At 45.5% G+C, this 57,671-nt stretch carries 45 protein-coding genes (1 of these 45 running past the window's edge); 19 read left to right on the forward strand and 26 right to left on the reverse strand.

The window, feature by feature from the left end; genetic code table 11:
* Nucleotides 1-30: 30 nt before the first annotated feature.
* On the reverse strand, nt 31-2,406 hold the full coding sequence (locus ACX0G9_RS15335; RefSeq protein ID WP_459065807.1) for a right-handed parallel beta-helix repeat-containing protein: 2,376 nt from the start codon (nt 2,404-2,406) through the stop codon (nt 31-33).
* A 1,067-nt stretch (nt 2,407-3,473) separates the two neighbouring features.
* On the opposite strand from ACX0G9_RS15335, the gene ACX0G9_RS15340 reads away from it, so the two are divergent.
* From ACX0G9_RS15340 to ACX0G9_RS15350, 3 genes are all read left to right on the forward strand, one after another.
* On the forward strand, nt 3,474-3,650 hold the full coding sequence (locus tag ACX0G9_RS15340) for a hypothetical protein (protein ID WP_459065808.1): 177 nt from the start codon (nt 3,474-3,476) through the stop codon (nt 3,648-3,650).
* Nucleotides 3,651-3,778: 128 nt separating this feature from the next.
* Nucleotides 3,779-4,816 carry a hypothetical protein gene (locus tag ACX0G9_RS15345; protein WP_459065809.1) on the forward strand — a complete coding sequence of 346 codons (1,038 nt, stop codon included), beginning with the start codon at nt 3,779-3,781 and terminating at the stop codon, nt 4,814-4,816.
* A 32-nt stretch (nt 4,817-4,848) separates the two neighbouring features.
* Nucleotides 4,849-5,310, forward strand: coding sequence for a MauE/DoxX family redox-associated membrane protein (locus tag ACX0G9_RS15350; RefSeq protein ID WP_459065810.1), 462 nt, complete (start codon nt 4,849-4,851; stop codon nt 5,308-5,310).
* Between the two features lie 34 nt (nt 5,311-5,344).
* On the opposite strand, the gene ACX0G9_RS15355 is transcribed toward ACX0G9_RS15350, so the two are convergent.
* Both ACX0G9_RS15355 and ACX0G9_RS15360 read right to left on the reverse strand, forming a co-directional pair.
* On the reverse strand, nt 5,345-6,703 hold the full coding sequence (locus tag ACX0G9_RS15355) for a PQQ-dependent sugar dehydrogenase (protein WP_459065811.1): 1,359 nt from the start codon (nt 6,701-6,703) through the stop codon (nt 5,345-5,347).
* Nucleotides 6,704-6,823: 120 nt separating this feature from the next.
* A complete protein-coding gene (locus ACX0G9_RS15360; RefSeq protein WP_459065921.1) occupies nt 6,824-7,429 on the reverse strand; it encodes a cation:proton antiporter domain-containing protein in 606 nt (201 codons plus the stop codon).
* Here ACX0G9_RS15360 and ACX0G9_RS15365 point away from each other — a divergent pair.
* Nucleotides 7,418-7,834 (forward strand): hypothetical protein, encoded by a 417-nt coding sequence (locus tag ACX0G9_RS15365; protein ID WP_459065812.1) that lies wholly within the window; start codon nt 7,418-7,420, stop codon nt 7,832-7,834. The two genes, ACX0G9_RS15360 and ACX0G9_RS15365, sit on opposite strands and share 12 nt — an antisense overlap.
* Nucleotides 7,835-7,838: 4 nt before the next feature.
* Here ACX0G9_RS15365 and ACX0G9_RS15370 read toward each other — a convergent pair whose 3' ends face one another.
* From ACX0G9_RS15370 to ACX0G9_RS15385, 4 genes are all read right to left on the reverse strand, one after another.
* Nucleotides 7,839-8,354: a DinB family protein gene (locus ACX0G9_RS15370; RefSeq protein WP_459065813.1), complete on the reverse strand. Its 516-nt coding sequence runs from the start codon at nt 8,352-8,354 to the stop codon at nt 7,839-7,841.
* A 273-nt stretch (nt 8,355-8,627) separates the two neighbouring features.
* On the reverse strand, nt 8,628-8,894 hold the full coding sequence (locus tag ACX0G9_RS15375; protein ID WP_459065814.1) for a hypothetical protein: 267 nt from the start codon (nt 8,892-8,894) through the stop codon (nt 8,628-8,630).
* A 352-nt stretch (nt 8,895-9,246) separates the two neighbouring features.
* Nucleotides 9,247-9,753 carry a hypothetical protein gene (locus ACX0G9_RS15380; RefSeq protein ID WP_459065815.1) on the reverse strand — a complete coding sequence of 169 codons (507 nt, stop codon included), beginning with the start codon at nt 9,751-9,753 and terminating at the stop codon, nt 9,247-9,249.
* A gap of 37 nt (nt 9,754-9,790) precedes the next feature.
* Entirely contained in the window at nt 9,791-10,933 is a 1,143-nt protein-coding gene (locus ACX0G9_RS15385) for a flavin-containing monooxygenase (protein ID WP_459065816.1), read from the reverse strand.
* Nucleotides 10,934-11,157: 224 nt separating this feature from the next.
* Between ACX0G9_RS15385 and ACX0G9_RS15390 the strand changes: the two genes are divergently transcribed.
* From ACX0G9_RS15390 to ACX0G9_RS15420, 7 genes are all read left to right on the forward strand, one after another.
* Nucleotides 11,158-11,604, forward strand: coding sequence for a hypothetical protein (locus tag ACX0G9_RS15390; RefSeq protein WP_459065817.1), 447 nt, complete (start codon nt 11,158-11,160; stop codon nt 11,602-11,604).
* 30 nt (nt 11,605-11,634) lie between these two features.
* A complete protein-coding gene (locus ACX0G9_RS15395; RefSeq protein WP_459065818.1) occupies nt 11,635-12,309 on the forward strand; it encodes a hypothetical protein in 675 nt (224 codons plus the stop codon).
* Complete coding sequence (locus ACX0G9_RS15400; RefSeq protein WP_459065819.1) at nt 12,279-13,157, forward strand: sensor histidine kinase; 879 nt, start codon at nt 12,279-12,281, stop codon at nt 13,155-13,157. Before ACX0G9_RS15395 ends, ACX0G9_RS15400 begins: the two co-directional genes overlap by 31 nt.
* 32 nt (nt 13,158-13,189) lie before the next feature.
* Nucleotides 13,190-13,816 carry a LuxR C-terminal-related transcriptional regulator gene (locus ACX0G9_RS15405; RefSeq protein ID WP_459065820.1) on the forward strand — a complete coding sequence of 209 codons (627 nt, stop codon included), beginning with the start codon at nt 13,190-13,192 and terminating at the stop codon, nt 13,814-13,816.
* A 136-nt stretch (nt 13,817-13,952) separates the two neighbouring features.
* Nucleotides 13,953-16,502: a hypothetical protein gene (locus tag ACX0G9_RS15410; protein ID WP_459065821.1), complete on the forward strand. Its 2,550-nt coding sequence runs from the start codon at nt 13,953-13,955 to the stop codon at nt 16,500-16,502.
* A gap of 143 nt (nt 16,503-16,645) precedes the next feature.
* Nucleotides 16,646-18,163, forward strand: a complete 1,518-nt coding sequence (locus ACX0G9_RS15415; RefSeq protein ID WP_459065822.1) for an FAD-dependent oxidoreductase — start codon at nt 16,646-16,648, stop codon at nt 18,161-18,163.
* 77 nt (nt 18,164-18,240) lie between these two features.
* Nucleotides 18,241-19,182: a proline dehydrogenase family protein gene (locus tag ACX0G9_RS15420; protein WP_459065823.1), complete on the forward strand. Its 942-nt coding sequence runs from the start codon at nt 18,241-18,243 to the stop codon at nt 19,180-19,182.
* An 8-nt stretch (nt 19,183-19,190) separates the two neighbouring features.
* Here the strand turns inward: ACX0G9_RS15420 and ACX0G9_RS15425 are convergent, their stop codons facing one another.
* The 10 genes from ACX0G9_RS15425 to ACX0G9_RS15470 all read right to left on the reverse strand — a co-directional run bounded on the left by ACX0G9_RS15425 (nt 19,191) and on the right by ACX0G9_RS15470 (nt 38,347).
* Complete coding sequence (locus ACX0G9_RS15425; protein ID WP_459065824.1) at nt 19,191-21,017, reverse strand: alpha-L-fucosidase; 1,827 nt, start codon at nt 21,015-21,017, stop codon at nt 19,191-19,193.
* A 17-nt stretch (nt 21,018-21,034) separates the two neighbouring features.
* A complete protein-coding gene (locus ACX0G9_RS15430) occupies nt 21,035-22,300 on the reverse strand; it encodes an SGNH/GDSL hydrolase family protein (RefSeq protein ID WP_459065825.1) in 1,266 nt (421 codons plus the stop codon).
* Between the two features lie 84 nt (nt 22,301-22,384).
* Nucleotides 22,385-24,778 carry a glycoside hydrolase family 125 protein gene (locus ACX0G9_RS15435; protein ID WP_459065826.1) on the reverse strand — a complete coding sequence of 798 codons (2,394 nt, stop codon included), beginning with the start codon at nt 24,776-24,778 and terminating at the stop codon, nt 22,385-22,387.
* Between the two features lie 49 nt (nt 24,779-24,827).
* Nucleotides 24,828-25,835: a DNRLRE domain-containing protein gene (locus ACX0G9_RS15440; protein WP_459065827.1), complete on the reverse strand. Its 1,008-nt coding sequence runs from the start codon at nt 25,833-25,835 to the stop codon at nt 24,828-24,830.
* Between the two features lie 26 nt (nt 25,836-25,861).
* On the reverse strand, nt 25,862-29,935 hold the full coding sequence (locus tag ACX0G9_RS15445; protein WP_459065828.1) for a carbohydrate binding domain-containing protein: 4,074 nt from the start codon (nt 29,933-29,935) through the stop codon (nt 25,862-25,864).
* An 11-nt stretch (nt 29,936-29,946) separates the two neighbouring features.
* Nucleotides 29,947-31,713: a RagB/SusD family nutrient uptake outer membrane protein gene (locus ACX0G9_RS15450; RefSeq protein ID WP_459065829.1), complete on the reverse strand. Its 1,767-nt coding sequence runs from the start codon at nt 31,711-31,713 to the stop codon at nt 29,947-29,949.
* Between the two features lie 68 nt (nt 31,714-31,781).
* Entirely contained in the window at nt 31,782-35,174 is a 3,393-nt protein-coding gene (locus ACX0G9_RS15455; RefSeq protein WP_459065830.1) for a SusC/RagA family TonB-linked outer membrane protein, read from the reverse strand.
* Nucleotides 35,175-35,462: 288 nt separating this feature from the next.
* Nucleotides 35,463-36,611 carry a FecR family protein gene (locus ACX0G9_RS15460; RefSeq protein ID WP_459065831.1) on the reverse strand — a complete coding sequence of 383 codons (1,149 nt, stop codon included), beginning with the start codon at nt 36,609-36,611 and terminating at the stop codon, nt 35,463-35,465.
* A gap of 94 nt (nt 36,612-36,705) precedes the next feature.
* Nucleotides 36,706-37,356, reverse strand: a complete 651-nt coding sequence (locus ACX0G9_RS15465) for an RNA polymerase sigma-70 factor (RefSeq protein ID WP_459065832.1) — start codon at nt 37,354-37,356, stop codon at nt 36,706-36,708.
* A gap of 76 nt (nt 37,357-37,432) precedes the next feature.
* Entirely contained in the window at nt 37,433-38,347 is a 915-nt protein-coding gene (locus tag ACX0G9_RS15470; RefSeq protein WP_459065833.1) for an AraC family transcriptional regulator, read from the reverse strand.
* 85 nt (nt 38,348-38,432) lie between these two features.
* Between ACX0G9_RS15470 and ACX0G9_RS15475 the strand changes: the two genes are divergently transcribed.
* The gene (locus ACX0G9_RS15475) at nt 38,433-39,578 is read left to right on the forward strand and encodes an alkene reductase (RefSeq protein WP_459065834.1); all 1,146 of its coding nucleotides are present in this window, start codon (nt 38,433-38,435) and stop codon (nt 39,576-39,578) included.
* A gap of 10 nt (nt 39,579-39,588) precedes the next feature.
* On the opposite strand, the gene pdxR is transcribed toward ACX0G9_RS15475, so the two are convergent.
* The gene (gene pdxR / locus ACX0G9_RS15480; RefSeq protein ID WP_459065835.1) at nt 39,589-41,058 is read right to left on the reverse strand and encodes a MocR-like pyridoxine biosynthesis transcription factor PdxR; all 1,470 of its coding nucleotides are present in this window, start codon (nt 41,056-41,058) and stop codon (nt 39,589-39,591) included.
* Between the two features lie 82 nt (nt 41,059-41,140).
* On the opposite strand from pdxR, the gene ACX0G9_RS15485 reads away from it, so the two are divergent.
* Together ACX0G9_RS15485 and ACX0G9_RS15490 are read left to right on the forward strand one after the other, a co-directional pair.
* The gene (locus ACX0G9_RS15485; RefSeq protein ID WP_459065836.1) at nt 41,141-41,614 is read left to right on the forward strand and encodes a GNAT family N-acetyltransferase; all 474 of its coding nucleotides are present in this window, start codon (nt 41,141-41,143) and stop codon (nt 41,612-41,614) included.
* Between the two features lie 5 nt (nt 41,615-41,619).
* Complete coding sequence (locus ACX0G9_RS15490) at nt 41,620-42,231, forward strand: hypothetical protein (protein WP_459065837.1); 612 nt, start codon at nt 41,620-41,622, stop codon at nt 42,229-42,231.
* 166 nt (nt 42,232-42,397) lie between these two features.
* Here the strand turns inward: ACX0G9_RS15490 and ACX0G9_RS15495 are convergent, their stop codons facing one another.
* Entirely contained in the window at nt 42,398-44,254 is a 1,857-nt protein-coding gene (locus tag ACX0G9_RS15495) for a hypothetical protein (protein ID WP_459065838.1), read from the reverse strand.
* Between the two features lie 216 nt (nt 44,255-44,470).
* Between ACX0G9_RS15495 and ACX0G9_RS15500 the strand changes: the two genes are divergently transcribed.
* On the forward strand, nt 44,471-45,367 hold the full coding sequence (locus ACX0G9_RS15500) for an OmpA/MotB family protein (RefSeq protein ID WP_459065839.1): 897 nt from the start codon (nt 44,471-44,473) through the stop codon (nt 45,365-45,367).
* 47 nt (nt 45,368-45,414) lie between these two features.
* Here ACX0G9_RS15500 and ACX0G9_RS15505 read toward each other — a convergent pair whose 3' ends face one another.
* The 4 genes from ACX0G9_RS15505 to ACX0G9_RS15520 all read right to left on the reverse strand — a co-directional run bounded on the left by ACX0G9_RS15505 (nt 45,415) and on the right by ACX0G9_RS15520 (nt 47,942).
* A complete protein-coding gene (locus ACX0G9_RS15505) occupies nt 45,415-45,987 on the reverse strand; it encodes a hypothetical protein (protein WP_459065840.1) in 573 nt (190 codons plus the stop codon).
* Complete coding sequence (locus ACX0G9_RS15510) at nt 45,977-46,486, reverse strand: RNA polymerase sigma factor (RefSeq protein WP_459065841.1); 510 nt, start codon at nt 46,484-46,486, stop codon at nt 45,977-45,979. The genes ACX0G9_RS15505 and ACX0G9_RS15510 overlap by 11 nt, the downstream gene beginning before the upstream one ends.
* Before the next feature lie 65 nt (nt 46,487-46,551).
* The gene (locus ACX0G9_RS15515; protein WP_459065842.1) at nt 46,552-47,286 is read right to left on the reverse strand and encodes a DUF4386 domain-containing protein; all 735 of its coding nucleotides are present in this window, start codon (nt 47,284-47,286) and stop codon (nt 46,552-46,554) included.
* 209 nt (nt 47,287-47,495) lie between these two features.
* On the reverse strand, nt 47,496-47,942 hold the full coding sequence (locus ACX0G9_RS15520; RefSeq protein ID WP_459065843.1) for a hypothetical protein: 447 nt from the start codon (nt 47,940-47,942) through the stop codon (nt 47,496-47,498).
* Between the two features lie 161 nt (nt 47,943-48,103).
* On the opposite strand from ACX0G9_RS15520, the gene ACX0G9_RS15525 reads away from it, so the two are divergent.
* From ACX0G9_RS15525 to ACX0G9_RS15540, 4 genes are all read left to right on the forward strand, one after another.
* Nucleotides 48,104-48,913, forward strand: a complete 810-nt coding sequence (locus ACX0G9_RS15525) for a class I SAM-dependent methyltransferase (RefSeq protein ID WP_459065844.1) — start codon at nt 48,104-48,106, stop codon at nt 48,911-48,913.
* A 92-nt stretch (nt 48,914-49,005) separates the two neighbouring features.
* Complete coding sequence (locus tag ACX0G9_RS15530) at nt 49,006-49,530, forward strand: hypothetical protein (RefSeq protein WP_459065845.1); 525 nt, start codon at nt 49,006-49,008, stop codon at nt 49,528-49,530.
* Nucleotides 49,531-49,731: 201 nt separating this feature from the next.
* Entirely contained in the window at nt 49,732-50,598 is an 867-nt protein-coding gene (locus ACX0G9_RS15535) for an alpha/beta hydrolase (RefSeq protein WP_459065846.1), read from the forward strand.
* A 138-nt stretch (nt 50,599-50,736) separates the two neighbouring features.
* Complete coding sequence (locus tag ACX0G9_RS15540) at nt 50,737-54,018, forward strand: S41 family peptidase (protein WP_459065847.1); 3,282 nt, start codon at nt 50,737-50,739, stop codon at nt 54,016-54,018.
* 2 nt (nt 54,019-54,020) lie between these two features.
* On the opposite strand, the gene ACX0G9_RS15545 is transcribed toward ACX0G9_RS15540, so the two are convergent.
* The 3 genes from ACX0G9_RS15545 to ACX0G9_RS15555 all read right to left on the reverse strand — a co-directional run.
* A complete protein-coding gene (locus ACX0G9_RS15545) occupies nt 54,021-56,045 on the reverse strand; it encodes a M13 family metallopeptidase (protein WP_459065848.1) in 2,025 nt (674 codons plus the stop codon).
* A 137-nt stretch (nt 56,046-56,182) separates the two neighbouring features.
* Nucleotides 56,183-56,455 (reverse strand): hypothetical protein, encoded by a 273-nt coding sequence (locus ACX0G9_RS15550; protein WP_459065849.1) that lies wholly within the window; start codon nt 56,453-56,455, stop codon nt 56,183-56,185.
* A gap of 3 nt (nt 56,456-56,458) precedes the next feature.
* Nucleotides 56,459-57,671 carry the 3' portion of a YeiH family protein gene (locus ACX0G9_RS15555; protein ID WP_459065850.1) on the reverse strand. It continues 182 nt past the right edge of the window, so the window shows 1,213 of its 1,395 coding nt (coding positions 183-1,395); the start codon falls outside the window, past its right edge; it ends in the stop codon at nt 56,459-56,461.

Here is a 57,671-nt window from a genome sequence, read left to right on the forward strand (position 1 = left end):
TGTGTTATGGGGCTATAGACAAAGATACACCTATTTTTTAAATAAAACAACCGATGTAAAAGGTTGAAGGGTAAGGCTTCCCTGGTAGGCCGTCCCTCCTGCATCCTGGTAAATACCGCTCAACGCAATGACCATGGGCGTTTTAGTAGCATTATACTGGAAAAGATAATTGGTTTTTGGGTCGTTCGCCGTGACATTGGCCAGGTAAAGATCGATATTGTCGATATAGATCCGGGGATCTGTCACATTCATCTGAAAAACGATGGCGGAAACAGGATCGGAGCCGGTAGTCTTATTAAAGACCACCGTATTATCCGTGTAGGGCGCTGCGGATCCGATACTCATCACGGGCGTAAAATGCGTATAGGGAAGCCCGTATTTTTGCAGGTAGACCAGCAACGTACGGGTGGCATCCGGTGTATGCAGCCTGAAATGGCTTACGTAGGCCATACCGGAATCGACGCGGCCTATCGGCGCATTGACGATTACCCGGCTTCCAGGCAGCGCTTTTAAAAATTGAGTAATGATATCGCCTTTCGTATATAAATTGCTGCCAATCAGCTTATTAATGGTGTATGGCTGGAAGTTTACCGGCAATTCTTTGGAATTCCAATCCATATTATAGGCAGATTTCCATAATCCGAAGGTCCCTGTAACGTTCAGTCCCTGGGCAGCCAAAAGAAAGAAAGGGCTATTACCGGAAATCCGGGCAAATTTGTTATCATGCATATAGGCAAAAGAGGTCAGGAGGGGCGGACCCGTAATCGGGGCAACGGAACTGGCCTGGATGATGTATTGGCTGTCTTTCAGCGATACCGCTATATTGCCTGTGAAATTATTGTTCCGGAACGCTCCCGCTGCGATGGCATGCCGGAGACCGATCTGGCCGGTGTTGTTAAAAAGGGTATTTCCCTGAATGGTCAGTTCGTGAGAGTCCTGTATGTAGAGCCCTTGCGTGCAATTAGCGACCGTATTGCCGCTGATATTGGCCACACCGGTATTTACATCCAGATAAATGCCAATGGCGATCCCGGCATGAGCGCTATCGGTGCCGGCAGGACAGGTGACCCCGTTCAATACGATATTGCCGGTGATCCAGCCCGTGGTCCTTCGGGTAGCGGAATCAATATCGCCGGACCAGGTGTATATGCCGCCTCCGTCATCTTTGACAAAGGCAAAATAATCGATAAGGTTATACCGGATGGCATTGGACGCGCCGACAAATTCGATGGGGGAATAACCTGTCGTATCTATTTTATTGTACTGTATTGTATTGTTGTCGCCACGAAGCGTAATTCCCAGATAAGACTGGGTCGCATTTCCCATTCCGGGAAAACTACCCGTACGCAAAATACGGCTGTCCTGAACCAGGTTACGGGCCCCATTCAAATCCAAACCGTTGTTATTGGAATATTCAATGGTAACTCCCTGAAAGGTCAAATCATTGGATTGGATGCTATTCACGCCATCCAACCCCGAGAAACGGATGCTGCAATTCGTAAAGTTGATATTTCCGGCCTGAAAAAGGTAGACTCCCGCCTTGTTGCTTCCCTGAAAAAGGATGCCTCTGAAGGAGATATAGGATCTACGGGTTATGTTCACCAGGGTATCCACCATGCTGGCCTTTATAGAAATAGCTGCAGGACTCGTGCTCCAATACATATTCATTTTGCGCGTCGCCGGATCGTAATACCACTCCCCGTTCTTATCAAGGGTTTTTACATTGTTCTGGATAAAGTATCCGAATTTATCGGTCGCCGCATTCGTAGACGTCGATTGATATTTGATCGTATTACCACTATGGGACAGAATCAAATCCCGTTCAATCACATATCTGTTCTTACGGAGGACCAGGTCCGCCCCTGCCCAGTTAGGGCCTTTGCCCAGGTTGACATCGGTAATACTGGTCAAATCGGTATGCTGTTGTACCCTTGCATAACCTCCGTTGGGAGCATCGCTGTTCGGGTATCGTCCCATGGGTTGGGAAGAATCCGAGACGGTCACCATATTCACCCCCACCCCGCATCCGGTACAGGGGCTCTGCCAGATATTTCCACCAACGGATACCCAATTGGTCAGGGTCGTGAATCCATTGATGGACGGAGCCGCCCCTGTTCCATAGGCCGCCAGTACGATCGGACGCCCGGCCGCGCCGGACTGTGTTATCCGAAGGATCCCCGTAAAAACACCACCCGCCTGAAGGTAAACGGTATCCCCCGCTTTAAGGCTGCTGAAAAAAGCGTTCAGCTTAGCCAGTGTTTTCCAGGGCGTAGCCTGCTGCTGCGCCTGTTGAGGGGTTCTGGAATCGTCGCCGGATGCCGAAGAAAAATAATAGTTGCTGCCACGGGCATAAAAAATGACAGAGAGAAATAATATGGAAGTTAAAATAATACGGATGAATTTCATTTTACCCATTTAATACAACTAAAAAGAGATAAAGGTCAAATCGCTGGCAGGCTGAATCGTTAACAGGATAGGTAGTTTATATAATTAGTTGGATATTTTGCCAGTGGCAGAAAATCCAGGGCAAAAAGCCCGTTTTGAATCCAAATGCGGGCTTTTATTTATCTTAAAAAAGGGGCTTTTTTGCTCAAACAGAACTCCAAAAAAATTTACCTTTTTAAAATTTGTTTTAAAAGAGCAATAATCGTGCAAATCTGGCAAAGCATAAAAAAAAGACCCTGTTAGGAATAACAGGGTCTAACCAAAACTAACTGCTTACATGAGAATCTTTATATAAAGTATATTTTTCCCTTTTAGTGCCAGTAGAAACAAGCTGGAATTTCAGCTTGTTTCTACTGGACTTCCTGAATGTGCGATGCAAAAGTAACTCCTTACTAGAAAGTTCAATATCAAGAAATTGTAAAGAGTTTGCCTCCAGGGCTAAAAATGGACGGCATCTGATCGCTGAAGACTAAAAAAGATATAATGCGATCAGAAAAAACAGCACACCTCCCAGCAGGGACACAAAAAATGAGAATAAAAGAAATAGATTGTTTTTCATAAAGGCGCGAATTATATGTACACTATTTATAATTCCAAAAGTGCGCCAAGGGAAAACAAGGCTTGTATCAGTCTTTTACATATATCAATTATTTAACATTTGTATTGAATTTGGAAAGACTTTCCCGGTATTGGAAAATTTTCTTGAATTAAAATCCGGCTTATACCGCTTGGAGCGATCCGGCTTTGAGCTTACTTTTTCCGAACGGCGGTCTTACTCACATTACCGGAAAACGAAGTTTAAAAAAACTACGGGTTAACAATTATCAGGCAAACAAATTGTGTTCCTATTATATTTTTTCCATTTCGATTCCTTTTCTTTGTTCAGAAATCTAAACTACCTTTTCTTCTATCTGTTACAACTAACCGCTCTCCTCCAATAGACGGTCGGTATGGCACAAGTTCTATGTCTACTTCCCCTGATCAGGATTTATTTGGTCTTTATATTTCTTAACAACAAAAACTTAACCATGAAAAAATCGTATCGGTTTTTCCTCGTTATGTTCCTTGGCATCGGCATTGCCGTTACCGTCAAAGCCAACAGAAGCGCAATTAACAATTGCTGCGATGATTTTGGAAAGGTATGCGCTATTGTCAATGGACAGACCTTTCTGGGACCTCCAAGGGCACCGCACGGTTGTCCATAACCCAGGACAGTCGTAATCCTTACATGCTCAATACTAAGGCTGCGATTGCGGTCTTAGTATTGATTTTTAACCCGCTTGAAAGAATATCAGGGGATCCTTAAAAGAATATTGAACCGGAGATAAAAAAAATGAAAAAAAATCTTATCATTTTGTCGTCCATTCTGGCCTCTGCCTTAGTTTTTATTTTGGTATTGGTTGCCCGGTCCGATTCTGACAAATTCGTAATAGAGGCTTCCAGAAACTATAAAATTATGGTGGCTGCCCCTGAAGACACGATCCGTTTCCCCGAAAAGGTAAGTGTGATGAAAGTTTATGGGAATTGGCTGTTTGGATATGTCAACAAACAGAAAACAGTATATCGCTATAACCTGGAAACCCATAAAACAGAAAGCTTGCTCCATACAGGTTCTTTGTTTTCGGGCATAATCAATGGGGTTGACATAGATCCTGAGATGAAGGAACCTGATCCCGGGGATGCCAGTTTTTATTTTCTAAATGCCAATGCCAACAAGATCTATTCGTTCCATGTGCGCGATTCCCTGCGGGACAGTCTTTATTATCCGGGTCTTCATCTGGCGGGAGGAGAAAAATGTTTTTCCGGTAATGACTTTTTTATCCGTTCGGTAAATGATACAACTGGTGTTACCCTTCTGCTAAAAGCAGATTACCACCATCATACAGACACCCCGCTTTACACTTTTGCTCATTTCCCTGACGCCGGAATATCTGCCGACGGGTTTTTTCTGAAAAATAAGCCTTCAAAAAAACTATTCTATATCCCTTATTATAATGCGGAGATCATTCAATATGATGAAGGGAATAATAAAATTTCCAAAATAAGAACGATTGACAATACAGTGCCGGCAAACAAAACTGTCCCCACCAGTCAGGGTTATACCCTATCCGGCAAATCCAGGATGATCAATACGGCAGGAGCAGCAGACAGCAGTCATTTATATATCCTATCCTACACCTCCTCACCGGGCAATGATGAACTTCCCGGTACGGTGGTTGACATTTACTCCACTGCCACCGGGTTGTATGAGTACAGTCTTCTCTTCCCTTATATCGAAAACAACCCGGTTACCCTTCTCGAAAAATCAGATGATAAATTATTCGTTGCTTTTAATAAAATAATTTTACGCTTTACCCTTCATAAAAAGTAATTCTATTCTTCACCCTTTACCTGTTCATTCCAATGAAACGAGATACTGCCATGACTACCATAAGTTATTCCCTGTCTATTCTCTTTGTATATGCGGCAACCGCAAAAACAATGGATTATACCGTTTTTGTAGCCGACATCGCCAAATCACCGCTACTGGTCAATTTTAACAATACCGTAATTGCTCCTGTTCTATTGGGGTTGGAGTTTTTAACGGCCGTCCTGTTACAATTCAAAAAGACCCACAAAATCGGGTTTTATTTCTCTTCTTTCCTTATGCTGATGTTCACCCTGTATCTGTGCACGTTGTATTTTTTTTACACCAATATTCCCTGTTCCTGCGGCGGCATACTTGGAAAAATGCCCTACCCTGTACATATTGTATTTAACCTGGTGTTCACCTTGTTATCTTTTACCGGCATTTTTCTCAGTTCAAAATCTCCGGCTTTTTCTTCCACCCTTTCTACTCCTTCCTCCCAAAGCCCTACTCTATAAAACCAAAAAAGAGGTAAGGATGAATTATTAATTATTACATGGGGACTACCTTGTATACTTTACCGGTGGTACCCTGGGGACCGATTTGATCACTTGTCATCAGATAAACTTCGCCGCGCTGATCCTGGCCAACACTTTTAAGGTAAGTTCCAAGGTCGCTGGGATGGCCATTCAGAACAACCGGACTATAGGTCCACATGCCACTGGCGGCCATATTTGCCGCAAACAGCTTCCCATTTGCTTTCCCGTCCTGGGAAAGCATACCGAAGAGATATTTGCCCTGCCAGCCTGGTAATTCCGTTCCCCTGTATACAACACCTCCGATCACAGCGATACCGACCCCTCCCCCTTTGGGGTTTGCGGTATTGACCAGTTCAATGACCGGATCCGTCAGCGTTTTGCCTGAAGTATCTGTAGATGGACAGGAGGAACGCTCCAAAAGATCATTATCGGTATCAAAACAATGCGTGCCTTCTTTTACATTCCAGCCATAATTGCCGCCTTTGGTGACCAGGTCTATTTCTTCATATAACGACTGTCCTTCATCTCCGACGAGTAACTGGTGCGTGCCGCCCATGTCAAAAGAAAAACGGTAAGGGTTTCTAAACCCATACGCATAAATTTCAGGTTTGGCCGCAGTCCCGACAAATGGATTATCTCCTGGAATCGCATATGGGCTTCCGTTAACATCGATGCGCAGGATATTGCCCATCAGGTTTGCGTAAATATCCTGACCGTTGCCTCCCTCATTGGGGGTATACCAATCAGCAACATGCCCATTACCGACATCGTCCATATTTCCCCCATCACCGATTGAAATATAAAGGAACCCATCCGGACCAAATGCCAGGGTGCCTCCATTATGATTCAGATAAGGGTGATCCTCCTCCAAAAGAACCTTTTCAGAACTTATATTTGCCTGGTTTGGGTCCGACGCCGAGACGGTAAATTCGGAGACCCGCGTGAGATTATCCCAGGCCGCGCCAGCCGGTCCAGGCACCGGGCTCCCGCCGCGCGGAGGAGCGGTATAAAAAAGATAAAATTTGCCATTGGTTTTAAACTGCGGATGAAAAGCTAAGCCAAGCAGCCCTCGCTCATCATAAGATGGAGACAAGGAAACCATTTTCCCCGAAATATCGATAAAGGGAGTAGTCAGCTTACTCCCTTTAGCATCAATTATCCAGATCTTCCCCAACTCATCTGCAACAAATAACCGATGTGTGTCATCCGGAGGTTCGGCGAGTGCCACCGGAGAAACCAGGTTATCGGTGACCAGTTGCAACCCGGGAGTTTTGTTTGAGGGTTTGGTATTGGAGTCTTTTTTACAACCGAAAAGGATAAAGAAGGAAAGAAAAACGAATGGTATTCTTATCCATGAAATAGACGATTTCATACTTGTTAATTTAAGGTAGTTAATTAAGAGAATGAAAGTTTTATACGGTCTTTATCCGGAACCAGGAGTTATGTTTATAAAAACGGGCTTGCGTTTTCAAAGGTTGCTTAACCCGCTAGCTTAAAATAAAAAAAAATCAGATGGGGAATATAATGCACAACCCAAGACGGGCATGGCTTTTGCAAATAAAATCTTCACTTCAAACGCCCGACCAGCCAGGGAAGCGTTAGTCACATCAACAGCATTAAGCTGATCGTAACCAGGTAATTTTTTTGTACAGCTTTCAGGAGCGCTGCCGGTTACGGCGGCCACAGCAAAACGACAGGCCACAAGTGCTGAGGCATCGTTTACCAGGCTCTCCCCTTCCAATATCGTATTTGTTTTGTGAGAAAGACCCAGTCCTTTAGTTATACTCATGGCGGCAACTGCATCCGTTGCCGAAAGGATAGAACCCAGTACGAAAGTAAGCGGCCAGGTCATGCCGGGGATCAGGTAATGTGCTATGACGGCAATACCGGAGGCTGTAATAAAAACCAGGGATATCGCTAATGTGGATATGGTATTAATAATCGTCCTGAATTCCTTAAAGGATATATTAAAGGCGGCATCGTATAATAAAAATAGCCGTTTTTGACAAATTACCGTTAAGTAACCAGGAATGACCGTTGGGAAATTGTCCGGATTATTGAATCCGGCAGGTACTACTTTTACCTTATGAAAATCTATTCCATCCTGGCTGCCCTTATGGTTTTGTTAGCCGGGGCAGCTTCCTGTAAAAAAGATCAGACCCCCTGCGCTTGCGGGAAACACGATACCCCGCCTCCACCCCGGAAGGTCCGGTATGAATTGTTTACGAAGGAGGACTTTTCAGACTATTCAAAAAATATCACCTTCCGGATACATATGGAAGGCGATAAGATTTTATTCGACTCCAACCTGGCTACCATGAAAGTGAGGGATATTCCTGACTTCGATCACCGGATCATAATTGAAAAATTAGTGCCTGGAAACGACACCTCCACCCTCACCGTCGGTTTTGTTTATCAAATAGAGGATGTAGGAATCTCGTGGTACCTGGAACAATTCCCGGGAAAAGACACATTAAAGGTTTTGACCTATTCTTTTAAATAGGGTTCTATCCAAGGATTTTTGCCAGTTCGGTAATTCTGGCCAGGTGATGATCATCATGTTCGGCAACGAATAGAAACAGATCCATCGTTCGCATGGGTGTTCCCATTCTCGGGTGAAGGGCTGATTTAAAGATGGTTTGCTCGTCCAGGTTCTTTAAGATGGATAAAGTCTGCGTCCTGATCTGTCTGAAATCGTGCAAGAGACCATCCAACGGTTTATCGTTGTGACCAGCCAGATCGGTCTTTGTATTTTGCAAATCGGTTGGCCGAAGTTCGAGTTCTCCATTTAAAATATCCTGCAATCTATCCTGCCAGAGCGGTTCAAGATCAGTTAAATGGCCAATGTTCTCCTTGATCGTCCAGGTCTTATAAAGCCTGACGGTCAGCAAACCAGCGGGGATGGTCCTACCCTTTTCTTCCAGTCTTGCCGATGTTCCGGTCAGCCGTTCTATTATAGCCGGGAAAATATTCTCTTTCGTAGAAAAATCGAATTTCCGTTCGAACCACTTTATTTGTTGCATATGCAGGAGTTATAACAAGTTGATGATAAAAAAGTTAATTAAGAACAGCTTAAGGTAAGCAAAGTTCATTAAGGCGAAAATCCATTCAAATATATAAGTAAATATTCGTTTGTGTTTGGGGACGCTTGCTCTGATTTTTATTTTTACCTTAATTATTATGATTCTTAATTAATACCGTCGCAAAGTGATCGTATCTTTTTTACCGGAAAAACATACCCCGGCAAAAATTCATTATGGGGAACTGGCAGTCAGTGTACAAAAGCTCTTTTTCGGTTATACGGAACCGCAATTGAAATTGCTTACTCCGGAGATGCCGAACCCAAAGGTCAGGTTAACGCTGTATCCATTAAAATTTACGTTGGAAAGAGTTATATACCGTTTGGCAAAGGTTCGCCCGCTGTCGGTAGAAAAACCGATCCAGTTGGTAAAGGCTACAAACCCTGTAGTTTTCGTTATAAAACTGAGCTTTTTTATATTGTTATCCGCCACCGTGTTATCGGCAAATACCTGACGCATCTGCGCCCCGGAGCTTTTAGCCATACATAACATGATCAAAAAAAAAGGGTAAAATGCAGGAATGGACTGATAAAATTCAGGGAGGTTTGGGTAAAGGTTCTTTTCATGCACATCAGGATTTAAAATGGTTCTAAGCCATAAGGCTCATCTTCTTACAGAGAATTCTGGAAATAGCTTATTAAATGAATATATAAAAATCAGGATACCATATAGGTATTCTTCCTTTTATATATTCCTCATGCAAAGTAGGCGCTTCAATAGATCAGTAGGGAGAAAATAAGAATTAAGAACGTCCCGGAGAATGTTTTATTGGATTTACATGCATTTATTTTAGGTAAAATCTCCCAATCGTGAAAAAAAACAGGGGTGGTATGGATTATGGATGAATGTATGCCCTGTACCCGCTGGTATAGAATTCATTCGTACTAAAGAAAACAGGGGCATCTATCAATTGCCCATCCTGTTCAAAAGAAACAATGGGTTGGCTGCAACCCTTCCCTCCACCGCTTTGAGCAGTAACAATATTGGAAAAGGAAATTGTTTTATTTTTTTCAGGGATGTACAATTGCCAATCATATCCGCTGACAATGGAGCTATAGGGCGAACTTATATTAATATCGATAATCGTTGTATCATGCAGGGTTGTATAAATTCCCGCACCCAATCCGTTATTCGTTGCCGAATTTACTATGGTTAAGGTATCGATAAGATGCTGAAAATTATCATTCTCCTTATACCGCCTTAAGATCAGGGTATCCGCTTCTGAAGTTGAAAAACCTATAAGGACGGGATCAATTAAATAGGGCTGGCAAAATTTATCCGGGATGCATGAGGCCATGGCGGAAAACAGGACACCAAGCAGTATTGACGTTTGAAGATTCATGCCTGATAAACCTACAAAATGGATTGTGAAGATAACGTTAAGGTTGACTTTTTTTACTATCTCTTTTTAAAATATCTGCCGCTATTTTTTGTGCGTCTGCCGCGATCTCCCTGATCTGCCCGGTCGGACTGATCCAGTACCCGCAGAAGTACAATCCATCCTTCCCAAAATATTTCTGTTTATCGATGCTTACGCTTAAGTCGTCGAAACGGCTTTTATCGACCTCCACGATTTCCGCATAGTCCCGGTAATAACCAATCCCGGCAACGATGGCATCGAAATTCTTAATATCCTGCTCCTCCTTAAAATGAATGGCTGCCCCCTCTATATAATCGATATCTCCAACTATCCGGATATGACCCTCCCGGATATGACGGATGGTGCCAATATCCAGCACAGGCGCCTTTCCATCCCTGCTAATTTGTTCAAGCGGACCATATGGCATTTTTTTCAGCCCCAGTTTAGTCAGATCACCCATCAACCATCCGATCAAGGGTGCATTAATAGCATCTGCAATATGGGGAGGCAAATGGCTCATCAATAAACTAAGTTCCAACACCGGTACACCCAGAATATCCCGGGGAATTACATTTACCGGTGAGCGGACTGCCATAGCTGGTATGGCCCCCTGTTCGTACAGATCGATGGCTATCTCCCCCGCCGAGTTGCCAAAACCGACGACCAATACTTTTTGACCTTTAAATTCTTTGCCGGTTTTGTAGTCATAACTATGCAGGATCTTTCCGGGAAAGGTTTCCATCCCCTTAAAACGGATGGGCCTGGGTTTACCAAAAGGTCCCGTGGCCATGATCAGGTAGTTGGATTGAAATATTCCGTTGGTGGTGCTGGTGATCCAACAGCCGTTTTCTTGTTTAACCGATAAAGCTTCGGTATTAAATACCGGGCTGATTTTAAATTCCTTTTGATAATCCTCCAGGTATTCGACTACCTGCTGCCGCGTAGGATATCGGGATATAGTTTTTCCGAACTTTTTAAAGGGGAGATGGGATCGTCTTTTGGGGGTATGCAAGTGCAGGCGGTCGTAATGATTTCGCCAGGGTGTGCCCACCTGTACGGATTTTTCTATAATGATAAATTCAATGCCTTGTCTTTGCAAACAGGCAGCGGCAGCGAGCCCCGAAATACTGGCTCCGATTATGAGCGTTTTTGTTTGGGTCATTTCTATCCTCATTTTTTAAGAAAGGATGCTGACTGTTAAGGTACTTAAGATATGACAAAAGAAAAAAGGCTGAGGCATTTTTCTGGAGATAAAATACTGATAATGAATCAAAAACAAGGGAATCTTTGTCAAAAGTAGTAAATACCATAAACATGGTATTGCTGAAACCCTTACTCCTGCTAAATTTGTGGATTCTACTCCTTAACTAATAAATTTTTTATTTTATGCAAACTGACCTTTCAACTACTGAACTAAGCGGATGGATCTCGAATTTCAACAATAATGGGAATCTACCTTTTATAACCACCTCTGCCCTGATCTCTTTACAGGAATTGGAAGACTTTATAACAAAGATCAAAGGGCAGCAGGCCGATAGCATCCGGATCTATTTTCTCCGGTTCGGGCTTAACAGTACCCCTAAAAACCTGGCACCCTCCAATGGCGCTAGCCCTGACGGTTGTAAATTTCACTGGGCATCAGGTGATTTGTCACAGGCATCCATAGCCATGGTCCCGGCAACTAATTTCAGGATTGACGAGAATTTTATCTTTTGCGCAGACGATATCATTGCCGGCAATGCCATAACAACGTTAATGCCCGGGATTGAAGAGAAGGGGACCGGCCTGAATCCGCCCAGCCCCCCAAAAGCAACAAAAATGGTCCAGCCATGATATTCCGATTCTTCAACAATGAAAAAATGATTGCTCAGCAATGATACGATGACCGCCCAATTTATAATATCCACCTTTCCTTTAGTCATTGTGGGCCTGGCTGCGGTAGTCAGCCTTGTCAGTTTCCGGAATGATTTCTCCAAGGCCCTCAGGATCCTATCTTTATTCTGGGGCTTTAATTTTTTTGTTGACCTAACCGGCCATATCACTAAGTATTATGGGCTTAAAAACCACTGGCTCTATAATATCTACTTTTGGATCATGTACCTGGTCCTGGCGTATTTATATGACCGGCAAATTCACAATAAGCATGTCCATCAAAGCATACGTTTGTTTTATCTTGTTTTTCCATTGCTGGTGCTGGCCGAATCTCTTGTATCCGGTATACAGGACCTGCAAACTATGGTGCTTGTTTCTGGCAGTGTTTTTATGATTTTTTTGGCCGCAGCGTATTTCAGGCAGTTATACCTTAGCGAGGAAACTGAACTAATCACCCGGGATCCCTGGTTCTGGTTTAGTTTTGGCTTTATCATTTATTTCGGCTGTACAGTCCCCTTTCTCGGAATGGTCAATTATTTATGGAGTCATTATCAGGAATTCACCAATTTCTACTATTTGTACTTTTGTAATTCCTTCGCTATCTTACTGAACCTATTTATCATAACCGGGTATTTATGCAGGAGAAGTTTTCAGAAGTCACACTGATCCTTTTTGGAAGTACGGTGATCATCCTGCTGCTCACCGGGCTGATCGTGTTCTCTCTTTTTATCAACCAAAAAAGAAAGTACCGGTTCCGCCAGGAAAAGTCCGAACTAAAAAACAATTTCGACCGGGAACTGTTAAGATCCCATTTGGAAATTCAAAACCAGGCTTTTGAAAGTATCTCCAGGGAGCTACACGACAACGTAGGCACCCTTATCTCCATAGCTATGGTTCATATAAAATCCCTTCCGGGGGCAACCGGGGAAGCTGGCGCCGTTATAGGAGGTGCGGTTGCTAATGGCATAAAAAATAATGATCAGGGCAAACTTTCCGAGGTCGATAGTTTATTAAATGAGGCCATGGATACACTCAGGGACATTTCCCGTAGCCTGAATCCTGAAAACATCACCCGTCTAGGCTGGCAGAATTCCTTTCTCACGGAACTGGAAAGAGTCCGTAAAACGAATTTATTTGCTGTACATTATTCAGAAGAGGGGACCCCGTTCATCATTGAATTACAAAAACAGGTTATCATTTTCCGCATTTTACAGGAAACATTAAATAACATTGTAAAACATTCCTATGGGAATAACATCTACTCTCATGTTGGTTTTTCGGGTAATGAAGTAACCATCACGATCAGAGATGACGGCAAGGGATTTCAACAGGGGAATGATGCGTCGGGAGTTAGACAGGATTTGCCAGGGCAGGCAGCCGGTTTGTCCTCAAAAGGATCGGGCATTAATAATATGCTGGCGCGAGCGGCCATGTTGCCGGCGGTCCTTCACATCATCAATGGCGTAGGATCGGGAACGATCGTCAGTCTTTCTTACAAAGAACAGGGCATTTAAAGCAGGAATAGCCCATATAAAATTTACAGGTAATGATCAGAACAGCTATTATTGAAGACCAGAGCCGTTACCGGGATCTGCTTAGACTGATCCTCAAAGGATCAGATAATATCGAGGTCATTTTTGAACGGGAACATTGCCGTAATATCATCGATGATGTGGTCAAAGACATGCCCGATGTCCTGATCATGGATATAGACCTGCCTGGCAAAAGCGGCATCGACGGCGTCATTGAATTAAAAGAAGTATTCCCGGAAATAAAGATTTTAATGCTGACCGTTTTTGAAGAGGATGAGAAGATATTTGCTGCCATTAAAGCAGGGGCCAATGGTTATCTCCTAAAAAAGGATTCGCCGCAGAAAATTCTCGATGCCATTAAAGAACTTAGCGAAGGTAAGGCTTCCATGAATGGGCTCATTGCCAAAAAGGTTATGGAATATTTTCATAAAAAAAAGCCACAGCCTGAGGTTTCCGATTTTCATCTTACCAAACGGGAGCATGAAATTCTGGAACTTCTTATAGAGGGCTTAAGTTATAAGGAAATAGCCGCGAAATGTTTTATCTCCCCTGAGACCATGAACTCGCATATCAAAAACATCTACCAGAAACTCAATGTGCACTCCCGCGCACAAATCAATGCCCGCTTCGGCAAAAAATAGTTCTCTTCCTTTTACTTTAACCATTCCTCTACCATATTCATGGTAGCAAATTACCTGCCCCCCTACACATTTACCATGTCTATGGGATTGTGAAGGCCTTTAGTCCATGATATATTTGTTGACCAAAAAAATTATCATGACAAATCCTGCATTCGCACTCCATCTCGGTAACGGCGTCTATCTCGACAGCGATGGCAATATTACTCACGGCCCGGCGCCAGTCTCCATAATTTACGAAGCCCCGTTCAAGCTTCCCATCGACCCAAAGAAAGCGGCCGATTCCCTCAAGGCGGTGGCCGACACGCTAAAGGGCGTCAATAAAAGTGAAAAGGTCATTAAGGACATCAATGAAATATACGGCCTTTTGATCCAGGCAGGGGCAACCATCGACTTAGACGCGCTTCTGGGTCTGCTTTCTACAATAGGCAAGATCGCGGGTACTATTGCCCCGATTTTATTTGTCGCGAGTTTTGCAATTGATCTTGCGAGGGTATTCAAATTATTTGGCGGTGACGAACCTACAAAATTCGAGCGATTGGTCGAGAAGCGGTTCAACGATGTTGACGCGGAATTCCAGGCAATTGCCCTGACGCTCCAAGGCCAAACCATGATACAGGGTCGCGTGGCAATCGCTGAGATGGTGGGAGACGCACACGATTACGTTAACCGCCTTAACAATACCAACCCCAGCCCCTCCGACCTTAATTTTTTAAGCCTTCAGTTGAATGCTTCCGTTATTGAAAACCGGACGAAACTGGCCACATTGCTCGATGTACAGAGCTGGATGACACTTTTCGATCCTTCCAGGCATAGTCAGATCTGGGCCCTGATGCAACACCAGTTGTTCCTTCTGCCGGGCGGCCCGTCAACTCCACCGGTCCAGGCGAGGCTCCCGCAGACTGGAACCCTTGAATTCGATCACCGCCTGATGGTCCCCCTCGCGTCCTACGCAGCTGAAGCCTTCCTGGCCGGAATACAAGCCCTGGCCCCCGAGTATCGATCGACAGGCATATACCGCGATAGCCTGCATGATTTCGCCAATGCTATCGGGAATTTAGCAGAGAATATGCGTTCGGAGGTGCTTGCCAGAACGATCTATACAGCGGCCGATTTTAATGTATTACTCTATCCCGCAGAGGTCATCACGACCGATGATTTTTTTAATCCTCAACCCATTGTCCTTTCCCCTACCTGCAGCCGGTTCCCCGTAGGCGCGCTTGACCTGCGTTATCACGATAACCTGTTTTTTGCCAGTTTCCTGACGGATCTTTTCAAGGCTGAATTTTATGGATGGCAGCGGACAACCAGAAAAGCCACCATGGATTTCCGCTGGATTCCGCCGGCTAAACTGACGATTTCGCATGGTCCCGATAGTAAATTCGACGGGTACCGGATCACCAATCCCGATGAATGCGCCGCGGCAGCCAACGCCCAATCGGAATCGGATTATGCGGATCTGCTGGCAGTTAGCGGTTATCCCCAGTTATTACAACTGATGACACTCCTTCGTCACGAAACAACGGATCCCGATATCAGTCAAACTGTGCAGATCTTTACTCCTGTACTGAATCGCCATCCATTGGAGAAACAATCTGTAACCATCGAAAGCGAACCCGTTCCCTTAACCGGAAAAATCACGTCACCGGCGATACGCGAACCGCAAAAATGTCTTGCCTCGGTGGAGATCTGGACACAACCGCTTAATCGCGTGCTTCCGATTGAATATAAAATCAGGCTGCGTACGCTTAAATCTTTCTGGGGAACCCCATCGCGCTGGCGCGAACCTCTTTATAGTTCTGTTCAATTTCTTCACTATGAACCTGTCCTTAATGACCGGGATTTTATGGAACTACATTTCGATGAACGGGATGGGGCTCTGGATTTCACCGTAGACCCGCTGCTCGAAGGACATAGTAAGCCCGAGGGTTACCCACACCAGGAATTTACCATCCAGCTTAAGGCGCATACTTTCGATTGGTACATCCCTATAAAACCTCCCTTTTCTCTCACTGTTCCGGTGGAAAAGACCGAAGCAACGTTGCGCGGTCTTGGCCACACAACGACTACCGCGGATAACAACGAACCCAAACTCGCTTTCGACAAACAAGTTGTTCCCGGCGCCCATTTTGGCAATGTCAGCGATGTCCTTTTTGAAAACAGCTTTCCCAGATTATCCTTTCTCGATGGCTCACAGGATTGGGAAGGAGAGCACCGGGAGCTGAAGGAAGAGGATGTTACCATTACATATAAGCTGGATTGGAAGGCAGACCGTATGCTTCTTCAGATCGAGGCAGATCCGAAAGACCGCAATTTTATCGTCTATGTGGTCATCGAAGAACAGCTTCAGGGGGGTGAAGGCCATATTCTCCATACTGCGATGCCCATCCCGATAAATGGTCAGCTCACTTATGTCCCGCAATCGTTTTTTGACGAAGAGCGGGCCGCCATTGAAAAAGCCGCCAAGGCTGCCGCTGAATTCAACCGGAAGTACAGTCATTCCACCGTTGTCGGCCCATCTGATCCTATTGTCGGTTGGCTTCGTCCCGGGGACCTGGGAACCCTTTCCGGTCTGAATAGGGTTTTGACGCTTGCTGCGGAGAATCAGCCTGAAATCCTGCAAGAGGTCCTTACTGAGAGTCAGAACAGATCCGGATTTGAATTAAATTACAATCAGGAACCACAATAATATTCGAAACAAATCGAACATAATTCTTATTCTCCTTTAACGTATTTAAAACAGTAATAAGAATAGACCTGAATTACTTTTAATTAACTTAGAGACTGATTTTATAATCAGTCTTTTTTTTTAATTTTAGATAAACCATACCTATGACCAATTCAATGCACCACAATCAACATTCCCAGGACAAGATTGTTCCTGCCGATCCCCGTTATGGCAACCTCACCCGGAAGGGGTTCAACAGACGATTTATAGCAAAACCCGATTATATACGCCTTGTCAGTTCTACCAGTGAAGTGGTGGCGGCCCTACAGGATGCGGTAAACAATAAGTTGCGGGTGGTGGTGCGCAGCGGCGGCCATTGCCTGGAAGGTTTCGTAGGAGATCCCACGGTTAAGGTGCTCATTGACATGTCCCTGATGACTGATATCTGTTATGATCCGGAAAAAACGGCTTTTGCCGTAGAGGCCGGCGCTACGGTAGGTGAAATGTATCGCAGGCTTTTTCTGGAATGGGGTGTGGTCCTGCCTGCAGGCGAGCACCCCGCCATCGGCATGGGTGGTCATGTATTGGGAGGGGCCTTCGGTTTTCTCTGCCGTGAGTATGGACTGGCAGCCGATCATCTGTATGGAGTGGAATTGGTGACGGTGGACGCTGCCGGAACCGCTCATAGTGTCATTGCCACGCGCGAACATTCCGATCCTAATAGGGAGCTATGGTGGGCGCATACCGGAGGAGGCGGGGGCAATTTCGGTATCGTGACCCGGTACTGGTTCCGTTCTCCCAATGTAACTGGATCAGATCCCGCTACCGCTCTTCCCAAAGCCCCGCAATCCATAACTACCTTCCGGGTTGGATGGGACTGGCAGGCCTTCGACGAGACATCTTTCTCACGGCTGGTACGTAACTTCGGAAATTGGACGCTGCAGAACAGCAACCCTGATTCTCCTTATAACCAGCTCTTCAGCCTGCTTTTTCTTAACCATCGCACCATCGGCAAACTGGAGATAAAAGGGCTGTCCACAGCCGGTGCAAAGGCTGTGCAACTCATCGATGAACATCTTGCTGCCATAACGGTAGACATGGGCCTTTCCTATACCAGGCAGATTGAAGAAACCTCCTGGCTAAGTTTTGCCCTCAACCCCTTTCCCGAATTATTCAGACCGGATATTGGCTTTGCCTTAGTGAAGGTCAAGGATGCTTTCCTTCGTCAACCTTTTACCGAAAGCCAGATCGCTACAGCCTATCGTTATCTCAGTTCCACCGACATCATAGGAGGCGGGCTTGGACTGGCCACCTACGGTGGTCAGGTAAATACGGTGTCCCCGGAAGCCACCGCCTCGGCCCAACGAAGTTGTATCCTCGATACCGCATGTTCAGCAGGCTGGGGTGATCCTAAGGATGAGGCTCATACGCTCGCCTGGGTCCGCTCCTTTTACAAGGATCTTTTTGCTACTACGGGAGGGGTGCCCATACCCAACGAACAGACCGACGGAGCTATGATCAATCACCCGGATACTGACCTCGCCGATCCCGAATGGAACCAATCAGGCGTTCCGTGGTATTCTCTTTATTATAAGGATAATTATTCCCGGCTGCAGCAGGTGAAGGGCCGTTGGGATCCGCTGAACATATTCCGGCACGCTCTTTCTATAGTTCCGGCATAAGGAGTTTATCGATTATTATATAGCTTTGGTTCCCGTTTCCAAATTATTATTCCTTCTTATACTGTTGTCATTTTTTTATGGATAAATTATTGAGTTTAGGTGCTGAAGCACTCAGAAAGGCCGCTTTAAACAAAGAAGCAAAAGATTTTATACTAGGCAATGAACATTTGTTTAAGGTCTTAAAAAAGGCGGCTAACCGGTATATTGGAGGCGAAACCCTGGACGAAACAATCGTCAAGGTGATTGAACAAAACAAAAATGCCATTAAATGTTCCATAGAGTTCATGGGAGAAAACACCAAAACCGAACAGGATGCTCAAAAGGTAACCCATGAATTCATTAACATTGGCAGTGAAATTACGAACCGGCATTTACATTCCACCATATCGCTCGATTTGTCGCATATTGGTTTGATCATCTCCGAAGAGCTTTGTCTTAATAATTTAATGGCCATTTGTGCAGCAGCTTCCAGGGAAAATATCGAGGTTATTATCAGTGCTGAGGAAACAGATAAAACGGATGCTATCCTTGAAACCTACAAAAAAGCCGCAAAAATTCACGATAACCTGGCCATTACTTTACAGGCTTATTTGTATAGAACAAAAGATGATTTTACTGACCTTCTTAAGGAAAAAGGAAGGATCAGGATCGTTAAAGGCGCTTTCGAAACCGTAGAAGGCCTTTCCATGCCCAGGGGGAATAAATTGAATGAAGCTTATCTGGGATATGTTGATCAGTTATTATCTCATAAACATAAATGCTCGATTGCCACTCATCACGGGGAGATCCAGCAGGAAGCCAAAAAACTGATTGATTTACATAAGACGGATAAAAATCTTTATGAATTTGAAAGTCTTTACGGCATTCAGACAGAACAATTAATTGCCCTTAAAGAAGAAGGTTACCCAGTCAAAATGTACTTTGTATATGGCAGGGAATGGTATCTCTACCTGTGTAACAGGATCGCCGAAAATCCTTTGAACTTGTTCCAGGCCCTGGCGGACATCGTTGAAAATTAACAATCAGACTACCTCACCGGTTCCAGCAAGAGGGCCTTTAACTGAAATAATTCCTTACCATTTTTCAGCGGATGTATCCGTATCGTGTACAGGCCGGGAGCCTTTATACTGCTAATGGCAACAGGATGCTTAAGAAATAGCAAGGGTTCATTCTCTGAATAGGCCGAAGTTCTCAACGTTTCAAAATGGTACTCCTGATTACCAGGCGGGTTAACTACTGTCTCCCCGATCTGCCCTCCCTGTCCAATTTCTACTACCCCTTCCTGTCTGCCGTTCTCTTCCGGACAGGAGTATTCCAGGAATAGTTTGTAGTCGCCCGGATCGGAAATGCTGACGGTAAATTCAATAACATCATCCGGCGATTTCATATTACCCACGCAAGGTGTATGTTTCCAGTCTCCGAAATAATGACTGAAGGTCAGGGTATTGATCGTAGTCCTGCCATGTACTTTCCCGGAAGCCGCGTTCACCGTATTCAATTTATATTGGGAGGAAACGACGACAGGCGGGTTTGGGTCGGGTTTGGGTAAATGACCGGTAAAGGTTATGGCCAGCACGGTATTTCTTTTATCGGTAAGCTCAGGAACAGGTATGCAGAGTTTGCCATCTTTTTTAAACCACCGCAGCGGTTTCTTATTATCAAGCTGGTAGATTTGGGTTATAACCGCCTTACTCATGCCGGGAACGAAGATCAGGCCATTTTCCGGACGTTCAAAGAGATGCAGAAACAATTTGCCAGGTTTGGAAGTGGTCACGCCCCAGGGTTGGGCCGATATCAAACCATAGGAGCTGCCATAAATACTTTCACCGAATTTTTTCAGCCAGGCACCTGTTGCGAGAATATATTTTTGTGAATATTCCGGTATGCGCCCCCTTCCATCGGGCCCGATGTTCAGCATCAGGTTACCACCCCTGGAAGCGACTGTGGCGAGTAACCGTATTATTTCTTCGGGAGATTTGAAATTTTTATCATTGGCGATATAACCCCAGGAATCATTATGCGTATAGATGGACTCCCAGGCATCATCGATAGGGGCAGAAGGAGTTTCGGAATCGCCGAAATCCATATAATCACCCAAACCTTGTCCCACCCGGCTGCTGAAGAGTGCATTGGGCTGCAGGAGATGGAGGCTGTCGATCATGGATTGGGTCTGTTCTTTGGTCAGGCCGCCGGGCATATCGAACCAAACGATACCCAAAGGACCATAATTTGTCATCAATTCCTTTAATTGGGGAATGGATTTTTCACGGTAATACTGCTGGTAATTCTTCTCCCCTTCTTTAAAGTCCCATTCGTTGCCGCCCCCATTGGGCTCATGCCAGTCCAGGTATTGGGAATAATAAAACCCAAAGTGAAGGCCCTGAGCCCGGATGGCCGATGAAAGATCTTTCATTGGATCTTTTTTGTATGGGGATGCCTTGACGATTGTATAATCGCTGACTTTGGAATCATACATGCTAAACCCTTCGTGGTGTTTGGCGGTGATCACAAGATAACGCGCCCCGGCATCCTTCGCAAATTTTGCCCATTCCTGCGCATTAAATTCAACCGGGTTAAAGCGCCCGGCTACGGCCGCATACTCGGCAGCCGGTACTTTTGCCCTGTACATCAGCCACTCCCCGCTGCCATAATAATCTTTATCCTTCCAATGGCCTTCCAGCATGGAATACAAACCCCAGTGAACAAAAATTCCAAACTTTGCTTCTTTGAACCACTGTAAGCCCGGATGTAACTTGCCACCCCCGGCACTGTGTTTGTCCCATCTTTCTATATCCTGCCCATATCCCTGATAAACGGCCAGGAGAAAACAGAAGATCAATAGGTTGAATTTCATATTTTGCTCTCCTTCTTTTAGGGTTGATTTATTAAAAAATGTACGATCCGGCAAACGTTCCCGCTGCTTTTTGGGTTTTTGCCGTCTGCCATACGAAGCGTCAGGATATGTATCTTATTCTTCAAACCGGTTTCCAATAAAATATACCAGGGTAAGTGAAGCATTGTACTCCATTGGGTGAACAGATCCTTTTGCCGGAAGGGACTTCCATCTACCGACCATTCAAGGATTCCTGCATCTTTGCCGGAGATAAGCGCCATACCAATCGCGGTACCTGTAAATGTTAAGGACATGGTGGGACCGGTCCGTGAAGATACCAGCATCGGCCGATTCACAAATCCATCGCGCGTGGGCAATCCATCTGCCGGAGTCCAATTGTTTTCAAGGGCCCAGCCGCTGCCAAAGCTGGCTTTATTTACCGGATAATATCTCCCGTTAGCAAAATTCCATTTGTCCAAAGCCAGGGGAACTGAAGTGGAAAGCTGTTGCTTCGCATTAGAGGAAAGGGTCCCAGGAACAGCATTAGCCGTTGAATGGAGTGACGAAGACAAACAAGCCAGCAACAAATCCCGGATAGTGGCAAAATATAATTGCTGACCGAAAGGCGAAGGATGAAGATCTTTAAAATCACCCTCCCAGGTGAATTCCCCATTCCGCATTTTGTCTCGTACCTCCTTGGCGAGGTTGATGGAGGGAAGATGGTAATAGGCAGCGATTCGCTCATGATTGGTCACTTCAACAGGGATCCGGTTTTCGTCATAATCGCTTGTCTTGGCAGGATCGGCGAAAGCCATAAGAATGATATCCATTCGCGGATTGCTTTTTTTGGCATGCCGGATAATACCCTCCAGGGAGCGTACCTGGTAAAGACTATCCACCCCGTTGGCCCGGTCATTTACTGCTGCTTCAACGAACAACAGATCAACCCTTCCTGAATCCAGCACATCCTGCTGCAACCGGAAGGCGTGGGCTGAACTTCCCAGGGAAGGAATACCGGCATTCATAAAATGAAAGGCCGTTGACGGGAATTCTTTTTTCAAAAATGAATCTACTTTATCTCTCCAGCCGGGATTGTAAGTTATGGAGCCTCCGAGATAAGCGACCCGAACGGCTTTATTTGGGTTGGTTTTATTTTCATTGATCAGGGCATACACGTTCTTTAATCCATACCGTACGGTAAAATAATTCCCTACAGGTAAGGGTATATTTTTCTGAGCCTGCAGAAAAAAGGAAGAACAGCTACATAAAATTAAGAGGGCAAAAATCCTTACTATCGTATTCATCGGCTAATTACGGTATCCATTTGTTCAGGCTGTCAGGCCATAATTATGCTGTCAGGCTTTAAATATATTAGGAGTCGGTTTCGACTATTTTTTTATGATGCGTATATCGGTTCCTGCTCCGGCTTCTATCGTCGTTTGCAGACGAATGGCCGGCTGAGCCATGTAAACGATTTTCAGAAAGGCAGTGACCGGCTTTCCATTGACACTTACTTCGTATTTCTTCCAGCGCGGATCCAAAGGAACGGTGATATCTGTATGTATCAGTTCCCGGTTAAGGTTCCCGACCGCTGCCTTTATCTCTCTTTCGGTGAAGGTATAGTAAAGATTAAAACGGTCCTTCCCCACCGGAACATTTGTCCAGGAAATAGGTGTCGAAGGTGAAAACGGTGAAAAATTCAACTTTTTAGCAGGGGCATCATAGCTTATCCCTGCAAAACGTGACCGGAAGACCGAAGCATAAACACCGGAAAACCATCCCGATTTACCAGGCACCCCTCGTACCAGCTGTCCATACGGCGGCACTTGTTTTGACCGCTCAAAACCGGTCATTTCTTCCTTTGCCCAGCCATAACTCCACCACCAGATGGAGCCGTCCGCATCTGTTACCTTTCTTATTTCTTTAAAATAGCCGTGCTCATTAAAAAGATCGTTTCGGTTTGTACCGGCACAGATACCCTTTACATAGCCAGGTGCCGTGGAAGCAACTCCAAACCAGGTTATGGCATGCAATTGAGGTTCAAAAATCAGGTTATGCTCCGATAAGGAAAATTTCATATAGTTCAGGTAAACGGGATCGTCCTGGGATAAAAAGCCATAATAAGGCATCAGGGTAATATCCGATTCTTCCCCATCGCTGGCCATAGGAGGCTTCCTTCCATCCCGGTAAGTGCCTTCGATGAACTGTTTTCCGTACGGACCGTCCACCGTACATTTTTGCAGGATTGCCTGATGTACGTTTTCGGCAACGGAGGCATAATATATAGCGGACACAGTGTCACAGTAGACCTCTTTCAGTAGCCGGGCATATTCCCTCATAGCCTTCCAGGCGCAAACATTGGAACCTGTATGATAATCAGCATCGATAGGCCCGTCCGATATGAAACGGGATGGGAACAGCCAGACGGAACTATCCTGCCTGGAAGTTATCAATTGCTGTATGATAGTATCCCAGGTCTTTCTAAGGGTGGAGTCACGGGAAAAAAATGCCTTATCTCCGGAATAGGTATAATATTCAGCAGCCAGCAGTATCGAAGAGACGGAGAGACCGATAGAATGGCTAACACCTCCCGGCTGGGTGGTCCCGTTTGGTCTTACTCCAAATTCGAGGAACCAATAAATGAGTTTTTGTGCCAGCAATGGGTCCAGTTGCATAAATGGCAGGGATGAATAAAAACAATCTTTCATCCAGATCTGCCGGGTGGTCGGAAAACTACCCCAGTTCGATCCGGCAATTTTGCCGGCCTCCGTCATTCCCAGGCTGCCGAATATACCCATGACCTGTCGTTCATAGAATTCTCCGAGATAGGGGTCTTCCGGCGTTTGCAGATTGCCCATCATCTTTCGGAAATAGCTCCGGGTATCCTTCAGGCAATTCAAAGAGGTATTGTCATTTATTTCCTGAACGGCATTATCTCCGAGCATACTGATTATGGCAGGTACCCAGACCGACTGTCCTTTCGCCAGGTTAAAGACGACACTATCCTGGCTGATGGCAGTATCGCCAAGCGATACTTCAAAATCATAGGGATCGAACAAAGCCCATGATGTTCTTTCCTCCCGGTAATTCTGGCGGTCGCCTGCAAATAAACGGGGGAGATATACGGCTCCTGATAAAGTCCGGTCGGCATTGTTTGTTAAGAGCAATCCATATACAAGACCACGTATGCGTCTGGCGCCATCAGGAGATAAGGGGGCATAGGCCACAAGGGATATTGTAAAACGGTCATTGGGTGCCTTGAAATGGGTAATTGGGAAAAGATTATCCAGCAACCCGGTCTTAAAATCCCAGCCAACCGTATCCAGGTCAATTTTTTTTCCATCGATCCCTAACGTAAAGGAATAGGGACCGAAACTGCTGTTGTCCTTCCCTGCCCATACACCGGGCCATCCCCCGGAAGAGCCCGCTTTCGGGCCGGCATTGGCGAAATAGGAATTCCGGTACATGGAGATGTTCTTCAAGGTACCCTGAACTCCCAAATTCGCAAGCACTTTGTTATTGGATATATCGAACGTGAGGTATTTAAAATTTTTATTTCCATCATACTGGCTGACAGAATCTCCCATGTGATATTTCCCGTTGCAGCGTTCGATATAGAATAATTTACTCCAGGGCAGGTTAATGGTTTCTTCGATGGAGTTTTTCTGAGGTTGCGCTATAGCAAAAGCCGGAAACCCAATAAATACCAGGTACCCTATGATCATGTACCCTAAAATCGTTTTTAAGGAACAAAGCTTTGTTTTCCCAAATTTCCTTTTCATGCACAAATTGTTTTTCCCCGAAAGAGCCGAATACCCATTGGGTTGGCTGTTATTTCAGAATAGTGAATTTTTTAACCGTGAGGTTGTTATCGATCCGAAGACGCAGCGTGTAGAATCCGCTACCCAGTGAAGTCACCCCTTTTACAGCAAGGATATTTTTTCCTCTGCCGATGGCGGCATTCTGCATGCTTACCGTATGGCCCGCAGCATCCAGGATCTCATAGATAGCCTCACCATCCTTGTCTGCCGTAACAGTTAACGTAAGCGAAGTGGACGCAGGAACAGGATATAACCTGACCTTGTTCTCCATTTTTAACGAGTACAGGATAACCAGACGCGGCTGCAACGAATCGGGCGCATTTTCGCTGTAGTAGATCCGGGAATTGGCCAGAGACGAGAATGAGAGCGGGTCGAAGGAAGAAAGCCCTGAGGAATATCTGTCTATGGCCACATTGACCGATGAATGGGCAATCCTGAGTGTACTATAGGATTTTTCCTGTTCCAATCGCATGATCATACCATTATTCTCATCCGGTTTGTCTATCCAATGACGCACAAAAGGAGTAATATCCACGCTGTCGTTTTGCAGAGTGCCTGCTGTCTGCTTCAGTTTACGGGCGTCTTCGCCTTTACCACCAGGCTGCCCGGCCCAGGAAATGGTTTTTGCATCCCATTTGCCCGTTGCCATTTCAAATACCAGTTCATTCCGGTTGCCATACATGGGGTTGCCAATATTCCCGATATAATTACTACGGTTGGCGAAAAGAAAAAGCGTTGCCTTGTGAATCACTGCTTTTTCCGGCAAGGTGCTGAGATCGACATAAAGCAAACTGCGCATCAGTTGCTGTTCGCCGGACCGCGGGTTTTGGGTCCACCCGGCTGCAGCCAGATATGGACCCAGGTCCCGGTTATCCAGGGGCAGTTTGGATAGGGTACGGGTTTGCAGAGATCTTAAAGACCCTCCGCCGGTAATCGTTTTGACGAACAATTCATTTTGTGCAAAGGAGGTCGAAAAAATTAGCTGGCAGAAAAGAGCCATAGATATTAGTTTGTTCATAGCTGCTGTTTTGATGGTTAAGTAGTTTATCTCAACTCAATATCATCTGCCCTGATCACCGCCGAGGCATTATCATTCCAAACATATACTTCGAGATAGGCGCAGTTGGAGGGAATGACAAAGCCAGCTTTCTTTTGGGTATAAGTCGTTTCGGTGCTGTATACGAGATCAGTTTGCAGCAAAAGACTATTTCCGGCGCTCCAGCATTTCACACCGATATGACCATTGCCCGAACCGATGCTTCCGCTCATTTTTCCAAAACCGGAGAGGGTATAATGTCTGCCCGCAATAAACCCGGATCGTATAATTTGATTATAGCCCCCATTACCGGAGGTAAGGATCGAATACGATCCGGTATTGGCATTGCCGGAATTATTCTGAATTACGGCATTACCCAGATTGATCCAGCTGTTACCCGCACTTTCAAGACCCGGATTACTTACTGTCTGATCTGTAACCAGCAAGTCGTCTGCATACAACAAAGCATTGTTGTTGGCATTCCAAACATATATTTCCAACGTTGTGGTTCCGGACGGCAAAACAAAAGAGGTATCCTTTTCCACATAAGTAGTTTCGGTGTTATATTGAACATTCCTTTCCAGCAGGACCGTTCCCGAAGAATTGTGACATTTGACCCCAATAAAACCGGTGCCTCCCGTATTGCTCATCCTGGCCAGCCCCTTAATATGATAGGTGTGACCAATAACAAAACCGGTGGTTAGGGTCTGATTAAAACCACCGGTCCCGGTCACTACCACTTTGTAGTTTCCGGCATTGGCATTGGCAGGGTTATTTTGGATGAGCGCATTACCCAGGTTGGTCCAGCCGGCCTTCCCTTCTTCAAAACCGGGATTGGCTGCCAGTTGAACAGTACCGGATAGCTGCAGATCATCGGCCGAAAACACAGCACTGCTATTCGTATCCCAGGCAAAGACTTCTATTTTTACCGTTCCGGCGGGCGGAATGAAGGAAGCGTTCTTCTGTACATAACTGGTTTCGGTGGTGAAGGACAAATCCTCTTCCAGCAACACGCTATCGGCAGCGTTCCTGCATTTTATGCCAATCACTCCCTTACCGGCGGTATTGCTCATTTTTCCAAAACCGCTGATCGTATACGTATTGCCAATAGTGAACCCGGAATTGATAATTTGATTGAACCCTCCGGCCCCTGTAATACTGATGCCATTGCTGCCGCTGTTGGCGGCGCTGTTTTGCACACCGGCATTGCCCAAATTGGTCCAGAAAGCTGATCCGGATTCAAATCCGGGATTGGCCAGCAGTTTCTCATAAGGCTGACTGGTGGGGATTATACTGCTGTAACTATCCTGGAGACCGGCTGAGTCCACAATAGATTGCGCCCTGGCCGTTCGGGAGCCGGGACTGTACGTAGAAGTATGGGTAACCGTTGAATACAGATTATCATACAAAAACTCGGTATTATTGGTACCATTATCCCGGAAATTGCTGTCTGCCTGGTTGATATATGCATAATAGTTTAATCTAAGCCAGGGAACGTTCGCGTGTACATTTTCCACCACATTGAGAAAAATGCTAAAACCCTGTGATCCGGCATCGAAGTAAAGCCCGCCATATTGTTCATTGACTCCATAGATATAATTATTCAACATTTTGCTGTTGGGCTGTTGCCCCAGGGTATAGATACCGCCTCCGTCATACTGCGTTTCCATTACATGCTGAATACTGTTGTACCCGATAGTATTATTACCGGATAAGGGCGTCAGCGGCCAGTTCCATCCCCAGCCTTCTGAGATGCCTGTATACGGAGTGTGATCGATATCATTGTGATCGATATGGAGGCTATCGCTGAAATGGGCCATGATCACGGGGGAAGACCGGAAATTAAAAGAGTTCTCCCGGATATAATTATTATCTACCGTATCCCTCTTACAGATCTCTTCGTTCCCGTAAGTAAATTCCCCTCCTCCGATATGATCGATAATTATGGGGCCGCCTACATCGGCGGAATCCCGTTTCAGCTTTATTTTCGATAGTTTATTTGCCGTCGGAGCCCATCCGGGACCGGGCAGGTAAGACCCATAGGAACCATTGCCAGCATCAGATAAAAAAAGCTCGTCTGCCGAAAAGGTAGTATTGTTATCTCCATTGTATACGTATACTTCCAAAACTGTTGTATTTCCGGGAACCTGGAAACGGAAGGATTGGTATTTATAGTAGGCACGTGCGGTCTGAAACTTAAGCATGGTATCGCTGACCAGGGTAGGCCCGTTATAACATTTTACACCAATCGAAGCGCCGCTGGCTGGAGTTCCGGTCAATTTACCGCGCCCGGTCAGATCAAAATAATTGCCCGGTGTAAATCCGGAAGTGATCAATTGATCTACCCATCCTGAACCGGTGATCCTGGCATAACGTCTCCCCGTCAGGGCGCCGGCCGAGTCGTCAGCTATGATCGCGTTAACGCCGGATTTTGTCCAGGCGGAATCTCCGAATTCAAAATTAAAATTCCGGATAAACCAGGGGTTGCCCATATCGCTGGACGTGATATTATAAGGCTGAGATCCGACCGTGGGGTAAAAATTGATCCGCTGCCGGAAGGTATCGTCCACATATAAACTTAACGTACCGGTATTGATAGCTGAATACTTAATGATGCTAAGGGGTTGATAGGATGCCGTATAATTTTTAACGCTATCGAACTGGATGGAATCGCCAATCGCCGTTAATCCGTTGACCGCACGTCCTCCGCTGGCATTGGCATCCGTAAAGGTGCCTACGTTGTTTCTCGCTGATTCAGCTTCCCGTACCCCATCCCCATTGAAACCATGTTGCGGCGACCCTATATTTATACCTGCCGAAGCGATATCCCGGATCACATTGCCATCGATACGGCTGTTGCTCACCCCATTTCGGAAACTGATACCCAGGGAACCCATATGCGTGATCGTATTTTTTTCAAAACGGATATGATCCGCATTATCCACGTTGATCCCGGCAGGAGGCTGTTTTATTTCGGAGAACGTCGTGGCGCCCCAGGAACACCAGGGCTGGGCAACTGTCATAGTGACGAAAGGGCAATCACCCTGTCCGACAAAATAACCCACCGAATTACCAATCTTCTCCAGCAGATATTTGGTATGCATGAACTGAATCCCGGTGAATTGAATATGACTCGCCTTATGGGTAAGTGAGCTTCCTTTGATCTGTATCAGTGAGGAAAGGTTGGGGATGATCGTTTCGGCGGTAGCCATCACCTCGCCTTCTCTGGGCGTATAATAAATAGTGGACATAGCCCGGTCATAATAAAATTCTCCCGGCTGTCCCAGGAAGACAGAAGCGTTAGCCAGGGTAACATATTGCTGAAAACCCGAACCCGTCGAATCGAAATTAATCGCCGCCCATCCTTCCAGCCGCTGTGCATAAGAGAAAAAGGGCTGTTGCATGAGTACCGCTTTTTTCGGTCCGCTCGCGATGATGGTATCTACACCAAGGTAAAAATCAACATACTGATGTTTGATGTTGACCTCTACATCCTTATAATTGCCGGAAACAGAGCAGGAATCCAGCAAAAAACCATTGGGCAGACCGGTATATGCCCCGTAGCCTCCCTTGGTCAGTACGGTTGGACCCGTGGCCATTCCGGCTCTTATCCCATTCACATAGAGTTGCCGTATTTTTTCGTTCACTCCGCTCACAGTCGCTTTCCATAAATTACCGCTGACCAGGGTCCAGCCGGTAATGGGTTTACCTCCGCTGATCGCAGGTGTTTCTCCCGGGTATGCACTGTAGATAACATCGTATCCCCCCGACCCTGAATCGCCTTCATCAAATTTCAGGGTACTGTCCAATTGGTAGTTGCCACCCCGTAAATACACGTAAATATTCCCTGTCATCGACGTATTGATGGCCCTGACTGCGGTACGCGCCTTTTCGAGGCTAAGGAAAGGTTGAGAAAGGCTGCCCGGATTACTATCATTCCCTGATGGAGATACATAGAAATAGGTTGGGGATTGCGAACATGCCTCTCCCGGAAGGAGCAGGCATTGCAGCAATAATAGCCCGGAAAAGACAATAAGCGTAGCTGTGCAAGTGATCCTTACACGGGTTCCTGACTTTTTCATCGGTTAATTATTTAGTAATTAGGGTTCTCCACCAGGTTTGAATTGTTTGTCGTCACTCCAACACCTAGCGGGATATAATAATCCTTCTTCCGGAATAAGGGCGGATTGGCTCCGTCTATATCCGGCAGTACAGTGATGAAGAACTTGCCACTTGCCGCATCGGCGGTGAATTGAAGACCAGAATATTGTTTGGAGAGCAGCGTTTCAGAAAGACGCCAGGATTTAAGGGAATAATACCGTTCGCCATTTTCAAAGGCCAGCTCCACTTTCCGCTCATGACGGATATTGTCCCGGGTAATAGTGGACAATAAAGGCACTCCTGCCCTATCTCTTACCTTGTTGACATCATCCAGCGCGTCACCGCCTTTATTCAATTCGAAGGCGGCTTCTGCATTATCCAGCAGTACTCCACCCAACCGGAATACGATGGCATCCGTCCTGGTATCGTTACCATTGGGTTTGATCAGGGCATCGTCGCAATACTTCAATACACCGAAGCCTGTATTCATACCGCCGCTGTAGTTCACGCCCGGAGTCTGAACGATATTGCCGGAGATATCCTTAGTATCCTGGTTCATTTCCAGGCCCTTTTGCTGGAATACGGTGCCATGCGTATACAGGGTGGCAAAAAAACGGGGATCCCGGTTGGCCCATAACTGGTCATATGTCCACAAACCTTGTTGGAGAGCAGTACGGTCAAATGGCGCAGCTTCTCCGTGCATTCCGTTGGTCAGCTCGAACTCTTCCGCTATTTCCAGATAAGGCTGTGTAGCGTTTCCCGGCCAGCCTCCCTGGGCACCGAATGGGAATTCCCATACATCATAGTTGCCGCCGACACCTTTTACTGGTCCGTTCAGCTCCTTTGCATAGATCACTTCCGAATTCTGTTTGGTCAGGAATAACTGACGGAAATTTTCGGCCTTGTCGCCTGGCAACTGGTTAAATAAAGAGAATACCCCATCATCGATAATCTTTTTTGAGGCATCATAGGAACCCTGGAACAGGCCATTTGCGCGGTCAGCCGGTACTCCCGTAATTCCGTCCAGCTCCACAGTACCCCATTTCGCCAGGTTGGCGGCATAAAGCGCAATCTTGCTTTTGAGCGCCAAAGCTGCATATAAAGTAGGGTTGGCATTATCGTATTTTTTGGCGGGAAGCCCATTGTCATTGATGATCGCATTCAATTCACCCAAGGCAAAATCATAGATCTCCATCTCTTTATTACGTTTGGGATAAAGTGTGTCCTTGGGATCCGTTGCCGTTTGCGGGATAGTGATCAATGGAACACCTCCGTAATTGCGCGCCAATATAAAATACGTGAACGCCCTTGCGAACCGGATCCTGGCGATCCGGACCTGTGTCGTCGCTGCAGGAAGCGTCGAGGTCTGGATATCTTTCAGGAAAACATTCATTTTGCGTATGGTCGAATATAGCTTCCATGCATCGAAGGGAGTATTGGCAGAATAATTCCCGAAATCATTGGGCGATCCTTTCCCGTTCTTAAAATAATAATATAACCAAAGCCAGCTAAAAGCGGTATGTGCTTCATCTGTCAGGGCTGCATAAAAATTACCGGAAAATTCTGAATAGCCGTCGGATGCCTGGACCCCAAGGTTCATCAGGAAGGTCATTTCGCTGTATACATCGACGGTATAGGCGTCGATCAGGGTAGAGTCCTGCCATACCAGTGTTTCGGGGATCCGGTCCAGTGGTTGCGCTTCTTTGAGACAGGAAGACAGCAGCAGGGAGGATATAATTATGATGATAAGATATTTCATATAATTCGTTTATCGGGTGAATGCTTGATGGGTTTTAAGTTTATGATCCGGTTGAATCTTTTTTCACATTAAAAGGAAAGATTGATCCCGGCCGAAAAGGTTTTTTGTTTCGGATAAACCGCGCCCGGCACTTTGGAATAGGTTTCCCCCAGCACTTCAGGATCCACGCCTAAATCCAACAATTTGCTGATGGTAAAAAGGTTGGTGGCTGACAGGTAAAAACGAAGATTATTGATACCCGTCTTTCCCTTGACCAGCCTGGTGAAATTATACCCAAGGCCCAGTTCCTTTAACCGGAGGTAGGAAGCATCCTTAAGCCAATAGTCAGAGCCATAACTATTGGATGGCGTGGCGCCTTGCCGGGGATAAAGGGCGTGTTTATTATTGTTCTCTGCCGTCCAACGGTTCTCGAAGAGATAGACAGATGGCGCCCTGCGTGAATCAATACCCTGGCTCACATTCAGAGATCTGCCCGTAGCTCCCTGAAGCAAACCAACCAGATCAAAATTCCTGTACTCCAACCGGAAATTAAGACCGAACATCACCTTGGGCAGACCACCTTTCCCGATAACCCTGGAGTCTTTCCAATCGATCACTCCATCTCCATTCAGGTCTATATATTTGATGTCGCCGGGATGAATGGATTTGTTGGCATTACCATCCAGTACATAGGTAAGGTCGTCAATTTCTTTTTGCGAAGTGAAGAGCCCGTCCGTCTGGTAGCCCCAGACCAGGTCCGTCCATTTACCGGTTACTTTTTGGATCTTTATCGCATCCGCATCGGTATAGTCCGTCTCATCATAATGTTTCCATTTCGCCCTGGAATAGGATACATTGGCACTGATGTCATAGGAGAACCGGTTGTTACTTTTCCGGTAGCCCACTGAAAATTCAAAGCCCCTGTCCGAATAACTGTTGATATTTTCGTAAGGCAACGTGGCACCGAAGGTACTTGGCAATGATATGGCCCTGGTACCCAAAATACCGCTCCGAAGCCGGTAAAATACATCGGCCGTTCCGTAGAGCGCACTTTTCAACATGGTAAAATCGACACCGCCGTTGTAAGTATATATATTCTCCCAGGTTATATTGGGATTGGCGATACCGGATAACGATATCCCTGTTTGGGTATTTCCGTTCACCGACCAGGGACGCTGCCCGAGAGTATAACCTGCTATGTATTGGAAATTACCAACATTATCATACCCCGTATTGCTATAGCTCAAACGAAGTTTCAGATCATTGACCAACCCGCTATGCCGCATGAAGTTTTCCTGCGAAATACGCCATGCCGCAGAAAAGCTGGGGAAGAGGCCCCAACGGGTACTGGGCGGAAAATTGGGAGAGCCGTCATAACGAAGGGTGGCCTGCAGCAGGTATCTGTCTTTGAACGCATAGTTGATCCGACCAGCCACGCTGGCTCTGGACGACTCGGTCGCGGAACCGCTGTTGGTTTGTGAGGCCGGGTCGCCTGCAAATAAATAGGGAATATTGGGCGTCAGGAAATTCTGCCGGTAGGCCCAGAAACCTTTTGATTTGATATCGATCCCTTCATACAGGACGAAGGCGGATATCGTATGGACCCCGTTAATATTGCCCGTGTAATTAAGCGACAATTGGCGGGTCAGCTGGGTATACCTGTTCTCCGCTTCCGATAAATTGGTAGGACCGGTGACCAGCCCGGGCGTATAGGTCTTATTTGCATAGCTGTAAGAAAAGGTCTCAAAATGGCGGTTGAATTTTTTGCTCTCATTGAGATTGCTCTGATAATCCAAAAAACCTCTCAGGGTTAAGCCTTCAATCGCCGGAATTTTATAGTTCAGGGCCAGGCTGCCCCGGATATTCTGATCGTTGGTTCTGTTAAAGCCGGAAATTCCTGACCGCGTATCCACGATAGGATTTCCAACGGTAGCCGATCCGGCATAGGGCGCCTTGGTGTTATCGGGAAGGGAAGGTGAGGCAGTAGGGAGCGACCAGTAATAATCGTTCCAAAAACCACCATATTCTTCAATCCCCGCATTGGATCGGGTCTGATCGTCGATGATGGCGGACAGATTCATTTCCATGGACAGGTTCTTCGAAACATTCGCCTCCAGATTGGAACGGACATTGTAACGGTTGTATACATTATCATTCGAACGGGCAAGGCCATATTGTTTCATCACACCGGCGTAGGTATAGTATTTCACCATTTCATTCCCTCCGCGTACCGATATATCATTTTTATAAATGGGTGCCCTTTTTTTCATGGCAGCATCCCACCAATCCGTATTGGGGTAATCCGGGTCATCCCCCGCATAATATTTTTTGATCTGATCTTCGGAATACGCAGCCTGGTTAGGGTTAATGCCGGAATTGATATCGAATTCCCGCATGATCTCTGCGTACTGTCCTGAGTTGACCACTTTGGGAAGGGCGATGAATTGCTGAAGGGTATAATTGGAATTGAAGGCGATCACGGGCTTGCCGGTCTTGCCTTTTTTTGTCGTCACCAGAATGACCCCATTGCCGGATCTGGCACCGTAGATAGCGGCCGAAGCATCTTTCAGGACCGAGATGGATTCTATTTCGGAAGGATTGATATTGTTAAAGTCCTGTTCCACCCCGTCCACGATGATCAGGGCTGTTCCAAATCCACGGATACTCAGCCGCGCGGCATCCGCACCGGGCTCTCCCGAGCCCTGAATGGATTGAAGACCCGGGATTCGTCCACCCAATGTATTGGTAGTACTGGCCACAGGGGATACATTCAGGTCATCGCCTTTTAAGGTGGAGATGGCCCCTGTAAGATCTTTTTTCCGTGCAGACCCATAACCGATCACCACCACATCGTCCAACCGGTTATCCAGCGGCGCCATCCGGATAACCAGGACTGTTTTCGCTCCTACGGGCAGTTCCTGGATCCTGAACCCGGTATAACTGACGAGCAATATGGCGTTATCCTGATCGATCTGTAAGTGGAAGTTCCCTTTCGCATCGGTTGTCGTTCCCAGCGCTGTTCCTTTGATCCCTATGCTTACCCCTGACAAGGGCTCGCCCTTGTCATTGGTAACCGTGCCCGAGATTATTTTTTGAGGTTTAAATGGTGAACTGCTGTTATTACCTCCGTCATTGTCATTGCCTGAGGAAGGACTGGCCGGAGTTAAGGGATACAGGAGAATCTGGTCATCAATGACTTTGTAACCTATATGTTGCGGCACAAGGAACTCTTCCATGAATTGGCTCAATTTTTTTCCGTTGGCAGAACAGGAAATTTTCCGGCCAGCTTCAATGGTACTCGAGCTGTAAATAAAACGAACACCAGTTTGTTTTTCCACTTTCCCGATGACCTTGCGGATCTCCAGGTGTTTGGCCAGGATGGTTACTGGTTTTTCCAGTACCCCTTGCGCGGGAAGTTTATGGGCATACAGCGTACTGGTGAAAATGGCCGCCAGGGTTATCTGTAAAATCGTTATTCTCATGACAAGCAGGATTGAAGCAAATAGTTGCTTTTTTTTCATAACTTCAATTAGTTTTGTTCGTTAGATTAATGAGGCGGACAAAATCGAACCTGAAAGGGTTCAGTTAAGTCGGCAATGCCCACCATTGCCGGCTTTTTTATGGTACCCTCTGTTACGGTTCTTTCGTAGGTTACTTTTAGTTTTACCTTTTTATATGGTCGGGATTTTTATGGATGCATACTGACGGTTTTGGTGATGATTTCGATTATCAGGTGAATCAGATGATGACTTTTTCAGGGTTGTTTTTTTTTAATTACATCCTTTCCCCTTGATGAGGATCTTCGTACCGTTGAATTCATAAGAAAGTTTAACCGACTGGCAAATGATATCCAGCTTTTCGTAAAGTCCGTGTTTAACGATATCTCCCGTAAACAGGCAATGATTTATATTTTCATTCTCAGGAATGATCTCTATCCCATAGTCAGTCTCCAATGCTCTGAATACGGTAGAAAGCTGCGCATCCTCGAATACAAACCGGTTGGGGTTTGCCTTGCCGGCGCTGTCCCGGGCCAAAGGCTGAGGATTGCTCACCAGCATGGTGGAAAACTGACGATCGTCTTCCTGATAAATGACTTTTTGATTGGGCATCAGTATGACCCCATTACTTAATTTATTGGTATCAGGTTGCAGAATCTCCCGGTTCTCATATACCTGTACTTTGCCGGTTAGGACCGACACCTCTATAGATTTCTTTTTAGGATCCGTTTTTATAGAGAAGCTGGTACCCAGGACATGGGTAACCAGATTTCCATTATACACATAAAAAGGCCGGTCCGCATTTTTTCTGATATCAAAGAATGCTTCTCCTTCCAGGTAGACATCCCGTTTGTCAGCCAGAAAATGATCCGGAACCTGTAGAGAGGAGCCAGGTTGCAGGATTACCAGGCTTCCGTCTTCCAGATTAATCGTCAGGGGTGGGGAAGATGGGTTTACTTTTTTTGTTACCGGCTGAATAAAATGATGGCTGAATTGCCTGCCAGGGTGTTTGCTGGCAATACCGGCAACCAGGTAAATGCCTATAGCCAGCAGGCCGGTAATAGAAGCGGCAATAACCCAACGGAATTTTCGAAATCCGGAAGATATACTACCGGACTTATGGCCTTGGATGATTTTCAGGTAATCGGGAGAATACTGACTTTGAACAGGGTGTTGTTTTTCTGCAAGTATTCCCTTCAGGATCTTTTGCATGGCTTCCGAACGGGGATTGGCGGGATCCATGTTTTCGGATGAAGGGGTTCCCAGGCTTTCGGCCGCAAAACTTACTTTAAAATGTTCGGCCAGGACATGGTCATATTGCCCGGAAGCGATAAGGGAAAAAAGTTCATTTTGATCTTCCGCGCTGACCGTACCCGCGGTAAATTTATCTAATAGCGATAAAAAATGTTCATGGCTTTGCATACAATCGTTATTGAGTTCCCGCTCCCCATGGATGAAGGCAGGTATAAGGAAGACAATCGGGAGGAAGGCTCGGAGTACAAGGACCCTGAATTTTTTAGAAAAATATTTCTCCGATAATTAAAAGAAGGAAAAATTCCTGGTTATGTTGTTGAAGATAGGCACGGATAAAGGCAAGCGCCCTTGCCATATGCGTTTTGACGGTAAACACCGATAAGGATAACTGGCTGGCGATGGCTTCATAGGAAAGATCGTTTTCCCGGGCCAGCAGGAATACCCGTTGCTGCTGGGAAGGTAATTTTTCCAGCGCTTCCCTGTACAATTTGGTATACTGCTCACTGCGGATCTTATGATCCGCCGTATTTTCCGAGGGTTCATGGTTTCCGGACGAAGGCTTATTATTTCCTGCCCAGTTTTTTCGGGCGGTCCATTCACAGGCGACCTTTTTAAGATGGTTCAGCGTATAGTTCCTTGTCAAGGTGTACAACCAGGCATTAAGAGAGGATATGGCGGAGAGATCCTTTCGCTGTACCCAAATTTTCAGGAATACTTCCTGGACGATATCTTCTGCAGCAAAGGGGGATTTCAGATAAAGATGCGCAACACGGTAAACAAGCGGGTGATAGCGGTCGAAAATTAATTGAAAAGCGACCTGGCTGTCTTCGGCCAATAGCGCTAATAAACCGGAATCATTAAATTCTTTCCGGTCAGCAGCAATCAGTTCCTTATCAGAGGGTCCTATTTTCATTTATCATGGTCCCTTTACCTTAACCAAACCCGGCTATGCCCGGAAGTAAACAAAAAAAAATGAATGTAATGCTTTTTTATGATACCGGTTTCGCCTTTTTTCTATATTCAACCGGGCTTTTACCGTGATGTTTCCTGAACTGCCGGCTCAAATGGCTTTCATCGGTAAACCCAAGTTCATCGGCGATCTGGCTGATGGAAAGTGTGCTGTTGGCCAGTCGTTGTTGTACCAGTTTTAACTTATACTGTGTAATATATTGTTGCAGGCTCTCCCCGGTAAACTTCCGGAAATACTCACCTACATAATTAGGAGCCAGATTAAACTGTGAAGCCAGGTAGCCAATCCGTAACTTCCCGGGATTACCGATATGGCGGCGGATATGAACGAGCATCCGGTTGATCAGCGGCTCTGATTCCTCACCGGTTGAGGTTGAAGGTCTACCGGCCGGACTATCTGAAATATTGGTATTATCGGACACATTGCGGGCCAGGATATTGAGGATCAGCGTTACAAAATGCTGAAGGTTCTCTTCATGATAAGATTGTTTATTTTCGTACTCTTTCACCATATTCTCCAGTATCCCGGAGATCATCTGACAATCTCCGGGTTGCCGGAACAGCAGCTCCTGAAAACGGTTATGATGATAAAAGATATGTTCCAGCTGTTGGAGCCATAAGCCGATCCTTTCCCGCTCCTGGGTATTTTTGCTTTTCCCCAGAAAAACCTCCGAGAACCGGATGGAGCAGAAGCGCGTTGGAGTTGCACTGTCAAAGCCCCGGCAATCGAGCGGTGTAAAAAGGAAGATGCTTCCTTTGTGATAAGAGAACCTATTGTTGTTTACCTCACGCATGCCACTGCCTTCCAGGATCTGAACGATCTCAAAAAAATGATAGACCAGCGGACGCTCGTTCCAGGCTTCCATATCCGAAATAAATAAGTCGAAAGGCTGGTGTAATATTTTCTGTTTCTTAGCTGAACTGGTATGCCCCATAACCTGTAAAATTACAGAACAAACCTTGTTTTATCACTGTTCCACCATTCCGGACACAGGTAATTTTGGCAGCAAACAAACCATTATGCCCGCAAAAATTATAGGTACTGAAAAAATACAATCGGATACCATGCTCCTGAACCCTTTCGTCGCTTCCGGATTAACCTTTCACAACAGGATGGTCATGGCCCCCATGAGCAGACGCCGTTCCCCCCTCGGGGTTCCCGGCCCCGGCACAATTACCTATTACGGGCAACGTGCCAGTGCTGGTCTGATCATTACAGAAAACACCGTGGTAGCGCCCAATGGGACCGGGATCCTCCATACGCCGGGCATTTATAATACCGCGCAGCAGGCTGGCTGGAAAAAAGTAGTGAAGGAAGTACATGCCAGGAAGGGGAAAATTTTCGTCCAGCTGGTCCATGCAGGCCGCGTCGGTCATTCCCTGAACAATGAAGGACAGACAGCTTTGGTAGCGCCTTCACCCTTGCGGATAAATGATAAAGTCCGTACACCCGGAAATATACAATTACCCATGGCCGAACCCGAAGAGTTGACTACCACCGGTGCGCGGGCCATGATCCAGGCACATATACAGGCCGCCGTCAACGCAATGGAAACCGGTTTCGACGGAGTGGAAATCCACGGGGCCCATGGTTTTTTACCCGATCAGTTCCTTAATCCAAACACCAATCACAGAAAGGACCGGTACGGTGGCAGCCCCGAGGGTCGCAGCAGTTTCCTGTTGGAAATCATGGAAGGCGTTACAGCGGCCATCGGCAAGGAACGGACCGGTATCCGACTCTCTCCTTTTTCTACGGTGAACGATATGCTGCCCTACGGAGAAGAAATGGCCACACACCTGTATTTGACAGATGCCTTACAGCAACTGGACATCCTGTATTTACATCTTTCTAATCAATTTTCCGAGGGGCGCCCATCGATACCGCCGCCATTTATTTCGGAAGTACGCAAACGATTCTCCAATCTGCTGATCCTTGCCGGCGGATATACTGCAGATTCCGGCGAAGCTATCCTGAAGGCAGGGCAGGCCGATCTGATCGCCTTCGGCAGGCCCTTTATCGCCAATCCTGACCTGGTGGAAAGGTTCCGGCATAATACACCTTTAGCGCTGGCGGATCAGGCTACCTTTTACGAAGGTGGGGAAGAGGGTTATACCGATTATCCGGCCATTCACAGTGAAGATTCACTAATTCCCATCAAAGAATGATATTACCGCTTCATCTCAAAACCTGCTTTAACAGGGCAACTGCTTTTTCCTGCTCCCCATTGTTCAAAGAGGCAAAGCCTAATCCCGTGGAATTGTATTTTATTTTTTCGGTATCGTAATCGGCGCCATCGCTCAGGATAAGGCCTTTTTTAAAAGCCTTCTCCACCACGTCGGGCAGATTGTTCTTTAAAAAATGGGTCCATACCGACATCCCTCCTTCAGGAACCCTGAAAGAAAGGCGATCCCCCAGTTCATCGCGAAGCAAATCACAAAAATGATCCCTGCGCTCTTTATATAATTTTACCGACTTTTTGATATGCCGGACGATGGTGCCATCTTTATAGAGCTCGGCTATGGCATTTTCGATCAGGCTGTCTCCCTGCGAATCGATGGATTTACGTAACCAGGTGGCCGTACGGATAAACCCTGCCGATGCTACCATAAATCCAACGCGGATCGCAGGGGCCAGGGACTTGCTCAGGGTCCCTATATAAATGACATTCCCATTTCTGTCGAGGCTGGCCATTGGCATCATCGGTTTACCGGCATAATGAAAATCATAGTCATAGTCATCTTCAATAATGGCAAATTTATACCGGGCAGCCAGCTCCAATAAACGAATCCGTCTTTCCGGTATAAGGGTAACCGTTGTGGGATGGTGATGGTGCGGAATCACATATACCATCTTTATTGTTTTGCTTTTACATAATTTTTCCAATCGCATCATAACGATACCTCCTTCATCTACCGGAATATGGTTGATCCTGGCGCCAGCTTGTTGAAAGGTGCGGTTAGCCCGTGCATAACCGGGAGTTCCGACGATCACTTCCCCGTCCGGCTTCATCAGCAGGGAAGAAGCAAGGAAAAGACCCATCTGCGCCCCTTTTGTGATCAGTATATTTTCCGGTGTAACCGACAGTCCTCTTGTATCGTTCAAAAAGGCAGCTAGTGTTTCCCGTAAAAAGACCGTTCCCTGCGCGTCTCCATAGGTCAGGTATTTTTTGTTGAAGGATAACCGGGAAAGACTTCTGATAGTCCTGACGAGGTCTTCGATAGGGGCCATACGGGTATCCGGAAAACCATCGTTCAGCGTAAGTTTCCCCGCCGGAGGGAAATCCGGAGTAAAAAAAGGCTGAATCCTTTTTTCTTCGAAAGTAAAACCAGGCTTTTCCGGCAGTTGAAATGCCGCTCCTTCCTCACTTAACTTCTTCGGGGATAAAACCGCCGGATTTATTTTCACGAAGGTTCCCTTTTTGGGTAACATCTCTATCCATCCCTGCAATTCCAGTTCCTCAAACGCGGCGACAACGGTCATCCTGTTTATTTTCAAGAGGTCCGCAATCCTCCTGGTACCGGGCAATCGAAGACCTTTCCTGAATTTACCCTGGTGGATGCCTTGTATAAAAGCCTGTGTTATCTGCAGGTAGACGGGTGTCCTGGAGGTTTTATCGATGATTATCAATTCTTTGATGAGTTCCATAACTGGATTAGCTTAAATCTTACAACTGGACTATTTTGACCATCCAGTAAAGGTATAGCTTTGGTGGACATGAAAATCAAACATGAAAATCAAACAAATTGAAGGACCCGGGATTGATGATGTGGTCGGTCTTTTTAACCAATACAGGATGTTTTACCGGCAGCCATCCGATCCGGGTCTAGCCCGGAAGTATATCCAGGAACGTCTGGACAATATGGAGTCTGTCCTTTTTGTTGCCTTTGTGGAAGAGAATGGCCATTCCATTCCAGTGGGTTTCACGCAACTATATCCCAATTATTCTTCCATCCGTGCGGTAAAGAACTGGATCCTGAACGATTTGTTCGTTGATACCGGATACAGGAAACGGAATATCGGAACAGCCCTTATCAGGAGGGTATTGGATTTCGCCAGGGAGCAAGGCGCCCAATCAGTGGAACTCACGACTGCAACGGACAATTTCATCGCACAGGGCATTTATGAAAGAATAGGTTTTCGTCAACAACTGCCTGACAATGATTTTATTAACTATAGCTTTTTTATTGACTTTCAAAATTAAAAACAATGCTACACTTTCCAAAAATCTTTTCCGGAATTCTGCTAATTGCGACCTTCCATAGCGGAAATGCGCAGATTATCGACAATTATAAAATTCCTCCGTTAAAATTTGATTCAAAAGGGGAATTGATCATCACCCCCTCTCCCACTTCCTCGAACAGGGACTTTGATTACCTGGTCGGCAAATGGACAATGAAGAATAAACATCTTAATTCCAGATTGAACAATTGTAAAGAATGGACAGAATTCGAAAGTACGGTAGAAAATTTTAATACCCTCCAGGGAATGGGCAATTTTGATATCGTCCTGCGCAAACTTCCCGATGGAAAAATTTACGAAGGCAGGACTATCCGTACTTTCGATCCGGAGACCAAACTTTGGAGAATATACTGGATCGATATTTATGGCGGCGCACTGGAACCTCCTGTAATAGGTACTTTTACCAATAATATCGGTTTGTTCTTCGCCAAGGATTTCCAGGTAGGGAAACCGGTTATCGTCGTTTTTAAATGGGACAAAACCAATCCCGACCAACCCATCTGGACACAAGCCTTCTCAGACGACAATGGAAAAACCTGGGAATGGAATTACACCAACACCTCTTATAAGGTAAAATAAGGCAAGACAGGGGATTATCGAATGCATGGTTCGTCTACCTGGGGCAATCCGGCGAAATGATACCTGTGGAGGCATGGTTCATCAGCATGGAGCTACCTGTTTTCAAGCCAGCTTAAGAAATCCCTTGTCTTTTCTTTCCCGATCAATTTAATCGATAAGCAGCTTTTTACAATGGCTCGATAACAGGTAAAGCGGAGGTCGGCTGAAAAGGGATCATCAGGATATTCGGTCTTCCATTGTAGATATTATTCATCTCTTTCAGAAATTCATCATAATCAAGTGCCCGGTTATTTTTGGTCCGCTCATAAAGCCCTTGCGACCGGGCGGTTGCATAATAAAGCATTTTTCCGTCCGGTGAAACATACGGGCCTGATATGGATTCTCCATTATTGATCTGTGGCCCTAATTTTTCCGCCGTACTCCAATCACCCTTCTCGTTAAAGGTTATATACAGGTCGTTTCCGCTCACGAATATTATATAACTTTCATCAGGGGCAATAAAGGGATCTTGTGTCCCTGCGTCACCATTTAAGGAAAGTAATTGAGGTTGGTCAAAATGGTCCCCCATCCACTTAGCCACATAACTTCCCCATCCCTTATGCCCTCCCCTTCCATAGGAGCAGAAATATAGTGTTCCCAAACTGCTTACCGTTGGTGCATAATTATTTACTCCGTCCGTATTAAATGGTTCTTTAAGCTGATGGGCTGCGGACCAATTATCTCCATTATCCCTGTCGACATACCAAAGGTGGTTTTTTTGAGGGACTGGTGCCAGGTTAGAGCCTTCCAACGGCCGATTAGAAACGAAAAATAAACGTTTGCCATCCGGGCTGAGAAATGGATCCCAGTCCTGCCATTGACCGGAAAAGGAGGCCACTTTTGGTTTACCCCATTTACCATTAACCATCTTTGAATAACATACCGCCATATAGGTAGTTCCTTCTGAAAAATAAACGGTTTTTCCATCAGGCGTAAAGGACACGGACCATTCCTCATAAGGAGTCGATACTATTCCAGGAGCAAAAACGGCTGGTTTTGAATGGGTATCTATAACATGATGTAATGCTGCCGGATTCGTTCGTTGACCTAAGCCATTATTTGTTTTAGGAATATTTACCGGGATCATCAGGATTCCATCGGCAGAACTGGATGAATAATAAAGCATTTTACCGTCGGGAGAAACATACGGACCACCATTTTGCCCGCCATTGTTAACCTGCGCGCCTAATGGCTGTCCGGCAGCCCATTCATCATTATGGCGATAACTGATAAAGAGTTTACTATCACTTACAAACAGGATATAAGTCTCATCCGGAGAAATATAAGGATCGTAAATTTCCTTGTCTCCGTTTAAAGAAAGTATAGCAGGCTGATCATAACGATCCCCCAGCCACTTTGTATAATATGCCTTCATTTTTTTAGTTTCACCCCGCCTGGAGCAAAAACAGATCGTTCCCTTACTGCTGATCGAAGGTGCATAATTATTAACGCCCTCTTTATTAACCGGAATACCCAAATGCCGGGGAGTTGACCAGTGGTCCCCGGGAAGATGGTCGGTATACCATAATTGATTGTTCTTTTGTGGTTTGTCCTGGGCAGAATCCGCTAACGGACGATTGGAAACAAAAATTATCCGTTTCCCATCCGGGCTGAGTGCCGCGTCCCAATCTTTCCAATGCCCGGAAAATTCCGCCAGGGTTGGTTTGCTCCATTTCCCATTAACAAGATTCGAAAACCGGACCGAATAATTATCTGAAAGATAAACTGTTTGACCATCCGGGCTAAAGGAAGGCGCCGATTGCTGATTGGGTATGGTTACCCCTTCCTGCAGGAATACCGTGGGTTTGGCATTGGCTGTTATAATATCCGCTGTTATTATATTCATTGTACTTTGGGTGCCTGAAGTACTTGAGGTGCCTGAGGCATCCTGGCTGCTTTGGCCAAAAGTCGAATAAATGATACAACTGGAAAAGCATAAAACTGCTATTATTTTTCTACCCGTAAGGGAACATAATTTTCTCATAAAAAAGGTTTACTAACAAAGACTAAATGGCTATGGGTAAAGATGATTTTTATTACAGAAGGAGACAAACCTTTTAAACGGCTCAGACTAAATTTTAAACTGTTTGGCAGATCTGTTTAATCGGGTTTGTATTTTTACGCTAGGGGAATTGGGAAAAAAGGAAGTCTTTTTTGGCCTTAGCTCATTATCTTTGAACCGAATAATAACCCCCTTTTTATGCGACTGGTCTATCTCTATTCTGTTATTTTATCGTCCGCTATAGGATCCTGTGTCAGCAGCGAGCAATTCAAAGCCGTTCAGCAAGAGGCAAAAAAGAACGATTCCCTCTATACTCAGTCGATGCGAACCTTAAAAACCTGCCAGGATTCGAACAATGACCTGGCCAGGCAGAAGACAACGCTGCAGAACCAGGCTAATGACCTTAACCTCCAATTGACCGTTTCCAAAGATAATAATACGCAAATGAGGAAACAATTGCAGGACCTTTCGGCCATCAGCAGCGCCCAGGCAGAGAGTATAAACAAATCATTGGATAATATCGGAGCAAAGGATCAGTATATCCGGGACCTGCAATATGCGATGGCTCACCGCGATTCAGTGAACCTGGTCGTGGTAATGAATCTGAAAGCCATGCTGGGCGGCTACGGAGATCAGGATGTCAGTATAAAAGTCGATAAAGGCACCGTCTATGTCGATCTTTCCGATAAGCTGCTATTTAGCAGCGATACCAATATCTATATTCTTCCTGAAAAAGCAAAACCGGTTATCGGCAGGTTGGCAAGGGTATTGAACGATAATCCCGAAATTGAATTCATCGTCGAAGGTCATACAGACAGTATTGCAAATCCTACCGATATACTGCCCGATAATTGGGATATCAGCGTCAAACGGGCTACTTCAGTGGTCAGGATCCTGCAGCATGAATATCATGTATCTCCAATACGTATGACAGCCTCCGGCAGAAGCGAATATGTCCCTATAGGCCCAAATGATGTCCCTGAAGGACGGGCGGCCAATCGCCGGACCCGGATCATCCTGCTGCCGAAAACCGATCAGTTGTTTAAAGTGCTGGAACATCGGCAGGGGCAAGGAACCGCCAGTACCGGCCATTAGGTTTTCTTAATGACTTTTTCCAAAACCAGGGGGAAAAGAACAGGAGCCTATCCTTCCTTTTCCAGGCTTTTTTGAAAGGATTGTAAATCTTTCTTCCGGTTCTGGTAAATCCGGTGTTCAAAGGCACTGGCAAAATAGGTAACCACAAAGAAAACCGACATCCCTCCTATTATCCAGATCGATTTTCCGCCATGCCAGGCTCCCGCAAGGATCAGCAAGGCAACAGGCAATATGTTCCAGCGCATGAATTGGGAAAGCCATACCTGGTAGGTCGCCATGGATAGGGCATGATCGAGTTCCCCCCGCATGGACCGGTCAAACCGGTTGTTCCCTTTTATTCTCCGGATCCGGCTCATCAGGATATATATACCTGTGCCGAGAATCCATGCGGCCAGTATATACATCCAGAAATTCTGCCGCTGGTCGAACAAATTCAGCCCAAGAATAAACGCTCCTGCGCCAAAATACACGGCGATCAACAATAATTCACTGGTATCGGTAATATGAAAGGCCTGGTTCTTTTTTTGCAGGATATGGTCGTGCAGGGCCTTTTCATTGATAGTATAAAGAGGCCGGCTATTCTGGGCGTTCCAGATCTGCTGAAGTTGTTCAATGTCCATGGTAATCGGGTGTTTTTGATTTATTGATCAGTTGTTTTTTTATGCGATTGATCTTCACACCAATATTGGATTCAGAGATCCCTATGATGGCAGCCATCTCTTTATAACTAAACCCATCTAAAAGCAACAGAGCAATGGAGCGGTCGATCGCATTCAGTTGGTGGATTTCCCTGTACAGCCATTCCAGCCGTTCATCAGCCTCCGCCATATTCTCCTGCAGGATATTCGGAATAGTATCGATTGTTTCTTTATGTTGATGTTTGCGTTCCTTCCCCGCCCATCGGATGGACGTATTGATGGATATGCGGTAGATCCAGGTGGAAACGGCAGATTCCTGACGGAAGGTGGGGATCGAATGCCATACCCGGATAACGATCTCCTGGAAAAGATCTTCCTGATCCATTGGAGTAAAGGCAAAAGCCCTGACAATTTTGAAAAGAAGCCCCTTATACTGGCTAAGCCACCCTTCGAAGACCTCCTGCTGTTGATTTGTTGTCACGTAACGGGTTATTTATGACATTAGTAACCTCAAAGGAAGGATTTCTTACAGGATGGAGGAAATAATCAGGGAACCTGCCCATATGGAACCAACTCATTCCACCTAGCAACGTTCACCCCCTTCACCATAAGCCATAGGCAAAATGACAATTCTCCAATCAAGGCTGGCATCAGAATATAGGGGAATAACATACCTGCGAAGGCAGGGGAAAGGATTAATGCAAAACTATTGATGATATAACCCAAGCCTGCGATGGCCATCATTATGCCTAAAATCCGGGGAAAGTAACCCGATTTATAAATCAGATACCCGGTAACCAGGCAACTAAAACCAAAAAATATTAGTCCAATACCAAAACCGGATTCATGCAAACCGAGATAAAGATACCCCAGCGCTTGTAACTGATGCGGTTCAAAAGCTTTTAGATAAGCTGAGCTTCCCAAAAGAGACAATGTCGTTAGCAGGTTAAGTTTGTTGATGCCCAAAATGGCCGTCTGCGTCAAATTAAAAAGCATAGCCAGCAGGGAAAGATTTTTGCTTACCGGTTTGAGCAATACATAAAAAATCATAATCATGGGAATATCCGTCACCTGCATAATAAGATCACCCGCAATACTGATGCGGAACAAACCCTGAGAGGCCATTATTTTTTGGGCCGTGGCAATGGAATCACCTGATACAATAAGCCTGGATCTGACAAATGCCTCATCGATGCCGCCTGCCAGGATGTTAATCAAATAAAGCACTCCTGCGATCCTTGCATAGGTCCTGGGAGAAGTTTCACCAATACGATTTGCCATTCCGGTTCGGTTTTAAGTAGGAAATTCTAAGCGTTTAAATATACGCAGACTTTTCCCCATCCGCAAAATGGTTTGATTACCAAAGACATATATGAACACCATGTACCAAAGACGAGCAGAAAAATTGGAGCCCGGATTAACCTGACCTTTCGCATATCAGAATCTGCAAAGCCGCTCTATTATACCACCAGTAATTCCTGACAGATTTATTAATTCAGGGTATTACTCTTTTTTAGGTGTTGGGCATATACTGCCCAGAAGAACGATAAGGTCATCTTGTGGCAAAGAATCCTTTCGTTCTCGCGTAAAATAGCCGGATCAATAGGGATGGAATGGATCCAGGTAGGCATTTTGGGGCGTTTTGGAGCTCCAAGTTTTAATTGGCTGTATAAATTTTCTACTAATGCAAATAGCTCCTGAAAATCCTGAGTTTCAAAGCAAAAGAGATTTATGAATACCAGCTGGCCACGTTTTTTTATTTCGAGTATGGTGCCATTATGCATTACTTTAAGTTGGACCGAAAGTGCAGAATTCGGCACCTGATCGCCTTTGGTATCTACATTTTTTAATTTGGAGCACATGGCCATGATTTCATCGTCTAATGCCGCCTCGCCTGATGAATAACCACTGGGCACAAAGTATTGGACTTCATACATAAGAAATTGAATTTTTGCTGCAATATATAGATTTTATGTAATATAAATTACTGAATACTTCACTTTAATTTTTAAATCCTATCTTCCTGCGGGAGTGCATTTTGAGCTCTTACTTAGGATGCCACTCACGGTTACAACCCGTATATTTAAAATAAAGGATCATGAACAAAGAAGTATACAAAATTATCGGTAATGATGCATCCAACTATGAAGAATATCTCGGCCCTCTCATATTAGAACCTGCGGCAAAAGCATTACTATCAAATATCGTAGCCCTTCCTGCTCATTCCATCCTGGAAATAGCCTGTGGAACGGGCAGGCTCACCAAACATCTTAGAGAAAAATATCCTGCGCCCACAGGATTTATAGCTACCGACATTAATCCTGATATGTTGGAACTGGCGAAGAAAAAATTAAACGATACTTCCATAACCTTCCAATTGGCCGATGCGCAACAATTACCTTTCCCCGATCAATCCTTCGATCTGATCGCCAATCAATTTGGTCTAATGTTTTTCCCGGATAAACAAGGCGGGGTTAATGAAGCCTTCCGTGTACTAAAGCCCGGTGGCCATTTTGTTTTTACGACCTGGGATCTGGCAGCAAATATGCCATTGTTCCAACTGATCATTGACGAAACCGTGATACCACTATTTAAAGGTGAGGATACCAGCCGTTTTCATACACCGTTCGCCTTACATGATCCAAAACAGTTAAATGCCTATTTCGAACAGGCAGGTTTCACAAACCACCGGGTAATGTTAATGAAGTTCAAGGGGTACTCGGAGTCTCCAAAGCATATAATAACCAGTTATATCACACATCATCCTCTGGGCAGGGAGATAAAAGAAAAAGCTCCATCTTCCTTTAATCAAATCGTAAACGAATTGGAACATCGACTTTCCCTGCAATTTGGATCCGGATCTTTTGAATTTGAATTGAGCGCATTTATTGGAATAGGGCAAAAATAGGTCCTCACTCATTTAATGGATAATTGTTAATTTAAGCAGATTTAACTTCATTTGGCCCAGGAACCAGTATATTTATACTATAATCTGTCCGGATGCGTATACTATTGACAATAATGGCATTGATGTCTTTCCTTTCTCCAAAGGCACAGACTTATTTGCCCGGCAGCGGTTTGGGTTACTCACCATGGCTATCCCACTCCGGGTTCAATCAATTTGTTGACAGTAGCCGTTCAAATCACAAATGGCATTTAAGCAAATATGCCGGTCTATCTGCAGGCTCTGTTTTTTTCGCCGGGGGCGGAACCAGCTTTTTATCCGCGCCGGTTGGGCTACAGCTGAGTTATCCATTGAATAATAATCTTTATGCTTTCGCGGGGGTTTCTGCAGCACCTGTTTTTTTTAACTCCAGTTATTTATCCACCTATCCTGTTTTAAATCAATCCTATCCGGGTAGTAATTTTTCCAAAGGTTACGGATTGGGTTTGAATTCGAGAGTGGAAATGGGCCTGATGTACATCAACGATGCAAAAACATTCTCCGTATCAGGTAGTTTCGGAATAGAGAGATCCAGCTATCCGGTTTACCCAACAAACAGGGTGAATACGAAAAAACAATAACTTAGTCAGTAACTAATACAATAGCATATCCTTCCCAGCCACCTTTCCCGAATTTATTTTTGCGAATAGAATGCAATTAGTTTTTATGTGTTCTACGTTTTTATATGCAAAAATTTTAGCACCATCAATTGAGGTATAATTTCCTCCTGACTCCAAAAAAGCGAAAATGGGCATAAATTTATTGTTAAATTTAATTCAAAAATGAAAAAACTGCTTGCCATATTTGTAATGTTGTTACCGTTATACCCTGTATTATGTTATTCGCAAAATGGTAAGGTTTTTGATAACCTGGCTGTACATAGTAAAATTTTAAATCGTGACCGGAAATTTTCCATTTATTTACCTCCCGATTATGAAACGTCCAACCGCAGCTATCCTGTACTGTACCTTTTGCATGGCGGACTTGACGATCAAACGGGCTGGGTACAATATGGGGAGGTAATGCATATTGCAGATAAAGCGATAGACGAAGGAAACGCAACCCCCATGATAATTGTAATGCCTGATGGTTTTACCGTACACCCCGGGTTCTTTAATTATCCGTCAGGGGAATGGAATTACGAGGATTTCTTTTTTAAAGAGCTGATACCGTTTATAGAAAAAAATTACCGCGTCAAAACCGAAAAAAAATTTCGTGCAGTTTCAGGGTTGTCCATGGGCGGGGGGGCGGCTTTTATTTATGCGCTGCACCACGCTGAAATGTTTTCATCGTCGTGCCCGCTTAGCGGTGACATTGGCCCTGTTGCGCAGGACGATGCCCGTAAAATGCTTACCCGCGGTAATCCAAACATTGCGGATTCTGTGGTAACCAACTACTATAATAACCAAAGCGTTATTGCGCTGGTAAACAATATACCTGATACCCTAAAAAAAGCGGTACGCTGGTATATTGCCGTCGGCGACAAAGACGGCCTTAGTGAAGGCAATGCCCTGGTACATATAGCCATGCGCAAAAAAAACATCCCGCATGAGTTTCGTGTTACCGATGCCGGTCATACCTGGACCTTTTGGCGCTCTTCTTTAGCAAATGTGCTATCGTTTGTATCTGAGGCGTTTCATCAGCCATAGAGAACTATTACCTGGCAAGCAGTTGGAAATTGCAGTAATCAGCTACATCCCACCATTATCCCAATCCTTACACTTAAAAAATTATAACTATATTAGTCTATCAAGAACCTTTAATTACTGCTTAAAAACTAAACATCCATGAAAAAATTAGTGACCAAATGGCTACCGGTATGTTGTATGATTGCCCTGGCAACACCTGCCTTCGCCATTGATACCAAAGACACCCGGATGCTTTCTTCTCAGCCCGCTCTCAGCGCGGGCCATATTGCCTTTGTCTATGCAGAAGACCTTTGGGTGGCCAATATCGATGGCTCGCAACCGCGCAGGCTTACCGTGGATGAGGGCGTTGAATCAAACCCCAAATTCTCTCCCGACGGTAAATGGATTGCGTTTAGTGCTCAATACGAGGGCAATACCGACGTATATTTAATTCCGGTGGAAGGCGGCGTACCCAAAAGACTTACCTGGCACCCTGCAGCCGATATAGTCCGAGGCTTTACACCAGACGGCAAAAACATATTGTTTGCTTCCCAAAGAGCCGTATTTACCCGGCGATATATGCAATTTTTCACCGTACCGGTGACCGGCGGCAATGAAACACAACTCCAGTTACCCAATGCGATTGACGGGTCCTACTCTCCGGATGGAAAATATATAGCCTACACTCCGCTCGGGGATGCTTCTAGCCAGTGGAAGCATTACAGGGGCGGTATGATAAGCAAAATTATCATCTTCTCTTTTGCCGATAAATCAACTATTCAAATACCCCAGCCTGAAGGTGGTTGCAACGATATGCAGCCGCTATGGCAGGGCGGTACCATTTACTTCCGGAGTGACAGGAATGGAGAATATAATCTGTTCGCCTACGATATTGCGGGCAAACAGGTAAAACAGCTTACGCAGTTTACCGACTTTCCCGTAATGGGCACCGGGGCTGCCGATGGCAAGATTGTTTTTGACCAGGCCGGTCATATTCATTTATTCAATCCTTCAACGGCGGCTGACACTAAACTAACAGTGGCCATTGCAGCAGACCTGCTGGAGCTTAGGCCGCGTTTTGTAAGTGGCACCAAGTATATACGCAGCGGCGATATTTCGCCGTCAGGAGCAAGAGCGGTGTTTGATTTCAGGGGCGATATCATTACCGTTCCGGCCGAAAAAGGTGATTATACCAACATTACCCAAACCACAGGTGCGCATGAAAAATCTCCTGCCTGGTCGCCGGATGGTAAATCAATCGCCTATTTTTCAGATGCTTCCGGCGAGTATGCATTGCATATAAAATCTCAGGATGGAAAAGGTATCGTTAAAACGTTCAAACTAAACGGCGCAGGTTTTTATGCATTCCCCAAATGGTCTCCGGACAGTAAGAAAATTTGTTATGCCGATAACGGGCGCAGCCTGTACATATTAGATGTGGCCAGCGGCGCCATTACGAAAGTAGACAGTGATGAATTATATACACCGGATGTTTTCAGACAGTTATTCGGAGACTGGTCTTATGATTCCAAATGGATCGTTTATACCAAAGTTACCTCCACCCAATTTAAAAGGGTCTATCTGTATTCACTGGATAAACAGAAATCATACCCTGTTACAGATGGCCTTAGCGACGCCAGCGAACCGGTGTTTGAGCGCAGCGGAAAATATCTTTTCTTTTTTGCTTCAACTGATGCAGGCCCTGTTGTTAACTGGTTCGACCAAAGCAATATCGACATGCGTAAAACCAACTCGATATACCTGGTAACCTTGCAAAACAAAACCATGTCGCCTTTTTTGAAAGAAAATGATGAGGAAGCTATAGCTAAAGAAGAAGAGCCTCAAAAACCTGCAGATAAAAATAAAGATAAAAATAAAAATGATACGGCCAAAAAACCGGCAAGCCTGGTGATTGATCTGGATGGCATGGAAAACCGCATAGTTGACCTGCCGGTAAAGGCGGGTAATTATTCGCAATTAGGCTTTGCCGGCGATGATGTTTTGTTGTTCGTTGACAATGGCACGGCTACGGATGGGTCAGGCAAGCTGCGTAAATTCAGCATGAAGAAAAGGGCGGATGAAGAAGTAATGGATGTGAATAGTTATGGTCTAAGCGCCAGCGGAAAAAAAATGCTATACTATACCGACGATAATTATTTTATATGCGACGCTGGCGAAAAGCCGGCGCCCGGCAAAGGCAAGCTTGATGTAAATGCCATACAGGTAAAAATTGACCCGCCGACGGAGTGGGTCGATATTTTTGATGAAGCATGGCGCGTTAACCGCGATTATTTTTACGACCCCGGCATGCATGGCGCCGACTGGCCTGCCATTAAAAAGAAATATGCTGTTTTTCTGCCTGATCTGTCGTGCCGCAGGGACCTGAATGTTGTTTTTCAAATGATGTTTAGCGAGCTGGTGATAGGCCACCACTTTATAACCGATGACGGTGAAAAATATTACAACCCAAAAACTGTAAGCGGGGGCTTACTGGGAGCAGATTATACTATTGACAATAACCGCTACCGAATTAAAAAAATATATGGCGGCCTTAACTGGAACCCTAACCTAAAATCGCCCTTAACTGAGCCAGGCGTTAATGCGAAGGTGGGTGATTACCTGCTGGCGGTAAACGGAATTAAGGTAACGGCTGATGCTAACCTGTACCAGTATTTTGAGAACACCGCCGGAAAGTTGACGGAACTGACAATTGGACCCAATGCCAATGGAGATGGCAGCCGCATCGTAAAAACAGTACCTGTAACCAACGAAGCAGATCTGCGCAACCGCGATTGGGTGGAAGGTAACCTGCGTAAGGTTACAGAGGCAACCAACGGGCAGGTGGCTTATGTATATGTGCCCAATACCGCCAATGAAGGACATGATTATTTTAAACGATATTTCTTTCCGCAGGCCAACAGGAAGGCAATTATTATCGATGAAAGATTTAACGCCGGCGGATCGCTTGCCGATTATTACATAAACCTTTTGCAACGCCCTTACCAGGCCAACTGGCACATGCGTTATGGCAAAGACATTAAATCGCCCACGGCTTCCATTCAGGGACCAAAGGTGATGATTACCGATGAAACAGCGGGTTCCGGCGGCGATATGTTACCCTGGATGTTCCGCAAATTCAAGGTAGGTACGCTGGTAGGCAAACGCACCTGGGGCGGATTGGTAGGCATCCTGGGCTTTCCAGAATTTATTGACGGCGGTACCGTTACCGCACCCAATGTAGGTATCTGGACAAAGGATGGCTTCATCGTTGAAAACGTGGGCGTTGCTCCCGATATTGAAATAGAGCAAACACCCGCCGATGTAATAAACGGCAAAGATCCGCAGTTGGAAAAAGCCATCGAAATTGCGTTGAAGGAATTACAGCAAAACCCGCAACCGGACCAAATTCGTCCGCCGTTCCCGGTAAAGGTGAAGAATTAGATCTACCAAACCTTTATTCTTTCGTCTTCCGGCTTGTAATTTTTATCACCGGGCTGCAAGTTAAACGCTTTATAGAACGGGGCGAAACTCATCAGCGGGCCATTTACACGCCACATAGCCGGTGAATGGGGATTGGTATTCACATACATGCGCAGAAAAGCATCTCTTGTTTTCACTCTCCATATCCTGGCAATGGATAGAAAGAACCGCTGATCCGGTGTAAAACCATCGATTTTAGTGGAATCCTGTCCCTCCTGAGTCATCTTAAATGCATCGTAGGCAATGGCAATCCCACCGTTGTCAGCGGTGTTTTCTCCCACCGTCAAGGCCCCCTTTATATGAACAGTGTCTAAAACTGTAAATGAACTATATAAGTCAATTACTCTTTTTGTTTTTGCCCTAAACTTCTCGTAATCTTCCTTTGTCCACCAGTTTTTTACATTACCTTCCTTATCGAACTGGGCTCCCTGGTCATCAAAGGCGTGCGTCATCTCATGACCAATGACCATCCCGATTCCTCCATAGTTGATGGCGTCGTCTGCCGAAAAATCAAAATAGGGAAATTGCAAAATACCAGCCGGGAAAACGATTTCATTAAAAGATGGATTATAGTAGGCCGTAACGGTAGAGGGTGTTGCTCCCCATTCTGTTTTATCAACCGGCTTGTTCAATTTTGCCATTTGAAATTGATACTCATTTTGGTTGAGCGAGAGTAAATTTTCAAAGTATTTAGTTCTGTCAATCTTTACCTTATCGTAATTCCGCCATTTATCCGGGTATCCTAATTTTTTGGTAATCGAATATAATTTTTCTTTTGCTTTTTGTTTGGTACTGTCAGTCATCCAATCAAGGTGATTGATCCTGTTCTCGAAAGATTTTTGCAGGTTGTTCACCAGGTCAAGAACACGTCTTTTGGCATCCTCATTAAAATATCTTTTTACATAGATTTGCCCCAAAGCCTGTCCCAAAAGGGCGTCAACGTTTTCAGTCATGATTTGTCTGCGGGATTTCTGTGTGGCCTGGCCGGATAATACTTTGGTCAATTCAAATGCGGCATCCACGAATGGCTTACTAAGCCCAGTAGCATAGTTCTCAATGGTGCTTACTTTCAAATAAATTTTCCAATCACTGATGGGAATCGATTTCAACAACACATTTAATTTGTCGTAATAGGTGGGTTGAGCCATATCCAATGAATCGGTCTTTGCATCCAAATTGGCAAGCAATGTTTCCCAAACCATATTTGTTTGTGTTTTGCTGATGGATGCCACCGCCGTTTTATGGTAATTCGCATTAATATCCCTGAGCTCAATATTTGTTTTATGCGAAGCGGCAATTTGTTTTTCAATGCCGTAAACAATATCCGCTTGCTGGGTGGCAGCAGCTAAATTACTGCCGGTTAATTGAAGCAAGCTGCTAATGTATTTTTTATAGGCTTGCTGAATGCTGAGTGTAGACGAATCTGTTTTAAAATAATAATCGCGGTCAGGCAAACCGATGCCTGCCTGGTAAACATGGGCAATATTGATGCCGCTGTTCTTGTTGTCGGGCGAAATACCAAAACCAATAACGGAACTGTTTCCTGTTTTCAGTTCAATGGCTGCAAATTTGATTAGCGAAGGCACATCGCTGAGGGCATCGATACGTGCAAGAATTGGTTGGATGGGTTCGTATGCACGCTGGTTGATGGTCGCCGTGTCCATACCGGATGCGTAGAAGTCCCCTACCTTCTGGTCAAGGCTTCCGGAAGGATTCTGTGCTTTTGAAACGCTATCCAGGATATTTTGCAGCAATTTTTTTTGGGGAATGTTCAGGAACATATATGAACCCACACCTGTCTGATCGTCTGCAATTTTTGCAGTGTCATACCAGCGCCCGTTAACATAACGAAAGAAATTGTCGCCGGGTTTTATCGAGGAATCAATTCCGCTTACATCAACAAAATTTTTTTTCTGAGGTTCAGTGGTATTGTTATTGCATGCACCCAAAAAGCCTGTCAGTAAGCACAGGTAAAGAATTTTATTCATAAACAGGGGATTTTTTTAAAGATAATGATCTTTTTATTTTCCGCAATAATAATGATGTAGCCGGAAAATCCTGTCCATGAATGGATGGCAAGTATTGATTACCTCTTGCTAACGAACCCGGCAAAGTGTTCAATAGACTATTTTGCATGGCGACTGCCGCTGTTTCCCGCCTTCTGTTGATTAACCTCAATTTTGCACGGCGCAAAGCCCGGGCAACTGTCCCGAGCGGAAAGATAAAGCTCATTATAGTTGCAGAACCCGTCCTGATCCCGCACTGAGGCAAAACCCGAACTCATAGCCGTGAGTCCGGGATATACCTTTTCAATGAAGGCCGGATCGTTTTGGAAATAGGCGCAGTTCTGGCAGATCGGTCCGGAATTACCCAGTTGTATGGAGTTAAAAATTTTCATGTATCAATGCGTTACTACAGTGGACCAGTAATGACCGAAAACGATTACCGACAAAATATACCCTAAAATTACGTTTACTATAACCCCGACAGTGAACGCGACAAAGGGTTTTATTCCGGCATTGGCTAATTCACGGAATCGGGTCGTAAGTCCGATACTTAAGAAACTAAAAGTGAAAGCCCAGGTCCTCAGCGATGTGATGGGTGCGATGAGGGAGGGTTTCACCAATTTATTGTAATCACCGAGCGTATAGCCATGGACAATCACGGTCGTAAGCACCGAAGCGATGAGGAACCCGATTACGAATTTTGGAAATCGCCACCATATCTGGCCAACCTGTACTTTTGAGTTGGTTCCAGAGCGTTCCCAATAGGTAACTGAAATGAGTGCCAATACAAGTGCCCAAATTCCAATCCAAATGTCCCGTCCAATAACTTTAATCAGTGTATAGGAGGCAAGTGCCTGGTCTGCCGTTCCTGAAATGCCCGAATTTGTACCGGCAAGACTACAATAAGATTGTGCTGCGGCCAATCCGGCAGCGTCTGCAAATTCCGACGTCCCAATCCAGGCTCCCCCTACTCCTGTAGGAAGGTGGAGCGCGCGTGAAACCAGCGGCAACGCGAAAATTAAAATAATAGCGTAAAACACGACCAGGCTAATGGCGATTGGCGGGTGCTCCTTCTTAGCCCGTACCGCTCCGGCGATGGCAATCGATGCAGAAACGCCACAGACTGCACCACCCGCCCCCAATACCGCAGCCAGCCGGTGATCCAGACCCAACTTTCGGGCAGTGAAGAAGATGACCAAAAAGGTAACTATGGAAACAATGGAAGCCTGCAAAATAGCTACCGGCCCCGCCCAGATAATTAATGTGAAAGGCAAAGTGGCTCCCAACAGGACAATGCCGAGTTTAATGTATAATTCGACCCGGAATCCGGCATCGAGCCAGCGGGGCAATCCGATTAGGTTGGAAATAATCAGCCCGAGAATCAGAGCCACCAGAGGCGGTTCCAGGTTATAGCGACTGGCCTGATCCCAGCTTCCTGCGACGTAAATGATTGTCGAAAGGATAAAGACAAAAATAAAAGCTGGAATAAACGCCTTTGGTTTTTGCCCGATGAATGAAGTCACGATGGTAAAGAGCACCAGGAAACCAATGAGCAATGCGAGGTACCGAATACCATTCGTTGAAAGTTGAGCGGTCAATTGTGATAAG

This window comes from Flavitalea flava, assembly GCF_054461575.1.

What these genes read in the sequence shown, in the direction of transcription:
- ACX0G9_RS15335 (WP_459065807.1), bottom strand. Translation starts at nt 2,406, where the DNA reads ATGAAATTCATCCGTATTATTTTAACTTCCATATTATTTCTCTCTGTC.
- ACX0G9_RS15340 (WP_459065808.1), top strand. Translation starts at nt 3,474, where the DNA reads ATGAAAAAATCGTATCGGTTTTTCCTCGTTATGTTCCTTGGCATCGGC.
- ACX0G9_RS15345 (WP_459065809.1), top strand. Translation starts at nt 3,779, where the DNA reads ATGAAAAAAAATCTTATCATTTTGTCGTCCATTCTGGCCTCTGCCTTA.
- ACX0G9_RS15350 (WP_459065810.1), top strand. Translation starts at nt 4,849, where the DNA reads ATGAAACGAGATACTGCCATGACTACCATAAGTTATTCCCTGTCTATT.
- ACX0G9_RS15355 (WP_459065811.1), bottom strand. Translation starts at nt 6,703, where the DNA reads ATGAAATCGTCTATTTCATGGATAAGAATACCATTCGTTTTTCTTTCC.
- ACX0G9_RS15365 (WP_459065812.1), top strand. Translation starts at nt 7,418, where the DNA reads ATGAAAATCTATTCCATCCTGGCTGCCCTTATGGTTTTGTTAGCCGGG.
- ACX0G9_RS15370 (WP_459065813.1), bottom strand. Translation starts at nt 8,354, where the DNA reads ATGCAACAAATAAAGTGGTTCGAACGGAAATTCGATTTTTCTACGAAA.
- ACX0G9_RS15375 (WP_459065814.1), bottom strand. Translation starts at nt 8,894, where the DNA reads ATGGCTAAAAGCTCCGGGGCGCAGATGCGTCAGGTATTTGCCGATAAC.
- ACX0G9_RS15380 (WP_459065815.1), bottom strand. Translation starts at nt 9,753, where the DNA reads ATGAATCTTCAAACGTCAATACTGCTTGGTGTCCTGTTTTCCGCCATG.
- ACX0G9_RS15385 (WP_459065816.1), bottom strand. Translation starts at nt 10,933, where the DNA reads ATGACCCAAACAAAAACGCTCATAATCGGAGCCAGTATTTCGGGGCTC.
- ACX0G9_RS15390 (WP_459065817.1), top strand. Translation starts at nt 11,158, where the DNA reads ATGCAAACTGACCTTTCAACTACTGAACTAAGCGGATGGATCTCGAAT.
- ACX0G9_RS15400 (WP_459065819.1), top strand. Translation starts at nt 12,279, where the DNA reads ATGCAGGAGAAGTTTTCAGAAGTCACACTGATCCTTTTTGGAAGTACG.
- ACX0G9_RS15405 (WP_459065820.1), top strand. Translation starts at nt 13,190, where the DNA reads ATGATCAGAACAGCTATTATTGAAGACCAGAGCCGTTACCGGGATCTG.
- ACX0G9_RS15410 (WP_459065821.1), top strand. Translation starts at nt 13,953, where the DNA reads ATGACAAATCCTGCATTCGCACTCCATCTCGGTAACGGCGTCTATCTC.
- ACX0G9_RS15415 (WP_459065822.1), top strand. Translation starts at nt 16,646, where the DNA reads ATGACCAATTCAATGCACCACAATCAACATTCCCAGGACAAGATTGTT.
- ACX0G9_RS15420 (WP_459065823.1), top strand. Translation starts at nt 18,241, where the DNA reads ATGGATAAATTATTGAGTTTAGGTGCTGAAGCACTCAGAAAGGCCGCT.
- ACX0G9_RS15425 (WP_459065824.1), bottom strand. Translation starts at nt 21,017, where the DNA reads ATGAAATTCAACCTATTGATCTTCTGTTTTCTCCTGGCCGTTTATCAG.
- ACX0G9_RS15430 (WP_459065825.1), bottom strand. Translation starts at nt 22,300, where the DNA reads ATGAATACGATAGTAAGGATTTTTGCCCTCTTAATTTTATGTAGCTGT.
- ACX0G9_RS15435 (WP_459065826.1), bottom strand. Translation starts at nt 24,778, where the DNA reads ATGAAAAGGAAATTTGGGAAAACAAAGCTTTGTTCCTTAAAAACGATT.
- ACX0G9_RS15440 (WP_459065827.1), bottom strand. Translation starts at nt 25,835, where the DNA reads ATGAACAAACTAATATCTATGGCTCTTTTCTGCCAGCTAATTTTTTCG.
- ACX0G9_RS15445 (WP_459065828.1), bottom strand. Translation starts at nt 29,935, where the DNA reads ATGAAAAAGTCAGGAACCCGTGTAAGGATCACTTGCACAGCTACGCTT.
- ACX0G9_RS15450 (WP_459065829.1), bottom strand. Translation starts at nt 31,713, where the DNA reads ATGAAATATCTTATCATCATAATTATATCCTCCCTGCTGCTGTCTTCC.
- ACX0G9_RS15455 (WP_459065830.1), bottom strand. Translation starts at nt 35,174, where the DNA reads ATGAGAATAACGATTTTACAGATAACCCTGGCGGCCATTTTCACCAGT.
- ACX0G9_RS15460 (WP_459065831.1), bottom strand. Translation starts at nt 36,611, where the DNA reads ATGCAAAGCCATGAACATTTTTTATCGCTATTAGATAAATTTACCGCG.
- ACX0G9_RS15465 (WP_459065832.1), bottom strand. Translation starts at nt 37,356, where the DNA reads ATGAAAATAGGACCCTCTGATAAGGAACTGATTGCTGCTGACCGGAAA.
- ACX0G9_RS15470 (WP_459065833.1), bottom strand. Translation starts at nt 38,347, where the DNA reads ATGGGGCATACCAGTTCAGCTAAGAAACAGAAAATATTACACCAGCCT.
- ACX0G9_RS15475 (WP_459065834.1), top strand. Translation starts at nt 38,433, where the DNA reads ATGCCCGCAAAAATTATAGGTACTGAAAAAATACAATCGGATACCATG.
- pdxR (WP_459065835.1), bottom strand. Translation starts at nt 41,058, where the DNA reads ATGGAACTCATCAAAGAATTGATAATCATCGATAAAACCTCCAGGACA.
- ACX0G9_RS15485 (WP_459065836.1), top strand. Translation starts at nt 41,141, where the DNA reads ATGAAAATCAAACAAATTGAAGGACCCGGGATTGATGATGTGGTCGGT.
- ACX0G9_RS15490 (WP_459065837.1), top strand. Translation starts at nt 41,620, where the DNA reads ATGCTACACTTTCCAAAAATCTTTTCCGGAATTCTGCTAATTGCGACC.
- ACX0G9_RS15495 (WP_459065838.1), bottom strand. Translation starts at nt 44,254, where the DNA reads ATGAGAAAATTATGTTCCCTTACGGGTAGAAAAATAATAGCAGTTTTA.
- ACX0G9_RS15500 (WP_459065839.1), top strand. Translation starts at nt 44,471, where the DNA reads ATGCGACTGGTCTATCTCTATTCTGTTATTTTATCGTCCGCTATAGGA.
- ACX0G9_RS15505 (WP_459065840.1), bottom strand. Translation starts at nt 45,987, where the DNA reads ATGGACATTGAACAACTTCAGCAGATCTGGAACGCCCAGAATAGCCGG.
- ACX0G9_RS15515 (WP_459065842.1), bottom strand. Translation starts at nt 47,286, where the DNA reads ATGGCAAATCGTATTGGTGAAACTTCTCCCAGGACCTATGCAAGGATC.
- ACX0G9_RS15520 (WP_459065843.1), bottom strand. Translation starts at nt 47,942, where the DNA reads ATGTATGAAGTCCAATACTTTGTGCCCAGTGGTTATTCATCAGGCGAG.
- ACX0G9_RS15525 (WP_459065844.1), top strand. Translation starts at nt 48,104, where the DNA reads ATGAACAAAGAAGTATACAAAATTATCGGTAATGATGCATCCAACTAT.
- ACX0G9_RS15530 (WP_459065845.1), top strand. Translation starts at nt 49,006, where the DNA reads ATGCGTATACTATTGACAATAATGGCATTGATGTCTTTCCTTTCTCCA.
- ACX0G9_RS15535 (WP_459065846.1), top strand. Translation starts at nt 49,732, where the DNA reads ATGAAAAAACTGCTTGCCATATTTGTAATGTTGTTACCGTTATACCCT.
- ACX0G9_RS15540 (WP_459065847.1), top strand. Translation starts at nt 50,737, where the DNA reads ATGAAAAAATTAGTGACCAAATGGCTACCGGTATGTTGTATGATTGCC.
- ACX0G9_RS15545 (WP_459065848.1), bottom strand. Translation starts at nt 56,045, where the DNA reads ATGAATAAAATTCTTTACCTGTGCTTACTGACAGGCTTTTTGGGTGCA.
- ACX0G9_RS15550 (WP_459065849.1), bottom strand. Translation starts at nt 56,455, where the DNA reads ATGAAAATTTTTAACTCCATACAACTGGGTAATTCCGGACCGATCTGC.